Consider the following 54100-nt stretch of genomic DNA (forward strand, 5'->3'; position numbering starts at 1 on the left):
GTGTTGCTCGCTTACAATTTAATTCGATACAAAATGGTATTGATGGCCAAGTCCCTTAAAAGTGTATTCCCAAACCAACTGAGCTTTAGAGATGCCTCATCGCACATCATCCACAAGCTCACTCTGATGCCAATTTATGCGCCGGGTAATGTGCCCGGATTCATCTTGGAAATAGAAAAAAATGCCAGTCAATTCAAGCTTGAAGGAAAGCGAGAACGCAGTTATCCAAGGACGCTAAAGGTATCGAAAAATCGCTACCCGGTGGCTAAAAGTAAAAATGCCGCTCACCTTAAGTGAACGGCATTAGGCCATGTGCCGGGTTTTTTTATTTGCAATAAGTTACTTTATCTGGGCATCCAGAGATTGGCCATTGACGTCTTTACTGTCGTCACTCATTAAATATAAATATAACCACATTAAATCTGCCGGCGTTTTAAGCAGGCTAACATCTTCCCCAGGGTAAGCACGACTACGCATTTTTGTGCGGGTGGCGCCAGGGTTTATACAATTTACTCTTACTGTCGTATTATCAAACTCATCGGCCATAATTTGCATCAGGCCTTCAGTAGCAAATTTTGATACAGCATAGGGCCCCCAAAACGCTCGCCCTTTGCGCCCAACACCAGACGACGTAAACACAATCGATGCAGACTCTGAACGTTTTAATACGGGGATAAGCGCTTGGCTTATTAACATAGCTGCGGTAACGTTTACCTGCATTATGTCGTTCCAGGTTGGCAGGTCAATATGTTCAAAAGGGCTTAGAACACCAAGTATGCCCGCATTATGCAATACGCCATCAAGTTTACCGAATTCTGCCTGTATTGTTGATGCCATATCGCGGTAATGTTTCGCGGTAGCACCTTTTAAATCCAACGGTATGATAGCTGGTTCTTTGCCGCCTGCGGCGATAATTTCATCGTAGACTGCTGTTAGTTTACTGACGGTCTTTCCTAGCAATATCAATGTAGCACCGTGGCTAGCATAAGTTAATGCTGCCTCTTTGCCAATACCGTCACCGGCTCCGGTAACCAATATTACTTTATCTTTTAGTGCGTCATTAGCTGCTTGATAACTTTGCATAAACCTTAACCTCTTGCCGCAAAAACGGCGCAAGCATACTCGCAATTAGGTCACTTTGCACCTTTCTTAGCGGATTCTGTATTTTTCAGCTAGCGAATTGCTTAGGTTTGAGTTAACTTTAACTGGTCGTAGCTGTTGCAGCTATATGAATAGAATTACCAATAAGCAAAACGAAAATTTGTTTTGCATATAAAAAAGAAAAAATAAGGATAGGGGGAGAAACTATGAACAAGCTGGCACTCAGTGTAGCTGTAACACTCGCACTTGGTTTGACCGGGTGTGGCAGTGAGTCTTTAGATGACATTAAAACCGAAGTCGGTGAAAACACCGTCAAACCGTATTCACGCGTCGTTTTCGATCCGGGTGCCAGTACCCCACGCCTATCAGTACCCAATGATTTGTTGTTCCAGGGCACAATGGATGGCACCTTAACGCTGGATGCTGGCCCAACACCAGACTACACGAACCCTCAGGTTGCGTTAGGTGCACTGGACGGTTGGTCAACCCAAAACCCGTTTACCATGGCAGTTGACCTTGCACCTGGCGCGACGCTGGTTGCAAGTTCAGTACAACAACCAGGTGCAGTGCGTTTGTATGAAATGGTAATGCAAGATCCAGCCTCAGCGGTTGATGAATGTCAGACTCCATTTAGAGGTTTTGCCTGCCAAGCCGTTGCTGAGTTAACCTTTGGCCAGGATTTTGTCACAACAGTGAGTGGCAACAACATTGTTGTTGTTCCTTTAAAACCGCTTAAATCTGCCACAACCTATATGTCGGTGTTAACGTCGCTGATTGAAGATAGCAACGGTCAATCTATCGCTCCTTCAACGTCCTATGAATTGGTAAAACAGGACGATGATGCGCTACCACTTAGCACCCCCTCACAAATTTCATTACAGAAGCTTATTAATAGTTTTGAAGATGCGATTGAAGCTGAAGGGGTTGATCGCGATAGCATCATTTACACTGCAGCCATTACTACTCAATCTACAACGAATGTGCTGGCAACCGTGAAGTCATTGATGGCCGCACCTGGTTCACCGTACGCGCCAACATCTTTTGGTGTGCAAGCCGTTGCACCAGTGTCTATGATCCCTGGTACGCCATTAACCGGTAATCCGTCTTTTGACAATGTAATACTGTATCAAGGCAGTGTTAAGCTACCTTATTATCTTGGCGCTCAAACTGCTGAAGCACCAACGGCGCCGCTAAGCACCCGTTGGATGGCGGCATGTGATAGTGGCGCAATTTTAGCCCAGGCACCTGAAGGTGTTATTCCTGAATCACCGGTGTCAGTAAATGATGGTTTGTGTGCTGCATTATCGCAAGGTCAATTACGCGATTTGGGCTTAGACAGCGCACGTCACCTGACCAAGTTTAATACCATCCCTAAAATTAATTCTTATGAAACTGTTCCGGTTCTTATGACGGCTCCAAATGCACCAACACCGGCTACGGGATGGCCGGTTGTTATGTTGACGCACGGTATAACGTCTTGCAAAGAAAACATGCTGGCGGTTACTGCGGCTTTAACACAACAAGGTTTTGCTACTGTAGCAATGGATCAACCGTTACATGGTGACAGAGGTTTTGCTGGTATTAATGCTTCTGGCTCGGGCTGTGGTATTTCTAACGGCAATGCAACTGTTTACATGAACTTGTCAAACTTGTTGGTGACCCGTGACAATTTGCGCCAAAGCGTTGCAGATATTTTGGCGCTGCGCTTAGCACTTAATAGTGTGCAAGGTATCTCATTGGATATGTCAAATGTGCAGTTGTTGGGTATTTCACTGGGTTCTATAACCGGCACATCTGCTGTAGCTATAGCCAATAGCCCAAGTGGTAATCAGATGTTAGATGCGGCTTATAGCATTAAATCAGCAGCGTTAACTGTACCTGGTGGTGCTGTTGCTAACTTCTTGCTTGAATCTGCAAGTTTTGGTGGCCTGATCAAAGCGAGCGTTATTCTGGGATCGCCGGCACTTCAGCCTGGCTTTGTGCAATATTTAGCAACAGAAGGCACGCCATGCCCCGAGTTAATAGCTAATCCAGCTAGCTTTACTGGCTGCGCGGCGCAGTATGTCGATGCATACGTGGCAAGCCTGCCGGGTGCTAGCAATGGTGCTGCAACGTTAGCAACAATACAAGCGACGCTGGCACAGTTTGCTTTTGCAGCGCAAACGGTAACGGATAGTGGTGATCCTAATAACTACGCACAATTACTGGCTGTAACTGAGACGCCAGTCTACATTGCTGAAGTTATTGGAGATGGCATTAACTCATCTACTTCAGACCGAGTTATCCCAAATCAAACTACAGGTATGCCACTGGGTGGTACTGAGCCTTTAGCACGTTTACTGGGTGCAACAAGCATTGACACGACTGCTGGTCCACAGGCCTTAGCGGGTAATGTTATTGCGCGTTTCACCGCGGGTAGCCATAGTTCTCTGCTAGACCCTTCATCGAGTGTGGCTGCAACAGTGGAAATGCAAACACATGTTGCGTCGTTCTTAGCGAGCAAAGGCACTGCATTAGTAGTTGCAAATCCAGGCGTTTTGGCACCAGCCAATTAATCACGTCAATAAACGTTAAAGCCCGGTTCGCCGGGCTTTTTCTTTTCTGCTAAGGCGATACAATACCGCAAACGAAAATGAAAGGATTGATACGTGGAATTTTTATACGAATACGGGTTGTTTTTTGCCAAGACACTGACGTTTTTTGTTGCCATTGCCATTATTGTTGGGCTTGTTGCCGGTGCAGCCACCGTAAAAGGTAAGCCGAAAAAAGGCCAGTTATCGGTAACCGATTTAACCGAACAATATCAGACAATGGCGGAAGAGTTTCAACAGCAGCTTTTGGGTAAGAAGGCATTTAAGCAATGGCAAAAAGCACAGAGTAAAAATAAAACTAGCGTTAAGCCAAAATTATTTGTTGTTGATTTTAATGGCAGTATGGATGCCCGTGAAGCTGAGTCGTTAAGGGAAGAAGTCACCGCGATACTTGCAGTGGCAACGAAAGAAGATGAAGTGTTATTGCGGTTAGAAAGTGGAGGCGGTGTAGTTCATGGATATGGCCTGGCAGCATCACAATTGGATAGATTACGCCAGCAACAGATTAATCTAACTGTGGCAATAGACAAGGTTGCAGCCAGTGGCGGCTATATGATGGCTTGTATCGGTAATACTATTTTAGCGGCACCTTTTGCTATCGTTGGATCTATTGGTGTGATTGCGCAAATTCCAAATTTTAATAAATTGCTGAAAAAACACGATGTGGATTTCGAACAGTTTACCGCCGGGGAATTTAAACGCACCATTACGTTATTTGGTGAAAATACCAACAAAGGCAGGCAGAAGTTTCAGCAAGAACTGGAAGACACTCATGTGTTGTTTAAACAGTTTGTGCAACAGCACCGGCCTCAGCTTGATATTGATACCGTTGCCACCGGTGAACATTGGTTCGGCCATCAGGCGCTGCCGTTGAACCTGATTGATACTATCCAGACCAGTGATGACTATGTTTTGGCCCAAATGCCGAAGCGACATGTATTTCAGGTTAAATATCAATTACGCAAAGGTTTAGCAGAAAAAGTCGGCATGGGAACAGCGGGTATAGTGTCGCATTGGTGGCAAAAGTTAATTCAACACGCCTGGTTACGATAATGGACGCAACTTTTTGGCATGCTCGGTGGCAGCAAAATGAACTAGGGTTTCAGCTTGAGGCTGCCCATCCTTTGCTGCAGAAATGGTTAGCACATGTTGACTCAGGTAAAGGGCCGGTTTTAGTGCCGTTATGTGGTAAGTCTCCGGATATTCAGTACCTGGCAAATTTTTCTTCAGTTGTTGGCGCTGAGCTGTCACCTATAGCGTGCCGCGATTTTTTTATTGAGCAAAACAGAGCGTTCACCCAAACCCAAGTTGGTGATTTTAACTGTTTTCAAGGTGATGCTATTACTTTATGGCAAGGAGATTTTTTCGCGTTAACGCCACAACACACTGCAGGTTGTAGTTTTGTTTATGACCGCGCTGCACTTATAGCGTTGCCTGAAACCATGCGGCAGCAATACGCTAGGAAATTACAGCAGTTGCTACCTGGTGGCAGTAGAATTTTATTAATTACCGTTGAATATCCGCAGCATGAGAAGCAAGGGCCTCCATTTAGTGTGTATCGAGAAGAGTTGCATACACTATTTCAAACCGCTGATATTGAAGTGTTGGAGAAACTAAATATTACGGGTAAAGGTTTTGCCAGGCGCAGATTCGATACCACAACATTATTTGAAGTCGCCTACTGCATTACGCTGCCTTAATAGCAGCGTAATATCTGATAGGGCGTGTTATCGCAGGTGGTGGAAGTCTACGTCTTCTTCTTTACATCCTGCATTTTCATCATCAAATACGGTTTGATCAAAAGCGCCTTCGCTTTTACCAACGATACACGACACCATGGCGTCGCCTGTTACATTTACTGCAGTGCGAGTCATGTCTAACAAGCGGTCTACACCAATAATTAACGCTATACCCTCTACCGGTAAGCCAACTTGCTGCAATACCATCGCCAGCATTATAAGGCCAACCCCGGGCACACCCGCAGTGCCTACTGAGGCTAATGTCGCTGTTAAGACCACCATAAGATAATCTGTTAAGGTTAAATCTACGCCAAAAACCTGAGCAATAAACACCGTTGCAACACCTTGCATAATGGCAGTGCCATCCATGTTAATGGTAGCGCCAAGCGGTACGGTGAAGGATGCAATGCTATTTTTTACCCCCAATTTTTTCGTCACAGTTTCCATTGTCACCGGCATAGTTGCATTACTGCTTGACGTACTAAAACCAAATAAGGCGGCATCCTGCATTTTTCGGAAAAAAATCATAGGGTTTAGGCCCGACAGCAATTTTAAGATAATGGCATAGCTCACCACACCATGTATCAGCAACACCGCCATTACAACACCAAAATATTTTGCCAAGCTCGCAATCGTTTCAAGCCCCAAGGTGGTAAAGAGTTTCGCCATCAGGAAAAACACACCATAAGGTGCCAAATTCATTAGTAACGTCACCAATTTCATGATGACATCACTAAGGTCGGAAAACACACTAGCAAGCCTTTCACCGGCTTTGCCACTCATTGCCATGGCAAGGCCAAAAAGTACCGCAAAAACGATAATTTGTAGCATGTTGCCTTTGGCCATAGAGTCTATAGGGTTACTGGGGAAAATATTGATAAACACTTGTGATAATGCCGGGGCTTCGTTTGGATTAAACGTCGCGTCCGACTGCATTTGCACACCATCGCCCGGACTAATTAACAAAGCGGCAAAAATGGCCAAACTTATTGCTATCGCGGTGGTAACCAAATACAAGGCAATGGTTTTGCCCCCAAGCCGGCCAAGCGCCGAGGTGTCTGAAAGCGAACAGGTTCCGCACACCAAAGAGACAAATACTAATGGCACAACCAGCATTTTTAAGCTTGCGATGAAAATTTCTCCACCAATGTGAAAAAATCCGTCAACAAAAAGTGCTTTTAATGCTATGTCCATACCGAGTATATGCAGTATGCGATCGTCTTGTCCTGCCAGCAGTAATTTAAAAACAAAACCAACCGCTATACCCGCAACCATGCCAATTACAATGCGTGCAGTTAATCCCAGCTTTTTTTTATTTGTCATAAAATTCGAATAATATTATGTTCCTAATGGCGCTAAGCCTAACAGGTTGAACATGCGAAAGGCATATTTAGACAAATTTTTTTTCAAAATAGCTGTAACGTTTGTAAGATTAATGGTTTAAGATACAGAATTAACAAAAACTATATAATAAATACAGCTAGGGAGAGTTTTCATGCGAAACATCCAGCAATTTCTCATTGCATTAATGGTGATATCATTGGCTGCTTGCAGTGGTGGTGGCACATTAGATACAGGTGGCACAGGTGGTGGGGGTAATACGCCTGTCTATACCTTGAGTGTTAATTTATCAGATGCCGGTGGTGCTGAGTCAACTGCGTTGTCGCAGGACACGCCATTAACGGCAACGGTAACGCTAACGGCAACAAATAGTGGTGTCGTTGCTAATAAATTGATTGCATTTACCTTGAATGATACCGACCTGGCTAGCTTTGCTAATGCTGCAGGCACGGCGTTAACAAATGCAAATGGCGTAGCGACGATTGGCTTGCTAGTGGGTAATAAAAGCGGTGCGGGCACGGTAACAGCAAGTTACGACAACGCTACCATCAGCGCAGGCTTTAACTCCGCCGGTGATGGCGGTGATACTGTAGACGTGGAGGTGGGGTCAGTCTCTCTTATTGCCGATACTCTGCTGCTTGGTTCTGGCGCGGGTTCTGCGGTAGAGCTAAGCGCCCTGGTACGCGATACAAATAATGTGGTGCTGACAAATATCCCCGTGGTGTTCTCTTCTGACTCTGGTGAAATTGTTCAAATTGATCCTGTAACCGGAGCAAATGGTGTTGCTAAAGCCACTTTAAACACACAAACCAATAAAAATATTCGCGACATCATGGTTACTGCTCGAGTGCAACAGCAAAGCTCGACGTTAACCGTGTCGGTTGTTGGTACCACAGTTGACATCGCGGCACCTTCGTCGGTCGTGTTAGGCGATACTACTTCTGTCGATGTATTTTTGACCGATTCAAATGACTCTGGCATTCAGGGGCAAGAGGTTGTAATCGTTTCATCACTTGGAAATACTGTTAGCGATACCTCCCCGGTAACAGCCGGTTCTGCGGGTAAAGCAACTTTTTCTTACACTGCTGTGAATAGTGGTGTTGATACTCTTTCTGTAACAGCCTTGGGCAGCGCGAGTTCAGCAAATATAAATATTAGTGCTGATGCTTTCGCTTTCACTGAGGCCAGTGACGAGGGCGATAAAGTGCTCGAGGTTAACCTCGATACACCACAGGTACTTAACGTCGAGTGGTTAGTAAATAACACGCCTAATGTTGGTGAGATGGTCACGTTTAATACTACTCGTGGCGAGATAGCCGATTCTGCTATTAATTTAAACGGAGCTGTAACCTCGCAAAATGTTACTGATATAGATGGAAAGGCTCAGGCCGTTGTTCGCTCTCAGTTTGCGGGGTTGTCAACAATCAGCGCAGCGGGTGGCGATGGCAACGATGCAGTTAGCGCGAAGAAACTGATTGAGTTTGTTGCAGTTAACCCAAGCAAAATGGAAGCCCAGGCATTTCCTGCTCAAATAGGTGCGGGGGAAACCAGTGCCATACGTGCGATAGTGCGCGATGAGGAAAATAACCCGGTTAAAAACCAAACCGTGGTGTTTTCGCTGGATAATTCTGCCGGTGGCTCGATTAGTACCGGTACTGCGGTTACCAATTCACAGGGTATCGCTTCTACCGTGTTTACCGCAGATACGAGTACTGGCGGTGGTATAGAAGGAGAAAACCTGGTTATCAGAGCCGCATTGCAAAATAACAATGCAATCTTTGATGAAACAGATATTGCTGTTGGTAAAAGGACCTTGTTCTTCCGTTTCGGCACAGGCAATGAGATTACCAAGCCTTCTCCTAGCACTTATGCTAAAGAGTTTTCAATAATCGTTACGGATAGCTCTGGCAACCCTGTAGCTAATCAGGAACTTAACGTTGCAGTTGTTTCTTTGGGTTACAGCAAGGGTTTTTGGGTCGAATCACCGCCAGCGCCTGAGGCGTTTAAACGATGGGTTACATCAGGTACTTTGCCTCCTGCTGCGAGGACTTCTCCGAAATATTGTGAAAGCGAGGATGCGAACTTTAACGGTATCCTTGATGAAGGCGAGGATGTAAATATTGATGGCCAACTTACGCCTGGCAATGTGGCCGTTGTTCAAAGAACAGTGATGTCAGATGATAGTGGTATCGCAACGTTCAGTGTGACATACCCTCAGGACGTTGGAGGTTGGTTAGACGTACGGCTACAAATTTCTGGATTGGCTTCTGGAACAGAAAACGTTTCACATCGAGACTACGGTTTACCTGTTTCTTCTGAAGATGTAACCAGAGAAAACTCTCCACCGCCAAGCAATCCTTTTGGTGTTAGTCAGGTTTGCTCTGACAAGTGGTAAGCATGGTGCATTAAAAAAGTAAGGGAGCCAGAGGCTCCCTTAATTTTTACTTGCGAATATTAATCTTGCTGGAATTGATACACTGAACCCAGTTGTAATATCTGCGTTAGTTCATCAAGTGCGGTACGAGACTCTAGCAATAATTGCGGATCGACCAAATCAGCTTCGCTTAGTTGATCGCGGTAATGCTTATCAACCCACTGGTTTAATGTGGCGAATAAACTCTCGTTCATTAACACATGTTGATTAAGCGCTTGCTTTTCGCCTTCGCTCATTGCAACCCGCAACCGCAGACATGCCGGGCCGCCGCCATTTTGCATACTCTGTTTTACATCGTAGTAATGCACATGCTTAATCGGCGTATTACGCTGGGTAAGCTCTGTTAAGTAAGCTGAAACCGCTGGGTTATCCTGGCTTTCTGTCGGTGCAATAATTGCCATTTCGCCATTTGGTAGCGTAATAACCTGTGTATTAAACAGATACGTTTTAACGGCTTGCTCAACAGTAACTTCCGAGTCTTTCACTTCAATAAGGTGTAGTTCGGCGTCGTTGCCAAATTTACGTTGCAGTTCTGCCAGTTTATGCTGCGTATCAACAAAAGCTTGCTGATGATAAAACAGCACGTTTTGGTTACCTACGGCAATAACGTCGTTGTGAAACACACCTTGATCTATAACATCGGGGTTCTGCTGAATATAAACCACATGCTCATCACTTAAACCATGTAAGCGGGCAACCGCTTCACATGCTTCAAGTGTGTGGCGGGCAGGGTAGCGTTTAGGTATTGGTTTGCTGCTGTCAAATGCATATCGTCCAAACACAAACAGTTCTACGCCTTGTTTGCCGTAGGCACTGCAAAGTCTGGTATGATTGGCTGCGCCTTCATCACCGAAGTGATCATTGTCCGGTAAATGTGTATGATGCGCAAAATGTTTAGGGTCACGGAACATAGCCTGCAAAATTTTGCCGGTAGTGACAGGCTCTAATGAGCGGTGGAATTTGTTGGTTAAATTAGCTGGTGTAAAGTGTATTTTGCCATCTGCAGTGTCTGCACTGGGTGAAATAGTGGCAGCATTGGCTGTCCACATGCTTGATGCAGAGCACACAGCTTTAAACACAGCAGGCGCCTGTTTGGCGGCTTTTTCTATAACCTGGGCGTCTGTGCCGGTAAAGCCCAGACGACGCAGTGTATAGACATCAGGGCGTTCTTGTGGTGCTAATACCCCTTGAACCAAGCCCAAATCGTGTAAGGCTTTCATTTTACTTAAGCCTTGCTTAGCCGCTTGTCTGGGGCTTGAGCTATTTTTGGCATTAGAAAGTGAGGCAACATTGCCGATAGATAAACCGGCATAGTTGTGGGTTGGCCCTACCAGGCCATCGAAGTTTGCTTCAAAAAATTTCATATTTGCTTTATATCCTTTATTTGGAATGGGCACTGTTTTTATTATTTTTGCGGCCGCTTAGGATGCTTCATTTGTTTTGGCGAACGTTTCGCCAGACAGCTCTTAATTTGAGCTGGTTTGCATAATAATGAGTTTATTCACTTGTCACAACTGCGGTTTGCGGATATATGTTAAAAAAGCAGCATTGTTGGCATGCACTGAAAAGATAGGGACCACAGGATTAAGATGGCGAAATCACTGGTTATAGTCGAATCACCGGCAAAAGCGAAAACGATTAACAAGTATTTGGGTAAAGACTTTATCGTCAAATCGAGTGTTGGTCATATTCGTGATTTGCCTACGAGTAGTAGCAAAGAAAAATCAACGGATAAAAAAACGCTGAGTAAAGAAGAAAAAGCCTACCAGGCGTTGGTAGACCGTATGGGTATCGATCCGGAAAATGGCTGGAAAGCACGTTACGAAATTTTGCCCGGTAAAGAAAAAGTGGTGAAAGAGCTCAAAGCACTTGCCGAAAAAGCCGATACCGTATATCTGGCAACGGACTTAGACCGAGAGGGAGAAGCTATTGCCTGGCATTTGCAGCAGATTATCGGGGGCGAAGAGCAGAAATTTAAACGTGTGGTATTTAATGAAATTACCAAAAATGCCATTCAAAGTGCGTTTAACGAACCTGGTGAGGTTAATGTCGCTCGGGTAAATGCACAGCAAGCCAGACGGTTTTTAGATCGCGTCGTCGGTTTTATGGTGTCCCCTTTACTTTGGAAAAAAGTGGCTCGCGGCTTGTCCGCCGGGCGCGTGCAATCTGTAGCCGTGCGTTTAGTGGTCGAACGCGAGCGTGAGATTAAAGCCTTTGTCCCGGAAGAATACTGGACGGTGGCAGCAGATACTTTAACTGCGGCAAAACAGGCATTGCAATTAGATGTGACCAAGCAACAGGGCAAAGCCTTTAAGCCCGTTAATAAAGCGGAAGCAGATGCCGCATTAGCCACCTTGAATACTGCTGGATACAAGGTGCTGGAGCGCGAAGATAAACCCAGTAGCAGCAAACCGCAAGCGCCGTTTATTACCTCTACTTTGCAACAAGCCGCCAGCACAAGGCTAGGCTATGGTGTTAAGAAAACCATGATGCTGGCTCAACGTCTATACGAAGCCGGTCACATCACCTATATGCGAACCGACTCAACGAATTTAAGTGCAGATGCGGTTAACGCGTGTCGTGACTATATCGTTGAGCAGTTTGGTAATAAGTACCTGCCCGAGCAACCGCTAAGCTATGGCAGCAAAGCCAACGCACAAGAAGCGCATGAAGCGATACGGCCTTCAGATGTCGATGTGTTAGCAGGTAGCCTGGCTGATATGGAGGCTGATGCACGCAAGCTGTATGAATTGATTTGGCGTCAGTTTGTCGCGTGTCAGATGCCACCCGCATTGTATGACGTCACTAATATTATCGTGCAAGCGGCAGAATTTGAATTAAAAGCCAAAGGGCGGGTATTACGTTTTGATGGTTGGACTAAAGTACAGCCAGCCGTTAAGCGCAAAGACGAAGAAGATAGCCTGTTGCCAGATGTAAAGTCTGGCGACATGCTGCAGCTGGAGCAATTACTCAGCGCTCAGCATTTTACCAAGCCAACCGCGCGCTTTAGCGAAGCCAGTTTAGTTAAAGAGCTGGAGAAGCGCGGTATTGGCAGGCCATCTACGTATGCGTCAATCATTTCTACTATTCAAGACCGGGGTTATGTGCGGGTTGAGAATAAGCGCTTTTATGCGGAAAAAATGGGCGAGATTGTTACAGACAGATTAGTTGAAAATTTTAACGACTTAATGAACTACGATTTTACCGCCAATATGGAGCTGAAGTTGGATGATATAGCCAACGCCCAGGCGCAGTGGCGCAAAGAGCTTGATAGTTTTTACGGTGATTTCTCGCAAAAGTTGAAAACGGCTGAGAACGATCCTGAACAAGGTGGCATGCGTTTAAATCAAGTTGTTATTACTGATATCGTTTGTCCAACATGTGGCCGAGCCATGGGTATTCGTACTGCGTCAACCGGGGTGTTTCTCGGGTGCTCTGGTTACAATCTTCCGCCTAAAGAACGTTGTACTACCACGATGAATTTAGTGTCAGGCGATGAAGCGGTTAAGGTTGTTGACGATGAGGAAATGGAAACTGAAGCATTACGGCAGAAAAAGCGTTGTGCCAAGTGCGGAACCGCAATGGACAGCTATTTAATTGATGAGCAGCGCAAATTGCATGTTTGTGGGAATAACCCGGCTTGTGATGGCTTTGATGTTGAGCAGGGCAGTTTCAAGATTAAAGGCTACGATGGCCCGCTAATTGAGTGTGATAAATGCGGTTCAGATATGCAATTAAAGTCAGGCCGATTCGGTAAGTACTTTGGTTGCACCAATTCGGAGTGTAAAAATACCCGTAAGCTGTTACGCAGTGGAGAAGCCGCGCCACCAAAAGAAGATCCGGTGCATTTGCCTGAACTTAAGTGTGAAAAATCTGACGCTTATTTTGTGCTGCGCGATGGGGCGGCAGGTTTATTCCTTGCCGCGTCTACGTTTCCTAAATCACGTGAAACCCGGGCTCCATTGGTTGCTGAACTGGCTCAATTTCGTGAACGTTTATCACCGAAGTTTTATTATTTAGCCGATGCCCCGGTAAAAGATCCGGATGGAAATCCGGCGATAGTGCGTTGGAGCCGTAAGACGAAACAACAATATGTCATGTCTGAGCGAGACGGCAAAGCAAGTGGCTGGTCAGCGTGGTTTGAGAATGGCAAATGGGTTGTAACGAAAAGCTAGTGTGTTAATGACTAAAAAGGGGTTGCCACTGCAACCCCTTTTTTAATTGTGCTTTTATAGATTAAACGGTTGTTACCATTTGCGTTTTGGTGCAAATAACTCGTCCAGATCTTTGTTTTCTTTTTCTTCTTTCTTTTCGCGATCCCGCATATTGCCTTCTTTAAGCTCACTGGCTATATCTTGTAAGGTTTGTATTACTTCTGACTTTCGCGTTGTAGAATAGTCATCTTGATGTGGTGTGTTACTCAGTGCAGTAAGCGCTTTTTCATAATATTGTCTTGCTGACCCTAGCATGTTGTTTGTTCTGGCCTGGCTACCGCGTTTTATCTGGCTTTCTACGTTTATTTTAAGCTGTAAGATTTCCAGGCGCTTGTCTTCCTGTATCACCATTTGCGTATCAACATTGCCTCGGGCGTGCTCTGCGCGCAGTACTGTACGTAGTTTTTTAATGCCTTTAATCATGCCAATTAGCTGTTGATCATTATCCGGCAAGGCTACTGCATCCATATTGCCACTTGTATCTGAACTCGCATCGGCAAGACGCTTTTCAGTTTCTTCTAGTCGCTGCTTAATGTCTCTGGCGCCATTCTCCAATTCAACCATCGCTTTTAACGTTAATGCTGTTCGCTTTAGCAACATTTGACTAATACCTGGAGACATTGGCACGTTTGCCGAATTCACAAGAAGCTCTTCAGTGTCTTCTAGTATTGTCCGAAGCTTACTAAATTCTGCTCGTCTTAAGGTTGCCAAACGCTCTTTATGTTGTTGAATAGTATTGACTATTACAGCAATAACGACCAGTGCAATTACCAGTGTTATTATCAAGGTTAACAGCATCTAAACCTCATTCCAGACTCAGTTTTATCATCATATTAATCACAAAACAGGTTAAATAACAGCTGTCCTCTTGTTTCAAGGTAAGATCAACTGAAATACGCCACCACCTAGTTTGCCACCGTTGTTTAAGTTTACAGCCCCTTGACTACCTTTGTTAGAATGCGCAGCTGCAATGAGTTTAGCAAAAAATATACCAAGACCGGTATGATTGTTCGCAAAGTCGGGCGTGCTCATGTTGACAGTACTTTGGTTCATCATCAAGTCAGGAAAACCGGGCCCGTCATCATGTACTTCAATGACTAACTGGTTTTCTTGAGCTGTTATCTTTAGCAATACTGTCGTTTGGCAGTATCGCAACGCGTTTGATACGGCGTCGTTTAACAAGTTTATGATAAGGTCATAGTCAAAAAACCATCGCAACTCGTCACGTTGTTCTATCTCCATCCGCAGTTTACGTTGTTCAATATAGAACTGATTTTTTAGTAGTACTTCTTCAGTAACGTCGCATAAATAGTGCTCGTCTATTTGAACGGGAAATTGATTGCGTTCAAGCCGATACAGCGCCAACAACTGTAACAGATTTGAATTTAACCGATTGGCCTCGTAATTTAAACGCGCTAACTCCTCTCTGGCACTGTCTGATAGCTGGTGGCTTTCTTGCTGAATAAGCTCTGAGGATTGAATCAGCATACATAATGAATTTTTCATATCGTGCACGGCGGATGCCAGCACTGACGCGAAGTCTATCGCGGGAGTTATTTTGCTCATCTCAATTTAACCCTCAAGGCTTTAGCCACAGCAAGTTTGTAGGATACATGTTGTTTTTAGTTACCATTAGTTATAGTAACCGGCAAATTAAATATTAGTTGGAATATCCTGCCATATATGTATATTGAGCAATGATATGCCATTACCGGACTTGTGACACATGAAATTGCAGCAGTTGCGTTATATTGTTGAAGTACTGAACCATAATCTGAATGTCTCTTCTACCGCAGAAAGTCTGTTTACCTCGCAACCGGGTATCAGTAAGCAAGTCCGTATGTTGGAAGATGAATTAGGTATTCAGGTATTTGGCCGCAGTGGCAAGCATTTAACTCATGTGACACCGGCCGGCCGTGATGTGATAGACATTGCTCAGCAAATTTTGGCAAAAGTAGAAAGTATTAAAGCCGTCGCAAAAGAACATACGTTACCTGATCAAGGCAAGTTGAATATTGCGACTACCCATACTCAGGCACGCTACGCTCTGCCTCCAGTGATTAGCGGCTTTATGCAAAAATACCCTAAAGTGTCTCTTCATATGCATCAAGGCACTCCACAGCAAATCTCTGAAGCTGCATCACGCGGTGAAGCTGATTTTGCTATAGCAACTGAAGCACTGCATTTATACAACGATTTAGTCATGTTGCCATGTTATCACTGGAACCGTAGCGTTATTGTTCGAAAAGACCACCCGCTGGTGCAATTGGCTAGAAAAGTTACTGTGGAGGATGTTGCTCAACACCCTATAGTTACTTATGTATTCGGTTTTACCGGGCGCTCAGAGCTAGACCGGGCCTTTGCGGCTAAAGGCTTGGAGCCTAAAATTGTGTTCACAGCGACAGATGCGGACGTGATTAAAACCTACGTACGATTAGGTCTGGGAGTGGGGGTTATTGCCTCAATGGCTATGGACAAAGAACTTGATAAAGATTTGGTTGCTATAGACGCAAGTCACTTATTTGATGCCTCTACGACGAAAATTGGCTTTCGCAAAGGCGCATTTTTACGTACTTATATGTATGATTTTATAGAGCGATTTGCCCCGCACCTGACAAAAGATGTCGTAGAAAAAGCAAATTTACTGCGTAACCAAGAAGAAATCGATCGTATGTTTTCCCGCTTCGACTTACCCGTACGCTAAACCAGTAAAAGCCCTTATTACTTTGATTGTAATTGGCTTTGAACTTTCAAATGTAAATGCTATTGCAAATGGTAATTATTCTCAGTAAGATGCTTGCGGTGTTAAGCGTTAAGTATTCTTACTATGAACTCATTCCAAAAAAACGTCATTTTTGCAAAATTTGTGCGCGTGTTGCACAGTTACAGCTCTATGCTGGTATTGGTTTTGCTGCTTTTTTTTGCCATTACGGGTTTAACCTTAAATCATCCTGATGTACTTCATTCTAAGGCCGGATACGTGTCCGAGCGCGTTATACTTCCGTTACCTGAGTATTTGCAGTTAAGTCTCATACCCCAATCTGAAGAAGCGCAAGCCGAACTTGCCCATCAATTTCGTCAGTGGTTAAGTACTGAAGATCACGTTAAAGCGTCAACCTACAAATATCAATTTGATATTGCAGAACAGCTGCTTGAGTTAGATTTCAAGCGGCCTGGAGGCTATGCGAATGTTGTCGTAGATTTTGCTGCCGGGCAAGCCGACGTTGATAAAGAGTTTAGCGGTTATCTGACATTGCTTAACGAGCTACATAAGGGACGAAATGCGGGAGCTAGTTGGATTTTTTTAATAGATGCCACTGCACTTGCTTGCATTGTGTTTGCTTTGACCGGGTTTTATCTGCTGTTGAAGCAACCATCCCGACGACCTATTGGCAATAGCCTGGCCATGCTGGGCGTTTTTCTCGCACTTTTCGCATACATCTTGTCATTACATTAATGTCTCACAGCAGTCGGAGTTTACTATGAAATTTGTCATTACCCGTTTAATTGTCTGGTTTAGTGCACTGTTGCTAAGTGGCAATGTAATAGCCGCTCCAAGCGAAATTACGTTAGAGCTGCCTCAAATTGAAACGAGCCAATACCACCGGCCCTATGTCGCGGTATGGGTTGAGGATGCGCAGCAACAACCGGTAAAGCTGATAGCGCTATGGGTAGAGAAACCCGATTGGCTAAAAGATCTGCGCCGTTTTTGGCGGAAAATTGGCCGTAGCAATACTGCGCTTGTAGATGCAGTTAGTGGTGCGACGAAAAAAACTGGACATTATACGCTGCATTGGGATGGTAAAGATGATCAGGGGAAAATGCTGGCTACAGGTAATTATACCTTGTTTGTTGAGGCTGCACGTGAGCAGGGTGGGCGCAGTCTGGCAAAACATGCATTTCAACTTCCGGCAACGCACGGTGTTATTGAGATTGCGGCCGAGGGCGAGCTTGGCGTTATCTCTGCAGTGATGCGCTAACACTAAATTTATAAGCATTAAATTTATACGTATTTAATAATAAGGATTTGTTTATGTTGAAAAAAGCAGTATTACTTTTGTCCTCGCTATTCCTTAGCAGCAGCTTACAAGCGCATACTTTGTGGTTAGTACCTAGCCATTATGTGTTGTCCAAACCGAATAGTTGGATAGCGGTTGATGCCTCTGCGGCTAACATGACATTTGTGCCGGATAAGGGTATTTCTTTGAATGCATTAAAGCTTTATTCACCTGACGGCAGTTCAAAAGCAATTAAAGACGTGTATCAGGGAAAACGTAAATCAATGGCTGATGTACAATTAGCAGGTGATGGCTCCTATCGCCTGGAATTGGCTAACCCGCCTCGATTTATGACCCTGTACGAGCTAAACGGCGAGCGTAAGCGTTTAATGGCCGATAAGCAGCAACGTGCCGCGCAGTTACCGGCTGGTGCAACTAATGTAGAAACGGTAAAAAGTAGAAGCCGCAGTTTCGCATACATTACGGTAAATGCCCCGACTGATACGGTATTAACATTACAAGGCGAAGGGCTTGAAATTAGCAGTTCAACTCATCCGGCAGATGTAGTGGCTCAAGAGGCACTGCAGTTTGTGTTTAATATCAATGGTAAACCGCAACAGCATGTTAAAGGCGTATTGTCTTATGCTGGCGAATTATATCGCAACGCGGCAGAGCGCATAGAGTTTATAACTGACAGTGACGGCGTATTTCGTTTTGTGCCTGAGCAGGCAGGACGCTATTTAATTGAAGCGTCATACTCCGCTGATATAGCATCTGCGCAAGCAGATAAAGTGCGTGAATCTATAACCTATAGTTTTGAAGTTGCGCTGCCTTAAACGGGAACAACGCGATCTTTTACAAAAACCAGTCTAATGCATTAGGCTGGTTTTCTGCTCTTTGTTACACTGCTTGCCACTCAAAAGCCTGTCGTCAGGATGAATAGATGCAAATATTTGCTGATGAAAATATGCCGTTGGTTAATGCGTTCTTCGAAGACATAGGGGACGTTACGCTGTTCAACGGTCGAAATGTGACAGCATCCCAGCTAGAGAACGCCGATATTTTATTAGTTCGTTCTGTTACAAACGTAAATGCTGAATTATTGGCAAAAAACAGTAAGCTCAAGTTTGTTGGTACAGCAACGATAGGTATGGATCATATTGACCAGGCCTATCTTGCGTCGCGCAACGTAAGCTTTGCCAGTGCACCGGGTTGCAATGCGCAATCTGTTGTTGAGTATGTACTAAGCAGTCTATGGTGTCTGGCTGAGCGCTATCAGTGGCACCTGGAGAAAAAAACCGTTGGTATTGTCGGTGTTGGTAATATTGGTAGCCGGTTAGTCAGGGCCTTAACAGCGCTTAATATTAAGGTGTTGCAGTGCGATCCTGTGCGTGCAGAGCAAGACAACGGTTTTGAACACACGGATTTTGATCTGCTATGTCAGCATGCAGACATTATCAGTTTTCATACACCACTGCAGACATTGGGTAAATGGCCGACCAGGCACATGTTAAATACAACGTCGTTGCAGCGGCTAAAACCTGATTGCGCCATCATCAATGCGTCGCGTGGGGCCGTTATTGATAATCATGCGTTACTGAATGATCTGCTTGTAACGCACCGGCGCCGTGCCGTTGTGCTCGACGTATGGGAAAGTGAGCCCGATATTCTTACCGCATTGCTTCCTTATGTTGATATTGCAACAGCTCATATTGCCGGACATAGCGTGGAAGGTAAGGCTCGGGGGACAGAAATGCTGTACCAGCATTGCTGCAAATTGCTTGGGCAGCCCGTTATTCATCAGCTTGGGCAAGTTTTGTCCGTACCAGCAATGGAAAAATTGCAAATATCTGAAAAATTTAGGCTTCCAGATGTCCAAAATTTAGCAAGACTGTTATATGATGTTCGCCGTGACGATGCCATGTTGCGTCAGCATCTGGCAGAACAGGGTTTTGACTGGTTGCGTAAACATTATCCACCGCGTCGAGAGTTCGGCTCGTTACAGCTGTGCGGCAAAATAGTACCTGACTATTTGCCGCAATTAGGTTTTAGCCTCGCACAATAATATGAGGGAATGTCATGGCTTCGCAATATAATGTTGCTGTTTTAGGTGCAACAGGGTTGGTTGGACAACATTTAATTGAAATCCTGGAACAGCGCGATTTTCCGGTCGCACAGCTTTTTCCGCTGGCAAGTAGCCGCTCAGCAGGCGGTACCGTGACATTTAAGGGTAAGAAGATTAAGGTTATCGACGCTGAAACCTTTGATTGGTCAGAAGCGCAAATTGGTTTATTTTCAGCAGGTGGGAGTGTGTCTGCTATTTATGCGCCTAAGGCAGCTGATGCTGGCTGTGTTGTAATTGATAACACATCACACTATCGCTATGAACCCGACATCCCGTTGGTGGTGCCAGAAGTTAATGCACATGCAATAGCTGATTTTCGCAATCGTAATATTATTGCGAACCCAAATTGTTCTACCATACAAATGCTTGTTGCATTAAAACCTATTCATGACGCCGTGGGTATTAGCCGGATAAATGTCTGTACTTATCAATCTGTAAGTGGCGCAGGTCAAGATGCAGTGGAAGGGCTTGCGCACGAAGCGGCACAATTGATGAATGGTCGCCCGATAGATACTGAAGGTAAATTCGCCCGCCAGATTGCATTTAACGTGATCCCACAAATTGATGTGTTTATGGATAATGGCTACACCAAAGAAGAAATGAAAATGCACTGGGAAACCCAGAAAATTTTTGGTGACAGTTCTATTTCCGTTAACGCTACCGCTGTGCGGGTGCCGGTGTTTTTTGGTCATGCTGAGGCCGTGCATATTGAAACACGTATGCCCATTAGCGTTGATCAGGTCAAAGCACTGTTAGCCAATGCACCTGGTGTTGTATTACTGGAAAACAATGCAGAGTTCCCAACGCAAGTTTGCAGTGCAGCAGGGAAAGATGACGTCTTTGTTGGTCGTGTTCGGCAAGACTTATCGCATGAAAATGGTATCAATCTATGGGTTGTTGCAGATAACATTCGCAAGGGCGCTGCCACAAACAGTATTCAGATAGCTGAGCATCTGATACGCGATTATCTCTAAATTATTATAGGGGCTCCTTTAAGGGGCCCTTTTTGTTTTAGTATTAAATCACTCATTCACTTACCTGCGTTTAGAAAGGCTGGTCAGAATCGTGCCAGTGCTTTATATTTTCATTCATTCGCTAAACTGCCAAAGTTGGAACACTGTTTGCAAAGGAACTAAAGCCGACGGTAACGCTGCCGACATCCTTCGTAAATGCGCCTGAATTGGGGTAGGGACCTTTAATGCCTTTGTTATTTGTTTTTTTCATCACTGTGCTTGTCAATTTTCCGTCATTTGTGCAGGCACAAGACACGAGCACCCAGCTCCGTGGGCCGCGTAGTACAGACGCCCCGTTGGCGCCAGTGACAATAGGTCCGCTTAGTCCGGCAGATACGTTGTGGCGAGTTGCAGAGCGGATAAGAACCGATCCCAGTATTAGTCTATATCAGGTAATGTATGCGTTATACCTGAAAAACCCAGACGCGTTTTTAGATAACAACTTAAACCATCTGCGTCCGAACTCAGTTCTGCTGTTGCCCACAATGGCAGAAATGCGGCAGGTTGACGTAAACACCGCAAAACAAAAGTCAGAACAAGATGACAAGAATTGGGCTCAGCGGCAAAAAAATGCCAGCTCAAATACCGATACCAATCTTTCAGACGCATCATCAAAGCAGCAGCGAGAACTTGAACGTATAAGTAAGCAGCAGCGTGAAGATTTAGAACGCCAGCAAAGCCAGTTTGCAGATTCAATGCAGCAGGTTGAATTGATAGCAGAAGAAAACCGTCAATTAAAAGCCAGTTTGATAAATGTTGAGCAAGAACTTGCACTGATCAAAGCTCAGCTTGGTCAGGACAGTGAGCTGCAGCAACAAATTAGCCAATTACTGGCTCAGCAGGCCGAGCTGCTCAAAGCAAAGTCTGAGCAGGAGGCCATTGCCGCAGAGCAAATTGATTGGCAGCAATGGTTTAAAAATCCGATAGCCTGGATTTTGGCCGCCTGTATTCCTGCGCTATTAATACTATTTGGTATTTTGCTGTGGGTGAAAAAGCGCGGTAGACAAACCGAAAAAGTCGTTCATGCTGCAACATCAGAAACGGCGCCAAATCCAACATATCATTCTCCGCTGCCTCCGCTTGACGACAACAATGATCTTGATGAAAGCTTATTCGAAATTGACGAAGCTTTGCTTGAAGATACGTTCAGTGATGCTGCTGAGCCGCAAGCGGTAACCATTGAGGATGACTTGCTTGATCTGGACGACGAATTATCGTTTGAAGACGACAGTTTATTGCCGTCTGACGCGCCTGGACAAGGTGATGATGCATTATCGATGGATGACTCGTTAGAGCTGGATGATACATTTGACCCCGATAATATCTTATCCGATACAGATTTATCAGCATTATTAGCCGCAGAAGACGATGATGATGATGTGTTTATTGAGCTTGCAGATAGTAGTGCAGAGATGGAAGACGTTGCTCTGGATGAGGTTGATGACACGGTTGTTAGCCATTTAGCTGATGATGATTTTGAGATGACATCAGAGCCTGATGTTGCTGAAGATGATATAGACGCATTGCTAGCGCAAGTTAATGCTAACAATACCGGCAATGTTGATGACAACTCCGACAACGATTTAGCCGTTGACGATGTTGATATGAAACCAGAGCCAGACGTTGCTGAGGATGATATCGACGCCTTGCTAGCGCAAGTTAATGCAACCAATAAAGATGATACAGATACTGACGGTTCAGATGCTGAAAATTGGGCTGAAGACATTGAAATTGAAGACATTGATATTGAAGACATTGATATTGAAGACATTGATATTGAAGAAATTGACCTGGATGAAATTCAACCCGACGAAATAGAGCAAACGTCCAAACAAGATGAAATCGTATTATCGACATCGGCAATCTCTGCACAAGAGCAACAATTAGCAGCGTCTTTAGACGACGATAATGACATCTTGGCTGAGGAAGTCGCAGCTTCAGTTGACGTAGATCACGCTAGTAACGCGGATGTTGACAGTTTTGATAGTTCAGAACTGGAAGAGTTTGCAGAAAGTTTAGTAACAGAGAGCTTGAATGCTGAAAGCTCAGTTACAGAGAGCTTAGATTCAGAGAGTTTGGATTTAGAGGGCCTGGATTTAGAGAGCTTAGTCACAGATAGCACAAATACAGAATTGCCCGATGATACCGAAGAGCTGTCTGTTGATGAAGATGCACTGCTTAGCGCAGAGCTAACCGATTTGTTGGATCAAGCCGAAAACTTGAATACGCGTGAGACTGAGTTGTTGCAGGAAAACGTTGCGCTCTCAGATAGTGATGTAGTCTTAGAGAGTGATGCACTCTCGGACAGCGATGAACTAGTTGATAAAGACGATAGTGAAGACGATCTATTAAGCGAAAGTCTTGAGACAGAATCTGACGATAGCTCCGTTTTAACACCGGATTTAACAGCCAATGACGATGGCTCTGTCACCCGTGTCACTGAGGCTGCGTTGTCGGTAGAAAATCCAAGTAAGATGCTAGAGCAGTATCCTGAGCTTGAACTAACTGATGACGACGTCGAAATTGAACCTCAAGGGGGGGATGAAAGCGAGCTTGACGCTGAGATGCTACTTGAGGACTTTGAGGTTCTACCTGACGTCGACGATTTAAGCGAGTTGCTCAATGACACCGATGATGATGACCACGCAAGCGATAGTGATCTGCTTGAGCATGAAGAGCAAGAACTCGATCCTATTGAAGGTGCTCAGTTTGACTCGATGCTGTCTGAACTTGAAACTATAGCTGACAATCTGGACGCGACAGAATCTGATGTGTCGACGGCTCCCACTGTCGATGTATCTGAAACTGAAAACGGTTTTGATTTTAACGAAGATGATTTTGTTGAAATTGATACCTTACTGGCCAATGCGGAACTTCAGGACCAAGATCCTGATCGGTTTAACCAGCTCAATGTTGATGTTGGTCTAAATGATTATAAAGATATCATCGGTGAGCATGAACGGCGTGACGTTGACAAAGAAGATAACGGTTATGCTGCGAAGCTTGACTTGGCAAGAGCCTATATTGAGATGGACGACCGGGAAATTGCTGATTTACTGCTCGACAGCATTCTGGCGTCTGATGCACCCGACCATATAAAAAAAGAAGCGCAGAATTTGAAATAAGTGCATCTATAGTGAAGGCTTTATTAAAACCGCTCTTGCGTTATAATTGGCGCCGTTTATAACAAGGGGACGGCATGCGCATTGCATTGGGTATTGAATATGACGGTTCAGCATTTTATGGTTGGCAGCGTCAGCGTGAAGTTAACAGTGTACAGCAGGAATTAGAGCAAGCACTGTCTGTTGTGGCTAATCAACCTATAGAACTGTTTTGTGCTGGCCGTACCGACGCAGGTGTACATGCAACGGGGCAGGTTGTGCATTTTGATACTTCTGCTTTACGCGACAATAAAAGCTGGGTTATGGGCACCAATGCTCAATTACCCGATGCTATTTCAGTGCGGTGGGCAACCGTTGTACCTGATGACTTTCATGCCCGCTTTAGCGCAACTGCGCGACGTTATCGTTACATTATATATAACCATAAGTATCGGCCGGGCATTCTGCGTACCGGCTTGAGTCACTATCATCAAACGTTAAATATCGACTTGATGCAACAAGCCGCACCTTTTCTGTTAGGTGAGCAGGATTTCACCTCGTTTAGAGCAATCCAATGTCAGTCACACACGCCATTTCGTAATGTGCATCACCTTAACATCTCACGTCATGGCGACTATATTGTAATAGATATCAAGGCAAACGCATTTTTACATCATATGGTGCGTAACATCACCGGTAGCCTGCTTGAGGTGGGCATGCAAAATCGTCCGCCGGAATGGATTGCTGAGTTGTTAGCGGCTAAAAACCGTAGTCTGGCTGCAGCTACAGCTAAGCCCGGTGGTTTATACCTGGTCGATGTTGACTACCCGGAACAATTGGCCTTACCCAAAAGTGAGATGGGTCCGTTGTTTTTACCTGATTAGCCGGCACTACTAAGACCAGTTTTCTGTATTCGACCTTATACGTTTTGTGCTTTAATAGCGCCGGTTTACAGATTTTCGGCGTTGTTTAACGTTATTTCGGCATGGCCAATGTGCGGTGTCGTTCCTAATAGGACATATTTATGAGTTGGTTAGAAAAAATCCTGCCCAGAACATCCTCTTCTTCCGCGCGTCGAAATATCCCGGAAGGTGTCTGGACAAAATGCACTTCATGTGAGGCTGTTCTCTATAAAGCGGATTTAGATCGGAACTTGGGCGTTTGTCCAAAGTGCGATCATCACATGCGTGTTTCTGCCCGTGCGCGTTTGACAGGGTTCTTAGATACACAAGCGGTAAAAGAATTAGCTGCTGAGCTGGAACCACAGGATTTACTAAAATTTAAAGACAGCAAACGCTACAAAGACCGCATTAGTGCGGCGCAAAAAGCGACCAATGAAAAAGATGCTATGGTCGTAATGCATGGCACGCTAAAGGGGATGCCAATTGTCGCTGCAGCATTTGAGTTCGAATTTATGGGTGGCTCAATGGCGTCGGTTGTTGGGGCAAAGTTTGTTGCCGGCGTTGAGCATGCATTAAAGCACAAGGTGCCGTTTGTTTGTTTTTCTGCCAGTGGTGGCGCTCGAATGCAAGAAGCGTTGTTTTCACTGATGCAGATGGCGAAAACCAGTGCAGCGTTGGCAAAAATGAGTGAACAGGGCTTACCTTACGTATCGGTATTAACGGACCCCACAATGGGCGGTGTGTCGGCTAGTTTAGCGATGTTGGGTGATGTCAATATTGGTGAACCTAAGGCCCTGATAGGTTTTGCTGGTCCTCGGGTTATTGAACAGACTGTGCGTGAAAAATTACCGGAAGGCTTCCAACGAAGTGAGTTTTTATTAGAACATGGTGCAATTGATATGATTGTTGACCGGCGCAAAATGCGCGATACAATTGCACGATTAGTTGCTAAGTTTATGCAGCTTCCTGCTCCGGTATCGGAGCACGACGCCGCTTAAGGGTTTCATGTCTGCAGTTATTCCTGATAGCCAATCGTGCCACAGTCTGGCCGATTGGCTTTGTTATATTGAACATAACCATCCTGTCCACAAAATCGAGCTCGGCCTTGAGCGGGTGCTTGAGGTGGCAAAGCGCGCAGATCTAGCCAGCCTGCCAGGTAAAACGATTCTTATTGGTGGAACCAACGGCAAGGGCACAACGGCATGTGTGCTGGAACAGTTGCTTATTGCGCAGGGCTTCCGTGTCGGGGTTTACAGCTCACCACATCTACTTAAGTTTAACGAACGTTTACGTCTTGATAGTCAAGATGTGCCAGATGCTGCTTGGTTAAGTGCATTCGCGTTTATTGAGCAAATTCGTGGTGAAATTGCGCTGACCTACTTTGAATTTACTACCTTGGTAGCATTTCGCGTTTTACAACTGCAGCAACCTGACTTTTGTATTATTGAAGTGGGTTTGGGTGGGCGGCTTGATGCAACCAATATTATTGCGCCAGACATTAGTGTTATCACTACGGTAGATTTAGATCATCAAGACTGGCTGGGGGATAACAGAGAACTCATTGGTATTGAAAAAGCAGGTATTTTTCGACCGGGTCAGCCTGTCGTTATCGGCGACTTAGATCCACCACGTTCAGTGCTGGCACATGCTCAGCAACTGGCGTGTGATTATGTTTTGGTGCACAAAGATTATCGCTACACAGAACAGTCTGAAAGCTGGCAATGGCAAAGCCAACTGCATCAGTTTGAGCCGTTACCGCTGCCTGCCATGCCGATACAAAACGCAGCCTGTGCGTTAGCCGTGTTGGAAAAACTTAGCTTGTTACCCGATTTAGCGCAGTTGCAAAACGTTTTATCATCCTTGCAATTGCCCGGGCGAATGCAGTGGCTGCAGCAGCAACCGGCCGTTATTATTGATGTTGCGCATAATCCTCAGTCTGCGGCGTACCTGGCAACACAAATAAGTAAGTTAAAGCCGCAGTTTAAGCAAATTATAGCGTTAACGGGTATGCTAAAAGACAAAGACATTACGCAAACTCTGCTACCGTTGACGTCATTGTTTGATCAATGGAATCTTGTTAGTCTAGAGGGTGCTCGAGGTGCAACAGCAGCACAATTGGCTGTTAAGCTGCCACAAACTAATGCGAGTGTGCAGTTACATGACGATGTGAAACAGGCTTATTTAGACGTTAGTAGCAAGTTACAACCGGACGAGTTATTAGTTGTGTTCGGCTCTTTTTTCACCGTGTCGGCTGTGTTGGCCGTGCATCAGGAGGTAAAGTGACACCCGCATTCAAACATCGTTTACTCGGTACCGCAATACTGGTCATGGCAGGGATAATTTTCCTGCCGGATTTATTGGATGGCGAAAAACAGATAGTAAAAGATGATTTTAAGGTGATCCCTAATCGTCCTGAATTTAAAGGTGTTATGCAACAACAGGTCATGGATCAGCAACCTTTTGAACAGGCGGTAGCAGATGTTACCGCTGTGCCGGTGGATGAACAACCACTGGATGCCAGCGAGGCGGCTAACGACGACAATGTGGATGACAGCTTGCCTTCACAGCAGTACACACAAGTAACCGTACCGGCTAATGACACTACGCCAAAGCGTGTTGCCAACCCTGCACTGGCACAAAGCGGTTGGGTGGTTAGAGTAGGCTCTTTTAGCAAAGAACAAAACGCTAACGCATTAGTCTCTAAGCTGCGACAGGCCGGTTTTGTTACCTTTACCCGTAACATTACTAACGCAAATGGTATTAAATTGACCAGTGTGTTGGTAGGCCCTGAATTACGTAAAGATTTACTGGAACAGCAACTGCCAAAGCTCCAACAACTTACCGGAATCGAGAGGTTGTCGATGGTGAGTTATCAGCCAACTGAAAATAATTAGCCAATCTGGCGATCAATTTGATAGAATGCGCGCCGTCATCAAGCAACCTTTGGTAGCAAATGGTCTGGGTTGATTTTGCCATTTTGGCAATTATAGCGTTATCAGCGATTATTAGTCTGGTACGTGGCTTCGTTAAAGAAGCTATCTCACTGGCGGTTTGGATTCTGGCGTTTTTTATCGCTAGTCAATACTATCCTCATTTGGCCGGGTTATTTACCTCTATGCAGGATCAGACTTTACGTAATGCGTCTGCTATCGCGATTTTATTTATCTGTAGCCTGGTCTTGGGCGCCCTCATTAATTTTTTAATCAGCAAACTGGTACAGTCGACGGGACTTTCTGGTACAGATCGTGTGCTGGGCTTGGTTTTTGGAGCCTTGCGAGGGGTGCTGGTTGTCAGTGCAATTTTGTTTTTTATGGATGCCTTTACGCCCGTTGCAACAACAGATTGGTGGCAGCGTTCTGAATTGATCCCCGAATTTGGTTTTATCATTGAATGGTTCTTCGAATACTTGCAGAACCATTCCAGTTTTATGCAAAAGCCTTAACACTGGCGAGGAAAAAATCCATGTGTGGTATTGTTGGAATTGTTGGGAAATATCCGGTTAACCAAGCACTTTATGATGGTTTAACGGTGTTACAGCATCGCGGTCAGGATGCTGCCGGAATTGTCACTGTGGACAACAACACGCTGCGATTACGTAAAGCTAACGGTTTGGTAAAAGATGTGTTTGAAACCCGCCATATGCAGCGTCTGTCGGGCAACATTGGCCTTGGCCATGTGCGTTATCCTACCGCGGGTTCATCAAGTACTGCTGAAGCGCAGCCTTTTTATGTAAACAGTCCATTTGGTATTGCGCTGGCACATAATGGCAACCTAACCAATTCTCATCTTTTAAAAGAAGATATCTTCCGCGTCGCACGCCGTCACGTTAATACCACTTCTGATTCGGAAGTGTTGCTAAATGTATTAGCACATGAACTCCATAACAGCGGCGTAATGGAACTACAAGCAGAACACATATTCCGCGCTGTAGCGAATGTACACCGCAAAGTTAAAGGTGGCTATGCTGTAGTGGCAATCATTATTGGTCATGGTTTGCTGGCGTTTCGAGATCCTAACGGTATACGACCGCTGGTTATGGGCAAGCGTGAAACGCCGCTAGGCACCGAATATATGGTTGCTTCTGAAAGTGTTGCACTGGATGCTGACGGTTTTACTGTGCTTAGAGACGTATCACCGGGTGAGGCGATATACATTACCGAACAGGGCGAGCTACACAGTTTTCAATGCGCTGAAAACCCAAGTTACACGCCATGTATTTTTGAATATGTCTATTTTGCCCGTCCGGATTCAACTATCGATAATATCTCCGTGTATGCTTCCCGTGTAGCTATGGGCACTATGCTTGGGCAAAAGATTAAACGTGAATGGGCGCATCTGGATATTGATGTGGTTATTCCTATCCCGGAAACCAGTAATGACGCCGCGTTACAAATAGCCACCGAGCTTGGTTTGCCTTATCGTCAGGGCTATGTAAAAAACCGCTACATCGGCCGTACCTTTATTATGCCGGGACAAGAAGCGCGGAAAAAATCGGTTAAGCGTAAACTGAACGCAATAAAACAAGAGTTTAAAGGTAAGAACGTTTTACTGGTTGATGACTCTATTGTTCGTGGTACTACGTCAGAGCAAATTATTGATATGGCACGGGAAGCTGGTGCGAAGAAAGTATACTTTGCCTCTGCAGCACCAGAAATTCGTTTCCCTAATGTGTATGGTATTGATATGCCTTCCGCCAATGAACTCATTGCGCATGGTCACGATGTTGACAGTATCTGTAATATTATTGGTGCTGATGGATTAATCTTTCAGTCGCTGCCGGATTTAATTGAAGCGGTGCGTTTGGCAAATCCAGAAATTAAACGCTTTGAAACCTCAGTGTTTGATGGTAACTACGTTACCAATGACATTGATCAGGATTACTTAAACCGCCTGGATCAAATGCGCAGTGATGACGCAAAAGCAAAGGTGGGGGCTGCTATGGCAACTAACCTGGAAACTTACAACGAAGGTTAAATATAGCCTCGAACAAAAAAGGGAGCCGATGGCTCCCTTTTGCATATTGAAAGTACATTAATGCGTGAATGTGGGGCCGAAGCCTGAACTCCACAACATCGCAGTTACCGTTAAAATGCAAACCAACAAAATCAATCCACACGTTACAACAGAACTGGCATAGATAAAGCCGCGTTCCTCAGGAATATGCATCAATATGGGAACGCCAACATAAAGTAAATAAACGGAGTAGGACAGACCCAACAAGCCAACTGACATCACTACCCAAAGCTCAGGATAGAGCCCGGCAAAACCTACCATAAATAGTGGCGTAGAGGTATAAGCTGCTAGTTCAAGTGTCTGAGTATAAGTGGGCTCTGCACCGAAGGTATGTGCCATCCAGTGGGCTAGCAACGCGAGTGCAAAAACACCAGCAATCAGTGCAATGTACATTGCTACGGACAACATTAATGCGCTGTCATGCGTTAACATAATGCGATCACCTACACCGATACTCCAGCCGAGAAAAACAGCGGAATAATAAGCGCATACTGACGGTATAAGTGCTACGAGTAAAATGTGGATCAGGCTGTAACGAAAGCTTTCATGTCGTGTGTCTATAGTATGCCATTCTTCTTTTGGATGCGCATACAGTCCCCATAAGTGATTCAATATCATAATTATTATCCTTGTCACTGCATATGAACTACTAAGCGATTATTTTTATAACCGTTATATCAGTTATGGCCAAAATAATGGTCTGCGTCAAGCGTCATGAACAAAATTTGCTCAGGTAATGCCTAGTTGTACGTTAGCTTGGTGTGGAAAGTTCTATCCGGTATAATGCACACTTCAATTTAATGTCGAAGTAACCGCATGCTTAACGCAGAAACAATATCGTTATTAGGTCCTATCCAACAGTTTTTGCACTGCGAAACACCTGAGCAGTGGTTAACGCTTGCTGCTCAACCGGGTAGCTTGCCAGTGTTATTGCAGGACCATTTGATCTGCGAGCTAAATGATAATATGTGCAATAATCAATAGACGCGTCACGTGGAGATGGGTAGATGAAAAGAAAAGCATATTTTTATCAGAGGGTTAGTTCGGACGCTCAGCGGAATAACAGCTCGCTTTTCAGGCAGAGTGAAACACAAAAAGCTTGGTTGGCAATGAATCCAGGTGTAGAGCTTGAAACTATTCTAGTTGATGATGGTTACTCAGCTTTTAATGGAGATAATGTTCAGTACGGAGAGCTTGGCGTTTTTCTAGATCAAATCGAGAAGGGGTTAATAGAAAAAGGCTCGATTCTAGTATTAGAGCAATTTTCTCGATTGACCCGGCTGCCAATCGGTAAAACAAGAAAATTGTTGAGCAAAATTTGGCTCGGTGGTGTAACGATTGTAACCATCACAGATAATCAAGAGTACCCACCTGAATCTGAGAATGATTTTGGTAAATCGGTTCGCCTTCTTGTCGAAATAGAAAGTGCACATAAAGATTCAGAGTGGCGCTCAAAGAAAGTTAAAGCTTCTTGGACCCGTAGAGAATCTTTAGCTAAAGAAAAAAAAGTTGCTCCGCGCATGCGGATGCCTTTTTGGTTGGATCGGCACGGTAAACTTAATGACTTTGCCCCTGTGGTAGCGGATCTTTTTAGTTTACATGCACGGGGTCTGGGTCAAGTACTTATTGAAAGAGAGCTCAGGCAAAAATACGGTGATATTAAGCCTTTAAAAAATATTAACCCCACAAAAATTATACGAATATTGAAAAGTGAGAAATGCATTGGAAAAGTTTATGGTGAGAAGCTCTTCGATGCAGTGGTCGATGAAGAAACGTATTACAGTGCGCAGAGAATCCATGAGGAGAGGCTCTTTACAAGCGTAAGAGAAGACCGGAAATGGCCTCTACACGGTATGGTTAAATGTGGTCATTGTGGCAGCGGGATGAGCATACAGCAAACAAAAGCACAGTTGCCACTTTTAAGATGTAGTAGAAAACAACGATCGGGTGGGGAATACTGTCAAACCTCCACAACTTTTCCTTACACAATTGCTTATCACTTTTTTATGATGCACGTTGAGCCAGTGATGTTGGCCATGATGACAGATATGAAGCGACTGAAAACATCTGAAACTGAGCGGGTAAAAATACATCAAGAAATTAATAAGCTGAAGAGTGTGTATGATGACTTAGACAATTATTACCAAGAGCGAGTAAATGAAGGAAAAAGTGTCCTGGCATCAATAAAAAAACTAGACGATCTTCATGAGGAAATAGCAATTTTGGAAAAGCAACTTTCCCAAATCCAGGGTCAGATTAACTCGCAAAAATCTCTTTCAGGAATATCAAAAGTCATTTACGAACTGTCAGTGAAAGATCCGTTAGCGTATAATCTAGAGCTAAACAAAACCGGTTTGAAGATTCACCTTAAGGATAAGCAGTTATTTTTTTATGACCCCGATACCGGGGATGTTATCGCGTCTTTAAGGTACATAAAGTATGACCGCAGTTGCAAAGAGTACGTATATTCCTTTTCCGGGGTAAAAAAATATTATAGCGCTGAGTCATATATCGGTGCTGTAAGAACTGAAGATTGGACGAGTGAAAAGTTGCTGCACCCTCGTCGATCTGGCCCATTAACTTCGGGGGATATCGCTGCTGTATTTCGCAATATAGATATTTTTGAAAAAAGCGGCATCTCTTTCACGCTTAATTTAGACGAGTAAACATGAGTTTTGGATATAACATATCACTTCTAGACCCCATTCATAGTTTTCTAAAATGCGAAACTCCGGATCTGTGGATAGAAGAAGCAAAAAAACCGAGCAATCTTTCAGCTATTTTATCGGACCATTTGGTGTGTGAATTAAAAGCAGCTCAGAGCGCCATGTACCTGATCCGTCGTTATGCTGTTGACGAGCAGAGTGGTGATGCTTTGCTGCAATGGCTCAAACCATTTGAAGATTTCACCTACCGTCAGCAAGGCGACTGGCGTTTATTGGCTGGATTAACTCTAAAGAAATCAATGATTCCCAAATCCAATTCAGCTTACGGACAGGATCTGATCGACAAAATGGTGTTGCTGATTAAAGAAGAGCTGCATCACTTTTATCAGGTGCTGGAGATCATGCATCAGTTTGGTGTGGAGTATGACAAGATCACGTCAAGTCGCTATGCTCGCGGTTTGTTACGCCACGTTAGCACTTATGAACCAAATGCCTTGATCGATAAACTGATTTGCGGTGCTTATATTGAAGCCCGGTCATGCGAACGCTTTGCTAAGATCGCTCCTTTATTGCCCAAAGAAATTGGTGATTTTTATCTATCTCTGTTGCGTAGTGAAGCGCGACACTATCAGGATTACCTAACTCTGGCTCAAGAGATCGCAGGCGAAGATATCAATGATCGCATTGCATTTTTCGCAGATGTAGAAGCTGAGTTAATTTTAACCCCGGACGACAATTTCAAATTTCACTCCGGTATACCTGCCTAACTATTCTCCTTTGGCATTTATTTTTACATAGATTTTAACCCACTAAAACCTATCTAAAGATAGGTCGCTGCGCGGTGGGTTTTGCTGCGCAAAAAAATATTTCATCTCGTTTTCGTTCTTTTGAAAATAATCAGTAATAATAGATTATGTTAAATGACATTGTGAGGTGGTTGTATGGATTGCATGAAATTAAGTCTGTTGCGTAAGCAATTGGAATTGCGTGATGAGCAATGTGTATTGCAGTTACTACGCGACACTGTTGAACGTAAAATAAGACAAGTTAGAGAGGGGGAGTGTAAAGGTAAATATCCCGACTTGAACGGGTTAATGTGTGTCGTTGACAACATGGGACTTCCCAAAGCAGAGAGGAACCCAGCAATTACTAAGGCCAGCTTTTGGAATGATACTCAACTGCAATATGCTGTTTTACAGTCGATTTTTGACGATGAAAATGAGTTGAATACCGTTGTTGCAAAAGTACAAAAAATTACGGGAGTAAACAAAAATGGCGCAAATTGATAAAATTGCTTTGGTACATCCTGTTCGTAAGCGTGCAATTGAATGTGGCATTATTTCTGCGTGTGCATCCTGCGAGTATTCCCAGTACCAATCTGACTCAGTTCAAGCTCCGCTTAAGTTTAGGGGGTGTTCAGTTGTTCTCGGCGTAACCGAAGAACCCAAAAAGTGTTCTGACTTTTGTATAGAGTTGATTGGTCTGGAAAACGAAGAACGTGAATATTATGAAAAAAACGGCATTTGTTGGGACTAGAACTCAATACTATAAACTGGAGGCGGCGCAGGCAGTGCTGGATCATGCTCATGCGCCACGCTCGGGTTTTACTCACTCACAAAATGTTCATTCTGAATATAGCCATCTAAACCGTGGCTACTATTATCACGGGGCATCCTCTTGTGCTGAAGCTTTGGATCTGATGCTTGAGAAACATAAACAGGTCACTGGGAAAAAGGTTAGGTCAGATTGCAATGTGCTGTTTGAGCATGTGTTGTGGCTAAGTGAGCACCAATTCAGCCGATTGGAGCAGCGCTATGGATTTGAGCGGGTCCGTGAGGCTTTTTTAGCAAGGGCAAAGGCTTATGCTCAGTCAATAAAAAATGAGTTTGGTTTTGAGATGTTGGGTCTGGACATACACTACGACGAGGGGACAGTGGCCTCGACTTTTGAACGGCAGCGGTTTATTCGCAACGTCCATTGTCACATAATGTTCTTTAACTATAATTGGGACGAACGCGTCGCGCCTCTGCGTCATTTGATGAATAATGGCAAAGACCAAAAAGGTCGAACAAATGCGTTAAACCCTAATTTTGTTAGGATGCAAGATTTAGCTGCGACGGCATTTAAAGACATGGGATTTCAGCGTGGTGAATCTAAACTTGTCACTGGGCGTGAACATCAAAGCAAAGAACAGTTTGTTCTTAGTAAACTAAAGACAGCACAACAAGCCACTGATACGTTACAACAAGAGCGCATCCAATTAGCAGTGCAGCTTCATCAGCAACGGTCGGAGCAATTGCAGCTGACAGAGCAGATTGTCATACAGCGCAGTGAGGCTGCTTCTTTAGCGCAAGAAGTGCATAAACTCAAAGATCAATTTCAGCACTTACAGCAGCTGATTAAGCAAAGAGCAATATCAGCGGTGCGCCAATTTGCATCTCGTTTAACTCGTCAGAACCACTCGAATAAGCCGACACGCTGAGCTCTGTGATTTGTTTGAACGATCAAAATTGGCATCTCTTTTTAGACATGTGGTGATAATGTTGCCCATCTGCCGACAAGCTTGTACTATTTCGACCACAAATCGTTACTCTCAAGCTTTGTGGGTTAACTGCTTATTGTGTGGCTAAGTTTGCTAAGAAACCCACTTTTAAAGTTGGCACTTCCGAGAGGTTCAAACGTGAAGACATCGAGAAGTAGACAGAAGAACTAAAAAAGACAAACAAGAATAGGGAATTTTGGGGTGTTATTGGATAACAAAACCAGCGGTCACGTTGGAAACGAACTGAAAAAAAGTACCTTTTCTGGCTCCAGGCTTTCTGTTCTGTCGAGCCTGTTTACCCTATACGGTTTTGCCTCGTTGAAAAATGAATTAAATCAGCTGGAGTCAGCAAGAGTCATTTTGAGTGAATGGGATTCGCTCAAGCTGCAAAATCTCGTTGGCTCAGAGTCAGATGTTCGCTTACTAAATCAGTTACAACAAAAACGTATTGCCAGCGAGTTCTCGCAATGGCTGGCAAACAAGGCTGAAGTAAAAGCCAGCGTGCGGCCTCCGACAGGTCAGAACATCATTTATCTGGAGTCATCCGAGCAAAGCTTTGCAATCAGTGGCAGCGCCACTCTTAGCCCTACTGGTTTGGGTGATGTACAATCTGATTCTCTGCACATGAACATGTGTATGAAAGATCCTGAGAGCACTCAGCAACTTCTGGCATGGTTCGATAATGTCTGGAAGGATGAAAACAGCGTTCGTGACATTAAACATGACCTCATTGCCAAGTTAGACGCCATCGCGGCCGATCAGCCTGCCAGTTTCATCTACTTTCTGACGTTATTCCATCTGTTCAAAGATTTCCTTGAAGCAATAGATGAAGACAACATTATCCGCAGCAAAACCGGGTTTAAGGACACTCTGGTCTGGAACAAACTCTACAAGTTCCAGAAAGATGGTGTGCTGGGGGCGATCGACAAACTTGAAAAACACAACGGCTGTATTATTGCTGATAGTGTGGGTTTGGGTAAAACCTTTGAAGCGTTGGCTGTGATCAAGTACTACGAGTTGCGTAATGATCGGGTGCTCGTGCTATGCCCGAAAAAACTCCGTGACAACTGGACCATGTACTTGGTGAACGATAAACGCAACCTTCTTGCTGCCGACCGTTTTAACTATGACGTGCTGAATCACACCGATCTGACCCGCCCGAAAGGTTACTCCGGCCAGATCAACCTGGAGACACTAAACTGGGCCAACTACGACCTGGTGGTCATCGACGAATCCCATAACTTCCGCAATACACCTAGCAAAGCGGAAGGTAAAAGCCGTTACGAGCGCCTGATGAATGACATTATTCGATCAGGCGTCAAAACCAAGGTGCTGATGCTGTCTGCAACCCCGGTAAACAATCGCATGAACGACCTTAAGAATCAGGTCGCCTTCATTACAGAAGGCCGAGACGATGCGTTTACCGAACAGGGTATTAAAAACATTGAATCCACCCTGCGGCTTGCCCAGAAGCAGTTCAACCAGTGGGTGAGTGAGCCGGTCGAAAAACGCTCCACAGCTACGCTACTTGACATCATGAGCTTCGATTATTTCAAGCTGCTCGATATAGTCACCATCGCTCGTTCACGCAAGCATATTGAAAAGTACTACGGCACGGAAGATATCGGCCGCTTTCCGACTCGCTTGCCACCGAAAAACATTTATGCAGACATCGACGCATCCGGCGAGTTTCCCCACCTAAAAGAGGTTAATAAAACCATCCGGCGTTTATCCTTAGCGGGCTATTCCCCGCTTAAATTCGTACGTGAAGCCAAAAAGGCAGAATACGCTCGTCGTTATGATAAAGCCGTAGGCGGAGGCAAAGGGGTATTTAAACAGGTAGACCGTGAAGAAAGTCTGATTCATCTGATGCGCGTCAATTTGCTCAAACGCATGGAAAGCTCTATTCATTCCTTTACGCTGACGGCCACTAAACTGGCACAGCAAGTCGGCCGACTGCTGGCCAAAATTGATGCCCACGAATCAGAAGAATTGACTGAGCTGAATATCGAAGAGATCCATGACTTTGAACTAGAATCCACCGAACTTGAGGGCTACTTGGTGGGTAACAAAACCAAAGTATTGCTTCAGGATATGGATTTGATCCGTTTCCGGCAGGAATTGGAAGCCGATCATGTATTCCTAACCCACATTGCCGAAACCGCGCAAGGTGTTAATGCAAGCCGCGATGCAAAGCTCAAACAGCTCAAGCAGACCATTGCCAGCAAAGTGACTAACCCGCTTAATCCCAACAATAAAAAGGTTATCGTGTTTACGGCCTTTGCTGACACCGCCCAATACCTGTATGCCCACCTGGCGCAATGGGCGCAATCCGAATTAGGCATTCACAGTGCACTGGTCACTGGCGGTGGTACAAATAAAACTACCATTAATGGTTTAGGATCTGACCTTAACAATATACTTACCGCTTTCTCTCCGGTATCCAAAGAGCGCAGCAAAGTAGACCCAACGGCAACCACCGAACTCGATTTGCTGATTGCTACCGACTGCATTAGTGAGGGGCAGAACCTGCAAGATTGCGACACTTTGATCAATTACGACATTCACTGGAACCCGGTACGCATCATTCAGCGTTTTGGTCGTATCGATCGCCTCGGCAGTAAAAATACACAAATACAACTGATCAACTTTTGGCCCAATATTGAGCTTGATGAATACATCAAATTAGAAGCACGTGTCTCCGGGCGCATGGTACTGCTTGATATATCCGCGACCGGTGAAGAGAATGTCATCGATGAAAGTGCCAAAGACATGAACGACCTGGAATACCGACGCCGGCAGCTACAGCAGCTTCAAGATGCCGTGGTCGATCTGGAAGACATGGGAGGCGGTGTATCTATTACCGACTTAACCCTGAATGACTTCCGCATGGATTTGTCAGGTTATATGAACGACAAAGCTCGCCTGGCAATGCTGGAGCAAGCCCCGTTAGGCATGTATTCCTCAGTCAGTATTGACGAAGATCTGGCCGCAGATGGCATTAAACCGGGGATAATTTTCTGCCTGAAGAATATCCGCACCGGCAAAAAAGCTGTTCAGGTGGATGATAACTACCCACTGGCACCTTACTTCCTCGTTTACGTTATAAGCGATGTTGAAGGCGGCACATCTGTTGAGCTGAACTTTACTCAAAGTAAAAAGATACTCGATCTGCTCAAGCGTGAAGCTTTTAGACATAAAACACCCGATCAACTTTCCATAACCGAAGTAAACCGTATGACTAGGCATGGGAGTGATATAAGCCATTTCCAGCATTTGTTGGCCATCGCCGTAGACAGCATTGCAGGCAAGAGTGAAGAAAAAGGAATTGAAAGCCTGTTTACCAAAGGCGGCACGGTGCTTACCGCGATATCCAGTCAGGGCATCGAAGACTTTATGGTGGTGTCTTACCTGGTTTTGACCGTTGGCGTTAGTGGAGTCAAACATGACTGAGCTGGGCTTGGGGCTACCGCAATTTGAGGCATTCCTGCGCAGCCTGCATGTGCCCGATAGCTGTGTGCTCAATAAAACCCTTTTCAAAAAAATGTTCCAACAACACGCTGATCTGGACGCTAGAGACAAAAAGGCGCTGAAAGACGATGTCCAAAAAATCCGCTGGCTTTACACCTTAAAATCCAGCACCATAAATATCGCGCCTTACAGCGATGACTTTCGCGACTATGGTGAAATAGCCTTCTTACAAGTGGAACTGAGTAATACCAAAAGTGCTGAGTGCATTGTTCAACTGATCAATCGGGCAATACCTTACCCATTGGTGACCTTTCTTTATCTAGAAGAAACCAAAGATGTAAACGAAACAGGCGAATCGGACACAAACAAGCAACTGGCCATCTGCCTAGCTGACAAGCGCATCAATAAGGCCGATAAAGAAAAATGGGTAATTGAAAAGTTGCAGTGTTCGCCTTGGATTGACCTAGATAGCAAGTCTCGAACCAGCAAGAGCCTGGCAGCTGAGGCATTTTTTAACAGTCTGGCCTTCAAGGACTTGCCCCACAGCAACTTCTGGTTTTTCTATCAAGCACTCATGGCGCGCGTGCAAGCAATGCAGTGTGCTGACATCAGCGGCCGATTCCATTTAGTCAGTGGTGAAGCGATAGAACAGCAGCGGCAACAGTTTCAACACTACCGCCGAATCGAACAGAACATAAAAAAACTTCGCGCCCAGATCCGGCAGGCCGAGTTCAACCATCAGGTTGTTTTGAACACCCAGATTAAACAGCAGGAAAAACAGCTCAAGCAAATCGCTGAACACCTGTAACCAGATTGCAGTAAGCAAAAAAATTAAGAGGAAACATAGTGAATAACGGCATTCCCCAAATAGACGGAAATAGCATGGATAGCAAAAGCATGGATATCGTTGCAGACAATATCAGTAAGCTCAAAGAGCTGTTTCCAGAGGCCTTTACCGAAGGCAAAGTGGATTTCGATGCCTTAAAAGAAGTACTGGGTGACTACATTGATGGCCGTGAGGATCGCTATAGCTTTACATGGAATGGCAAAAGCAAAGCCCGCAGGCTTGCGCAAACCCCCAGCACTGGCACATTACGCCCCTGTAAAGAAGAATCCGTCGATTGGGACACCACGCAGAACTTGTTTATCGAGGGCGACAACCTCGAAGTGCTCAAGCTGTTTCAAAAAAGCTACCACAAAAAAGTAAAAATGATCTATATCGACCCGCCTTATAACACGGGCAAGGATTTTATTTATAAAGATAACTTTAAGGACAACATCAGGAACTACAAAGAGATTACTGGTCAGGTTGATGGTGAAGGACGGAATCTATCGAATAATCCAGAGACCAGCGGGCGCTATCATACCGACTGGCTAAATATGATGTATCCTCGTTTAAAACTTGCCAGAAATCTGCTGCGGGATGATGGGCTTATTTTTATAAGTATTGATGATAACGAGGTTGCAAATCTTAAATCTATGTCTGATGAAATTTTCGGTGAAGAAAACTTCATTGGGATTTTCATAATAAACTCCTCTCCAAGTGCAATTGATTATGGGCACCTTGCGAAGACCCATGACTATGCGCTTTTTTACGCAAAGAACATATCTGAAGCAACTACGATTCATTTGGAGGATGAGGAAAAGATATTCAAATATAAAGATGAAATTGGTGATTTTAATATTTATCCTTTATATAACGGAAATGTTGCTTTTAATCCTAAAACACGTCCAAATTTATTTTATCCGTTTTACCTTAACTCAAAAAAACAAGATCAAAATGGATTTTATGAAATCTCAGTCGATAAAGTTGATGGATGGGAAGAAGTCTACCCTGTAATCTCTCAAAAAGATGGCATTCAGAGAGTGTGGCGTTGGGGAAAGCCAAAAGCCAGAGAAGATGTTAATAAGGAAATCGTTGGCTATAAAGCCGAGAACGGCGAATTTCGGATTGTCCAAAAAACAAGACTAACGGGAAAGTTAATAAGATCTTTGCAGCTCGATACTTCTATATCTAGCAGAAGAGGAACAGCTGAAATTCAAGAACTTTTTGAGCGTAAAGTATTCAGTTTTCCAAAACCTGTTGAGCTTATAAAGCGTTTTATCCAAGTAGCTACAGAACATGATTCAATAGTTTTAGATTTTTTTGCAGGCTCAGCGCCTTCTGCACAAGCAGTTTATCAACTTAATCTAAAAGATGCCGGACAAAGAAAATTTATCCTTGTTCAATTGCCAGAAAATTGTGAGGGCGAATCAGAGGCTGCGGCATTCCTAAAGAAACAAGGCGCTCCCTTGACGATTGCCGAAATAAGCAAAGAACGCATCCGGCGCGCTGTAGCCAAAATCAAAGAAGAAAATCCGTCCTACGATGGCGATCTTGGTTTTAAAGTATTCAAACTCGACTCTACCAATATTAAGCCATGGGAGCTGGACTTTGACCTGACGGAGCAGGATCTTGAAGATCAAATCTCTAATATCAAGCAAGGTCGTAAAGAAGAAGATGTGCTCTACGAGGTGCTGCTGAAGTACGGCCTGGACCTGACCTTGCCGATAACAGAGCATACTGTGTCTGGGTATAAGATTTTTGATATTGGCATGGGCGCCTTGATGATTTGCCTGTCGGATAATATCACCCTAGAAGTGATAGAGGGTATTGCTAAGCTCAAAGACGAGCTGAACCCTGAAATAATGCGGGTGGTCTTCAAAGATGCCGGTTTTGCCGATGATGTGGTGAAAACCAATGCGGTACAGATTCTCAAGCAGGCGGGTATTGAAGACGTAAGGAGCCTGTGACATGACTATGAAGATTCAGTTCGATGCTAATCTGGATTATCAGCGCCAGGCGATCGAGTCCGTTACGGCCGTGTTTGCAGGTCAGGAAATCTGCCAAACAAACTTCACTGTTGCCCCGTTGCAATCTTGGGAGGAAGGTTCATTATTTTATGGTACCCAAGAAGATACCCTGGGTATTGGTAACCGCCTTCGGCTACTTGATGAAGATATCCATGCCAATATCCGTAAAATACAGTTAAAGAACGGTCTCCCGCCGTCAGAGTCATTTAGCTCCAAAAACGGTATTAACCTTACGGTAGAAATGGAAACCGGTACAGGTAAAACCTATGTCTACCTGCGCACTGTTTTCGAGATGAACAGGCTGTATGGCTTTAGCAAGTTTATTATCGTTGTGCCTTCCATTGCTGTTAAAGAAGGTGTGCAGAAGTCACTGGAAATTACCGCCAGCCACTTTAAAGCGCTTTACGAAAATATCACCTTCGACTACTTTACCTATGATTCCAGTAAGCTGTCGGATGTTCGCAACTTTGCCACCAGCTCTGATATTCAGGTTATGGTGATAAACATCGATGCATTTCGTAAAAGCTTCACCGATCCTGAGCAAGAAAATAAAGCCAACATCATTCACCGTGCTCACGACAAGATGACCGGAGCTAAACCGATTGAGTTTATCCAACAGACTAATCCGATTGTGATTGTCGATGAACCACAAAGCGTTGACACCACCGATAAAAGTAAAGAGGCCATAGCCTCGCTTAACCCGATGTGCACACTGCGTTATTCGGCCACTCACGTTGAAAAGCACCACATGCTTTACAAGCTCGACTCAGTCGATGCCTACGAGCAAAAGCTGGTTAAGCAGATTGAAGTCGCAGGAATTGAGGTTAAAGACGGTCATAATAAGGCCTATATCAAGCTGATCAGCGTGAATAACAAGAAAACCCCGATTAGTGCCAAAATCGAACTAGATGCTCGCATGAAAGATGGCAGTATTAAACGTAAGGAAGTTACGGTGATCAGTGGTGCGGATTTGCTGGATGCCAAATACAGCAATGGCCGTGACGTGTACGATGGTTACATCATTGAAGACATCGAATGTCGAGAGAGCAATGAATACATCAGTTTTACCAGCAAACCCGATATTTTGAAACTGGGACAGGCGCTGGGTGAAGTGGATCCCGACGAATTTAAACGCCTGCAAATCCGTAAGACTATTGAAGAACATCTGGATAAAGAATTACGCTTGCGCCCACAGGGTATTAAAGTATTGAGCCTGTTTTTTATCGACAAGGTCGCAAACTACCGATGCTATGACGAAGCAGGTAACCCTCAAAAGGGTAAGTTCGCCCTGATGTTTGAAGAAGAATACAACCGTGCCATTCGCAAACCGAAGTACAGTGAGCTATTTGAAGGTATAGATCTGGATACGGCGGTGGAAGGCGTGCATAACGGCTATTTTGCGATCGATAAGAAAAAAGATTCGTCAGGCAACGAAATGCTTAAAGAGTCCAAAATTGGAAAAGATGGCAAGGCTGCAAGCAGCGACTCTGATGGCAGTGCGTACAACACTATTATGAAGGACAAAGAATGGTTGTTGAGTTTCGAATGTAAGCTGAAATTCATCTTTTCCCATTCAGCATTGAAGGAAGGCTGGGACAACCCCAACGTCTTCCAGATATGTACACTAAACGAAACCAGTTCAGTTATTAAAAAGCGGCAGGAAATTGGCCGTGGTTTGCGTATCTGTGTCGATCAGAAGGGCGATCGCGTGCATGGTTTTGCGGTGAATACCCTCACTGTAATGGCTAATGAATCCTACGAGCAATTTGCTGAGCAGTTGCAGAAGGAAATCGAAGAAGAAGAACGAATCAAGTTTGGTGTGGTTGAGCAACACTTATTTGCCAACATTGTGGTGCCTGTTGATGATCATAGTCACGAATACTTGGGGACTGCTGCATCAAAGCAACTGTGGGATCACCTGCGTAATGAGGGGCACATCGACAGCAGAGGGAAGGTTCAGGATAGCCTGAAGGTGTCTTTAAAAAATGGTACCCTTTCATTGCCTGAGGCATTCCAGGCTCATGCTACACAGATTGTTTCAGTACTGAGAAAAGTATCCGGTAACCTAAACATTAAAAACCGTGATGACAAAGCTAAGGTTGAGCTGAACAAAGCCGTTTACTTAAGTGCTGACTTTCAGGCGCTGTGGGATCGGATTAAATATAAGACCACTTTTCGCGTGGACTTTGATACCAATGCGCTGATCGATAAATGTGCCGAAGAAATTAAAATCAATCTTCAAGTGGGTAAGGCACGCTTTACTTATCGCAAGGCTAAGACTGAAATTGACCGGGGCGGTGTGCATACCGAGCAGGTTCAGGAAACGACAAGCGTGTTCGAATCTCGTGCGTTCGAACTTCCCGATCTAATCACTTACTTACAGAATGAAACCAACCTGACTCGCCGTACTATCGTTGCCATTATTAACAAAAGTGGCAGGTTGGAATCATTCAAGAACAACCCGCAGAAGTTTATTGAGCAAGCTGCACTCATCATCAAAAGCCAGATGCGCTTGTTTATTGTAGATGGCATTAAGTACCGCAAAATTGGTGAAAACCAATATTACGCGCAAGAGCTATTCCAGCAGAATGAACTGTTTGGTTATCTTAAGGATAACATGGTTAGAGCGGAAAAATCCGTTTATGACCATGTGGTTTTCGACTCAGATATCGAACTGGAATTTGCCTCGGCCTTTGAGCGAAACGACGATATCAAGCTTTACGCCAAACTTCCCAGCTGGTTCAAAATTGATACCCCGTTAGGTGGCTACAACCCGGATTGGGCGGTACTCATTGAGCAGGATGGCAAGGAAAGGCTCTATTTCGTTGTCGAAACCAAGAGCACACTCTTTTCAGTTGAGCGTCGCCCGGAAGAAAACGCCAAAATCAAGTGCGGCTACGCACACTTTGAAGCACTGGGTGATGACGTGACTTTTACAGTATCGAATTCGATGGATGAATTCTCAGGCACCTATGTTTGAGAGCAGACAGCCAACGGCTTGTACTGTGCGGAATAATAAGAAAAGGAAGTCAGAATGAAGTTAAGCCTGGATTTGGAAAATTGTTATGGCATTAATAAGTTGGAGCAGGAGTTAGACTTTACCAGGGGGGATGGTATTGAGGGCGTATGCTCATTGTATGCGCCTAATGGAACACTAAAAACCTCCCTGGCCAAGACACTGAAAGACATTGAAGAAGGTAAGCCATCAAAAGATATTATATTTCCGGAACGCGAAACAAAACGACTTGTCACTTTAGATGGTCATGTTGTTGCTGCCGACCAGATAATGGTCATTAATTCATACGACGAAAGCTATAGCTCGAAGCAGGTCTCCACATTATTGGTCAACGAAACCCTGAAACGCGACTATGACGAAGCCTTAAGGGAGGTAGATGACAAGAGAGCTCTGCTAATAAAAGAGTTGGCAAAGTCCTCCGGAAAGCAGAACAAAGCAATTCCAGAGTTGGTTTGTGAAGCGTTTGATCGGCCAGAAAAAGAGTTTCTTGACCTGTTGGATGATTTGTTGTCTCAGAATACACAAGATTATGCCAGCCTTGCCGAGTTTAAATATGGAGATCTTTTCAATCCCAAAGTCCTGGATCTCGCCGCTACAGACAGTTTCGATCAGGAACTGACTGATTATGTGGAAACCTATGAAAAACTCATCAGCGAATCAGCGGTTCTATCAAGGAATTTTAATCACCAGAAAGCGGGCACTGTTTCAAAAAGTTTGTCCGACACAGGCTTTTTTGATGCATCCCACAGCGTTAATCTATCAATCAACGGCCAAAAAGAAGAAGTCACATCTAAAGACCGTTTGAATGAAATTTTACAGGAAGAGCAAAACAAGGTTTTTCAGAATCCCGAACTGAGAGAAAAATTCAGCAAGGTAGATAAAAAGCTCACGACAAAAGAGACTCAGGCATTTCGGGATTTTATTTCAGATCATCAAGAATTATTACCAGAGTATAAGGACGTAAAGAGCTTCAAGAAAAAGCTGATTAAAGGCTATCTTCAATCACATCAATCAGCCTGGGAAGACCTTATATCAACCTACAAGTCGAATCTTCAGAAAGTTAAGTATATCATTGACCAAGCGAAACAGCAGGAAACGATTTGGAAAGGCGTTGTCGATATATTCAACAAGCGCTTTTCTGTTCCATTCAAGCTTAGGGTCGACAATCAGGATGATGTCATTCTTAATAATGCGGCTCCGTCTATTGAGTTTGATTTTGATGATGGTCGCGGTGGTCAGCAGCTGGTTATACATAAAACCTTGCTTGATACTCTAAGCCAAGGCGAGAAGCGTGCACTTTACATCCTGAATGTTCTTTTTGAAATTGAAGCTAAAAAGAACGCAGGCGCACCGATACTGATCGTCATAGACGATATTGCAGACTCTTTTGATTACAAAAATAAGTATGCAATCGTTGAGTACCTTCGTGATATTGCTCAGGTATCACATTTCTACCTTTTGATTCTCACGCATAACTTCGATTTTCATAGAATCGTAGGTGGTCGAATAATTGGAAGTAGGAACCGCGTCGCCCGTAATAGGCGAATGCTGGCGACTAAAACATCCACAGAAATAGAGCTTAACCCTGAAAAGTACCAGAATGATGTATTCGTCGCTTGGAAAAGAAATATGCATCAAAATGAGTATTACATGCTGGCCAGTATTCCATTTGTTAGAAATCTTGCTGAGTATTGTGGGTATGAAGCCCATTACTTAACACTGACGTCATTGCTTCACCTAAAAGCAAATAGTCAAAACATCACGGTGCAGGAATTACAAGATATATATCGTGCTGTGCTTGTAGATAAACCTACCTTGATCCTGCCTGATAGTGCATCACGTGTGGTTGACAAGATATTTCAGAAAGCAGATGAGTTATCATATGCTGCTCAAGAGTCACCAGACCTTGAGTCCAAAGTTATTGTTGCAATGGCCATCCGTCTTAAAGCGGAGCAGTTCATGATTGCAAAGATTAATGACCAGACATTTGTAAACGGTATCGAATCTAATCAGACCAGAGAATTATTTGATAAGTACGTTGAAATTCTTCCTGGCCAAACGGAGATTATTGGCTTATTAGATCAGGTTAATCTAATGACACCAGAGAACATACATTTGAACTCATTTATGTACGAGCCTATCCTTGATATGTCTGCGCATCGTCTCTACAGCTTGTACAATGAGGTTAAGCAGCTTGGAAACTAGTGGTGGCAAGTACGGCGATATTATAGAGCCACAATAATCACTGTAATCACTGTAAAACGCATTTTACGGAAAGTTCATTAATCACAATTTACAGTGAATACTGAGGTTACAGCAGGGGATGGGTAATTATTGGTTTTGTGCCGATTGCAGTATTTTGTATCAAAACGAAACATGGTGTTGCTCTACAGTCATGCCTGTTTTATTCACGATCAGATTAAGGCTGTGCTAAGTTCAGTATGCTATTGGCGCGTCGGCTCTTGATCCCTCGGCAACTTAACGTGCTTCCCTTGTAAGTGTAGGAAGCCTTCGTCAATCGCTTGCAGTACCATCTTGTGCGCAATTTTAGGGTCTTGGGCCCGATATCCGCGAATGTGTTTATTACTTGACGTTAATTTGTTCGCAAGCATAGCGATGGTAAGCAGTTTATCTTTACCAGCTGCTGCTTTCTGAATTGTCTCCAATGCAGATTGGAACAGGAAGTTCAGGTCGGCTCCTGACGCAACTGCTTGCAACGATGCGAGGCTGTTCAAAAACAGTTTTGCGGCATACATGACTTCTATTTTAGTGATTACCAGAGTCTCTGCTGCCAGCAATGAGCTTACCCGGATGACATGCTCTGTTCCTCGAGCATAGATAGCACCAAATTGACGATGATTGCGGTTGTCTTCAAAAAACTGAACGAATTCATTAATTAGGTCATTCGCGTCTGCCGAAATCGTGATAGATCCTTGATTCTCACGGCATGCCCGAAAGCGCTCCAGTAACATATCTGTCGGACCATCCAGATCTTTGTGTGCGTTGATGGCATCACGATATTCAGCAACCCGCATAAAAAGTGGACGCCCCATCAGACCTGCGTCAATATTTTGTGTATTGACAATAAAATCAGTATTGATCGGTGTTGAATAGCCAACAAATGCGAAATAGGGATTACGCCAGTTATTGCTGTTCAGTTTTTCGATCGAACGCGTCATACGATCCAGCATAATTTGATCCGCAGGGTTAAGAGCAGGTTCATTTTTCAGCCCTTTAACAAGCGAGCGAAGAGCGGCAATCTGCTCACGTCTCGTTCTAAAAGGGACTTTAGCGAATTTAGCTGTGAGTATTAGCATAAGTGTATCCAATGCTCCAAAGTCTGTTTGTGTTGCGGCAGACTTGAACAAGGTGTGGCATTCATCATAGATGCATACTGGAGTCTCATATTGACACAACGCTTCATGGATCTGCTTTCCTGAAGTTACCGAATGTACGATAACGTCATTCAGTGATAGCGCATTAAATAACAGTTCTTGAAACTCCTGATGAGCTTCCTTTCCTGTAGCGGATAGGGCTGCGACAATCGAGAAGAAGCTCGATTTCATACCAGCATAAAGGCCCTGGTTAGCCCTCATCAATGCCAGTGCATTTAATGCTGCGATGATGCGTGGTGCAACCAGGACTCGCTTTTCGAATCGAGCCAATTCTTTGCAAAATGCACCTGCCAACCCGGGAGGTGTTGAAAGATCAACACTATCCAGTAAACGTTGCAGATGGTCTGTTAGTTGGAAAACCTCATCAGTAAGCTGAAATTGGTTAGCAGGTTCCTTGTGGTTATTTATCGGATTGAGCAGCGGCTGAACAACAGATTTCACTTTTTTGTCAGGCTTGATTTCTAAAGCATCCACTTGGTATTGATCGGTTAAAGAGGGATTACTGTTATTAGGGTCATTAGCGACTGAGCATACCGTTGTATCGAACATGTCTGGTGGCACGCCAGGGAGCCTTTCTTTGCTTGGGGAGGGAGTGTTACGCGTAAAAAAATTACGCAGATTGCTTAGAAGATTCATAATCAGTCCTTGATTTTAGTTTAGCGCTTGCTGCTGCAAACGAAATGAAGGATATCTCGGTGAAATTTCAGTGTGAAATATTATTTAATACGGGAACAAAAATGTTGTTATGTTTTATAAGGCAATGAAAATAAATAAGTTATCTGTTTTTTGTGGTGAATTCTTTATATTCCAAAAAAGAATAAGAAAATGATTTATATATTCATTTAACATCATTTTTGTTAAATCCTTCCTCATTGTATAAGGCTTTTGAACAGGAAATTAATTGTATCGATAGAGCAATCGTATTAATTTCTATCTAATTAATAACTGCACATATTGTCATTATGCGAATTAAAAGCTGCGCAGTCCGCCATGTATCTTATTCGCCGTTATGCTATTGATGAGCAAAGTGCTGATGCCTTATTGCAATGGTTAAAGCCGTATGAAGATTTTACCTATCGTCAGGTTGGCGATTGGCAAGCTTTAGCGGGATTAAGTTTAAAAAAATCCATGCTGCCAAAAGCCAGCTCACAGTATGCGCAGGATCTGATAGATAAGATGGTGCTGTTGATTAAAGAAGAGCTGCATCACTTTTATCAGGTGCTCGAAGTGATGGCCGAGCAAGGTATAGTGTATGAAAAAATCACTTCCAGCCGCTATGCAAAAGGCCTGTTAAGACATGTTCGTACCTATGAACCTGAAGCGATGATCGATAAACTGATTTGCGGGGCTTATATTGAAGCCCGCTCTTGTGAACGTTTTGCCAAACTAGCGCCTTTCTTACCCCAACGCATTGCAGATTTTTATATCTCATTATTACGTTCAGAAGCACGACATTATCAGGATTACTTGTCCTTAGCACAACAAATCGCCCAAGCTGACATTAGTGAGCGTGTGGCTTTTTTTGGTGTAATAGAAGCGGAGCTAATTACTACGCCAGATGCCGATTTTAAGTTTCATAGTGGCGTGCCGCAATAACATCACAAGATAACGCCGTACTTCGCTACTATAGCTTGGTTGCGCCCGCTTTGTTAATACGCAGCTCGCAGCTGGCATTGGCAAACTCAGCCAGTTTAGCAGCAAAATGCTTGAATGAATTTCACCTGTAACACAACCCGTTTCAGAACAGTGCTATAGTGCTAAGCATAGCCAAATTTAATGATGTTTTCAGATTACTGCAGGAGAACAGATGCTGCAGCAAGAACACCCGAGCCGGCTTTGGCTGGTTGTTATATTAACGCTGATTGCCCTGCAGGGATGTAGTCAGGGTAAGTACATTCATTGGAAAACCCCTGTAGCGGCGCCGGTTGAAGCAGTAAATGGTTTGCTGGCATACCACTACATAGCGTTAAACCAGCTTAGTGATGTAGAGGTGGCAGATTTTTGCTTGCAGCTTGCTACGCAACAAGCGCCTGGTTATCAGCGGTTTTTGTTACAACTAAGCTGCGCTGAGCGCTGGTTGGCACAACCGCTGAGTAAGGCGCAACAAACACAGGCTATAGCCTACTACAATCGGGCTTTAATACCGTTAGTGCGCGCGGCAATATCGCGCAGCGATACCACTGCACAGAATTTACAGCTTAAGCTGCAACTGGATCCGGATGAAAGCGGCCTGACGTTTGAGCAGTTGTTTCTGGCGGCTGACTTACAACCCTATGACGGATTTATGTTGCGTCAGCAGGACAATGGCATTGGTATCGCGGTTATTGGACAGCGTGCTAACAGCAACACTGCAGTGGACCGCTATTTCCCGCCTGAAGGGGTTTTCCGGCCGCTCACTTTTATGCCAGTAAAGTTGGATTTCAGCAATCCAGTGCTGCCTGTGCTGACGTTGCGTGGTGTTTATATGCAACAGCAGCAGCTTTGGCCTTTTGCCGAACAGCGCTATCAAATGAACTATGATCCGGCATCAGCCTACTTGTGCCTGCTAGAAGCTGCAGTAGCTGATCAACTGGAAAAAACCGGCCTGTTTGACGCCGATAAGGTAGAAGATAAGCTGGGTATTTATGCCATTGAACCTCTACGTGCAGATAAAATTCCTGTATTGATGATCCACGGTTTAAATTCCAGCCCGTTAATTTGGCGTCGCTTAAGCTGGGCGATATTTTCTAACCCGCATCTGGCAGCAAAGTATCAGGTGTGGCATGCGTTTTACCCATCTGGCCCACCACCGTTTTTTAATGCGATGCGTTTAAGAAAGCTAACAGATGAATTGTTGCAACATATTTCACCTGATTTGCAGGCAACTGCCGCTAATAATATGGTATTGGTTGGCCACAGTATGGGCGGTGTTATCAGTAAAACCTTTGTACAAAACAGTGGCAGTTCTTTGTGGGATACCACTTTTTACCGCGGCGCGGCTGAATTACCTGTCGATGACAACACCCGCAGCACCTTGGAAGATATTTTTATCTTTACTGCCAAATCCTATGTAAAAACGGTAGTGTTTATTGATACGCCGCATCGCGGTGCTGCCACTGCAGACGGTTGGATTGGTCGGCTGGCATCAGCCATGATTACGCTTCCTAAAACAATGAAAAACGTATTTGGTAAAATGTGGCAAGCATTGACCGAAGACGATATTAAACCGGCCATGCGTGGCTACATGAGCGGCTTTGGCCCAAACAGTGTTGATGTGTTATCACCGCGCCATCCGCTGGTGCAGCAATTAACAAAGTTGCCGCTGCAGGTGCCGGTGTATTCAGTTATCGGCAACGATGATCCGGCGCGCTGCACAACATTTGCCTTGTGCCCCGGGTTAAACGACAGTGTAGTGTCCTACCATAGTGCACATCTGGCGGCTGCGGCGGCTGAAATAGTTGTGCCGTCAGAACATAACTCTTACCAGTCGCCAGAGGCGATTGAGTTTATTTCAAATATTCTTACCTCAGCCGCTTTGCCATAGCAACAGCCGGCACAGCAAAGCGGTAAGATAAAGCCGTTCAGGTTGAGCTGCGCACGATAATGTTATAACCCACATCGACAGGAGCTAATGCATGGCGGCCTTTACCTGTGGCACTAAATAACATTTCTACCGCCTGGCGGCCCATTTCTGAACGTGGTGATGACACCGAGGTGATAGCCGGCTCCACCAGTGCCGAGGCTTCCAAATCATTAAAGCCGCATATGGCGATATCTTTGGGTACGCTTAAGTTCATCCGTTTGCTTTCAAATAACGCACCTAAGGCTAAATCATCATTACAGCAAAATACGGCATCGCACTGATGGTTTGACTCCGCAATTACTGCCTGCAATAACTGACCGCCAAGCTTTATCGATGAGGGTTGTACTGTTGTGTGTATATAACTGCTACACGGCTGTGGCCAGTCGGTTATCGCTTGTTTAAAGCCAGCCAACCGTTGTTGGGTGCGTGGGTCCATCCGGGCACCGAGAAATGCTGGTGCGCGATAGCCACGTTGCAGCAAATGATTAGTCATATCGTAGCTGGCTTGATAATGCGAAAAGCCAATGTTCATATCTATCGGCTGATGGGTCAGCTCCATAATTTGTATCACCGGAATATCGGCCTGTAGTAACAATTTACGTGCGTAATCGGTTTGCGCTGCACCGGTAACAATAATCCCCTCGGGTGACTGGCTCAGCAAAGTCGCGATGAGTTTTTCTTCTTCCAGCGGCGAGTAATGGCAATCGCCCAGTAACACCTGCAGGTTCTTGGCTTTAACCGCCTGATAAATACCTTGCAGTACATCGTTAAACACAATGTTGGATAATGACGGAATAATTACTGCCAGCACGCCGGACTTTTTTGATGCAAGTGCACTGGCGGCATGGTTACGGATATAACCGATATCATGAATGGCTTTTTCTACTTTACTACGTAATTTTTCCGACACCCTGCTGGGGTCTGTCAGCACCCGCGATACCGTGATGGCACTAACCCCGGCTACTTTAGCAACGTCTTTTAAATTAGGTTTTGTGCTCATTAATCCGGTTACCTGCTTTTTTCTGCGACAATACTGCATTGTACAAACTGAGTCAAAATGGTTGCGCAATCATTGCTGTTAATTTAAGCTGAAGGCTAACCATGACATACTCAGGCAATGGCGCGTTATTATGTGCTCTGCGAAACATCGAACAGTTGTAATTATGGGCGTGGCCGGCAGTGGAAAGTCCACAGTGGGGCATTTACTGGCGCAGCAACTGGGTTGGCGCTTTATTGAAGGTGATGATTTTCACAGCCCTAAAGCAAAACACATGATGGCCAGTGGCATTCCATTGGCCGATAGTTTGCGCGACAGCTGGGTGCAGGCTTTGTGCAACGAGCTTAGTGTCTGCAAAGCAGCACACACGCCTTGTGTGTTAAGTTACTCTGGCTTAATTGCACGTCACCGGCAGCAAATCCGCAGCAGCGCCGATAACATCCATTTCTTTTATTTGCACGGCAATGCGGTGTTGTTGGCAAAGCGTTTGGCACAGCGGCAAAACCATTTTATGGCACCGGCTATGCTGCAAAGCCAGTTATTGACCATGCAAAGCTGTGACGATGAAACCGACGTCACCCTGCTTGATATTGCTTTGCCGGTACCGCAACTGGTGCAGCAGATAACACAATTTTTAGCAGCGTAACGCTACATTTGATTGCGCTATCATATTCAGCCGCAGAGCTGATGGCATAACAATGGATAACAGGGTATGACAGTTCCGGTAAGACACATCACAGCAGCGCCAGGCGGCAAAGCACAGCAAAGCACAACAGCGGTGCGGCTGCGCGAAAAAATCGGCTATGGCCTGGGGGATATGGGCTTTAATTTTTACTGGGCGAATATTTCTGCCTTTTTACTGATTTATTACACCGACGTTTTTGGTATCTCAGCCGCAGCGGCTGGAACTATGATGCTGGTAACCAAAATAGTGGATGCTTTTACCGACCCGTTAATGGGCGCAATTGCTGATCGTACCCGCAGCCGTTTTGGTAAGTTCCGGCCTTATTTGTTATGTCTGGCGCTGCCGCTGGCCGGCGCCGGTGTACTGACCTACAGCACACCGGATTTAGGCGAAACCGGTAAACTGGTGTGGGCCTATGGCACCTATACTTTGTTGATGCTGGTGTATACCGCGATTAATATTCCTTACTCGGCGCTGTCCGGCGTAATAACTAATGACAGCCAACAGCGCACTACGCTGATAAGTTATCGTTTTATTGGCGGTTTTAGTGGCGGCATACTGGTAACCTATTTAACACCCAAATTAGTGCCGCTGCTGGGGCAGGGCGATGATGTGCTGGGCTGGCAGCTGACGATGCTGGTATTTGGTATTGCCGCTGCGCTGATGTTTTTCATTACTTTTCTTACTACTAAAGAGCGTATCGCGCCACTGAGCCTGCAGCCTAATGCGGTGCGGCAGGATTTAACCGACTTAAAAAATAACAAACCCTGGTTGGTGCTGTTTGCGCTGGCGCTGATCATTATGGTGACCATTACCATGCGCGCCGGTAGCGGGGTCTACTACTTTAAATATTATGTAATGCGGCCGGATTTAGTCGGCGAGTTTTTATCTTCTTACATGCTTGCATTAGCATTGGGCGCTGCCGTCACACCGTTGATGACACGCTTTATTGATAAAAAACGCCTGATGGTTTTACTGATGTCCCTGGCAGGCTTGCTTTCTATAAGTTTGTACTTTGTGCCGGCAGATGCGGTGGGCGTTAGTGCGTCAAGCAAAGCTTGATGCATCTTGCAGGGTGTAAGTCCCTGTCGGGTAAGGTGTAACTGACCACCCGTATCGAGTGTTGCGCCTATGGCGGAGCCAGTATTTTTTTTACTGACGAACAAGATAGGTGAAGCGTACACAGAGAATTAGTTAGGCCACAGGGGATACGTGTCCCTGAAGGTTGGTATCGCTTCGATAAGCACAATCTGACTGACGAGGTTTGTAACGCCACCGAAGTCCATGCAAAGCAGCCGTTAAAGTGAGGCTGTGACGAGTCAGCGGAGTTATCAAGCCGTG

The 54100-nt window shown here is 44.7% G+C and carries 41 protein-coding genes and 1 pseudogene; 34 read left to right on the forward strand and 8 right to left on the reverse strand.

What is annotated here, in order from left to right:
* Positions 1-297 (forward strand): annotated as a pseudogene (locus H595_RS22065) (IS4 family transposase); the annotation flags it as partial.
* A gap of 42 nt (positions 298-339) precedes the next feature.
* Here the strand turns inward: H595_RS22065 and H595_RS0110735 are convergent.
* Positions 340-1083, reverse strand: coding sequence for a YciK family oxidoreductase (locus tag H595_RS0110735; RefSeq protein WP_027671226.1), 744 nt, complete (start codon positions 1081-1083; stop codon positions 340-342).
* Between the two features lie 224 nt (positions 1084-1307).
* Here H595_RS0110735 and H595_RS0110740 point away from each other — a divergent pair, with 224 nt between their 5' ends.
* From H595_RS0110740 to H595_RS0110750, 3 genes are all read left to right on the forward strand, one after another.
* On the forward strand, positions 1308-3656 hold the full coding sequence (locus H595_RS0110740) for a VolA/Pla-1 family phospholipase (RefSeq protein ID WP_027671227.1): 2349 nt from the start codon (positions 1308-1310) through the stop codon (positions 3654-3656).
* Between the two features lie 93 nt (positions 3657-3749).
* Positions 3750-4745, forward strand: coding sequence for a protease SohB (gene sohB, locus H595_RS0110745; RefSeq protein ID WP_027671228.1), 996 nt, complete (start codon positions 3750-3752; stop codon positions 4743-4745).
* Positions 4745-5392 (forward strand): thiopurine S-methyltransferase, encoded by a 648-nt coding sequence (locus tag H595_RS0110750; RefSeq protein ID WP_037054458.1) that lies wholly within the window; start codon positions 4745-4747, stop codon positions 5390-5392. Before sohB ends, H595_RS0110750 begins: the two co-directional genes overlap by 1 nt.
* 27 nt (positions 5393-5419) lie before the next feature.
* Here H595_RS0110750 and H595_RS0110755 read toward each other — a convergent pair whose 3' ends face one another.
* Entirely contained in the window at positions 5420-6754 is a 1335-nt protein-coding gene (locus tag H595_RS0110755; RefSeq protein WP_027671230.1) for a dicarboxylate/amino acid:cation symporter, read from the reverse strand.
* 172 nt (positions 6755-6926) lie between these two features.
* On the opposite strand from H595_RS0110755, the gene H595_RS0110760 reads away from it, so the two are divergent.
* Positions 6927-9167: an Ig-like domain-containing protein gene (locus H595_RS0110760; RefSeq protein ID WP_027671231.1), complete on the forward strand. Its 2241-nt coding sequence runs from the start codon at positions 6927-6929 to the stop codon at positions 9165-9167.
* A 59-nt stretch (positions 9168-9226) separates the two neighbouring features.
* On the opposite strand, the gene astB is transcribed toward H595_RS0110760, so the two are convergent.
* Positions 9227-10570 carry an N-succinylarginine dihydrolase gene (astB, locus tag H595_RS0110765; protein WP_027671232.1) on the reverse strand — a complete coding sequence of 448 codons (1344 nt, stop codon included), beginning with the start codon at positions 10568-10570 and terminating at the stop codon, positions 9227-9229.
* 225 nt (positions 10571-10795) lie between these two features.
* Between astB and topA the strand changes: the two genes are divergently transcribed.
* Complete coding sequence (gene topA / locus H595_RS0110770; RefSeq protein WP_027671233.1) at positions 10796-13381, forward strand: type I DNA topoisomerase; 2586 nt, start codon at positions 10796-10798, stop codon at positions 13379-13381.
* Between the two features lie 72 nt (positions 13382-13453).
* Here the strand turns inward: topA and H595_RS0110775 are convergent, their stop codons facing one another.
* Together H595_RS0110775 and H595_RS0110780 are read right to left on the reverse strand one after the other, a co-directional pair.
* A complete protein-coding gene (locus H595_RS0110775) occupies positions 13454-14218 on the reverse strand; it encodes a hypothetical protein (RefSeq protein WP_027671234.1) in 765 nt (254 codons plus the stop codon).
* A 75-nt stretch (positions 14219-14293) separates the two neighbouring features.
* On the reverse strand, positions 14294-14986 hold the full coding sequence (locus tag H595_RS0110780; RefSeq protein WP_027671235.1) for a sensor histidine kinase: 693 nt from the start codon (positions 14984-14986) through the stop codon (positions 14294-14296).
* A gap of 160 nt (positions 14987-15146) precedes the next feature.
* Between H595_RS0110780 and cysB the strand changes: the two genes are divergently transcribed.
* The 13 genes from cysB (at position 15147) to purF (ending at position 29533) form a co-directional block, all read left to right on the forward strand.
* Entirely contained in the window at positions 15147-16124 is a 978-nt protein-coding gene (gene cysB / locus H595_RS0110785; RefSeq protein WP_027671236.1) for an HTH-type transcriptional regulator CysB, read from the forward strand.
* A gap of 123 nt (positions 16125-16247) precedes the next feature.
* Positions 16248-16877 (forward strand): PepSY-associated TM helix domain-containing protein, encoded by a 630-nt coding sequence (locus H595_RS0110790; protein WP_037054460.1) that lies wholly within the window; start codon positions 16248-16250, stop codon positions 16875-16877.
* A gap of 25 nt (positions 16878-16902) precedes the next feature.
* Complete coding sequence (locus H595_RS0110795) at positions 16903-17400, forward strand: DUF2271 domain-containing protein (protein WP_037054462.1); 498 nt, start codon at positions 16903-16905, stop codon at positions 17398-17400.
* 53 nt (positions 17401-17453) lie between these two features.
* Positions 17454-18254 (forward strand): DUF4198 domain-containing protein, encoded by an 801-nt coding sequence (locus H595_RS0110800; RefSeq protein ID WP_027671239.1) that lies wholly within the window; start codon positions 17454-17456, stop codon positions 18252-18254.
* Between the two features lie 107 nt (positions 18255-18361).
* Positions 18362-19483, forward strand: a complete 1122-nt coding sequence (locus tag H595_RS0110805; protein WP_027671240.1) for a 4-phosphoerythronate dehydrogenase — start codon at positions 18362-18364, stop codon at positions 19481-19483.
* Between the two features lie 14 nt (positions 19484-19497).
* Entirely contained in the window at positions 19498-20517 is a 1020-nt protein-coding gene (locus H595_RS0110810; protein ID WP_027671241.1) for an aspartate-semialdehyde dehydrogenase, read from the forward strand.
* Positions 20518-20741: 224 nt separating this feature from the next.
* Positions 20742-23681 (forward strand): FimV/HubP family polar landmark protein, encoded by a 2940-nt coding sequence (locus H595_RS0110815; protein ID WP_027671242.1) that lies wholly within the window; start codon positions 20742-20744, stop codon positions 23679-23681.
* Between the two features lie 74 nt (positions 23682-23755).
* Positions 23756-24541: a tRNA pseudouridine(38-40) synthase TruA gene (gene truA / locus H595_RS0110820; RefSeq protein WP_027671243.1), complete on the forward strand. Its 786-nt coding sequence runs from the start codon at positions 23756-23758 to the stop codon at positions 24539-24541.
* 140 nt (positions 24542-24681) lie between these two features.
* Entirely contained in the window at positions 24682-25557 is an 876-nt protein-coding gene (accD, locus tag H595_RS0110825; RefSeq protein ID WP_027671244.1) for an acetyl-CoA carboxylase, carboxyltransferase subunit beta, read from the forward strand.
* Between the two features lie 7 nt (positions 25558-25564).
* Positions 25565-26842, forward strand: coding sequence for a bifunctional tetrahydrofolate synthase/dihydrofolate synthase (gene folC / locus H595_RS0110830; protein ID WP_027671245.1), 1278 nt, complete (start codon positions 25565-25567; stop codon positions 26840-26842).
* The gene (locus H595_RS0110835; RefSeq protein ID WP_027671246.1) at positions 26839-27453 is read left to right on the forward strand and encodes an SPOR domain-containing protein; all 615 of its coding nucleotides are present in this window, start codon (positions 26839-26841) and stop codon (positions 27451-27453) included. The genes folC and H595_RS0110835 overlap by 4 nt, the downstream gene beginning before the upstream one ends.
* A 59-nt stretch (positions 27454-27512) precedes the next feature.
* Positions 27513-28001, forward strand: a complete 489-nt coding sequence (locus tag H595_RS0110840; protein ID WP_027671247.1) for a CvpA family protein — start codon at positions 27513-27515, stop codon at positions 27999-28001.
* A gap of 20 nt (positions 28002-28021) precedes the next feature.
* The gene (purF, locus tag H595_RS0110845) at positions 28022-29533 is read left to right on the forward strand and encodes an amidophosphoribosyltransferase (RefSeq protein WP_027671248.1); all 1512 of its coding nucleotides are present in this window, start codon (positions 28022-28024) and stop codon (positions 29531-29533) included.
* 57 nt (positions 29534-29590) lie between these two features.
* Here purF and H595_RS0110850 read toward each other — a convergent pair whose 3' ends face one another.
* Positions 29591-30190 carry a Yip1 family protein gene (locus tag H595_RS0110850; protein ID WP_027671249.1) on the reverse strand — a complete coding sequence of 200 codons (600 nt, stop codon included), beginning with the start codon at positions 30188-30190 and terminating at the stop codon, positions 29591-29593.
* A 198-nt stretch (positions 30191-30388) separates the two neighbouring features.
* Between H595_RS0110850 and miaE (H595_RS23830) the strand changes: the two genes are divergently transcribed.
* The 11 genes from miaE (H595_RS23830) to H595_RS0110900 all read left to right on the forward strand — a co-directional run bounded on the left by miaE (H595_RS23830) (position 30389) and on the right by H595_RS0110900 (position 46325).
* On the forward strand, positions 30389-30556 hold the full coding sequence (miaE, locus tag H595_RS23830; protein ID WP_084153576.1) for a tRNA isopentenyl-2-thiomethyl-A-37 hydroxylase MiaE: 168 nt from the start codon (positions 30389-30391) through the stop codon (positions 30554-30556).
* A gap of 23 nt (positions 30557-30579) precedes the next feature.
* Positions 30580-32238 (forward strand): recombinase zinc beta ribbon domain-containing protein, encoded by a 1659-nt coding sequence (locus tag H595_RS22070; RefSeq protein WP_051219834.1) that lies wholly within the window; start codon positions 30580-30582, stop codon positions 32236-32238.
* Between the two features lie 2 nt (positions 32239-32240).
* Positions 32241-33005: a tRNA isopentenyl-2-thiomethyl-A-37 hydroxylase MiaE gene (miaE, locus tag H595_RS0110865; protein ID WP_027671250.1), complete on the forward strand. Its 765-nt coding sequence runs from the start codon at positions 32241-32243 to the stop codon at positions 33003-33005.
* A gap of 183 nt (positions 33006-33188) precedes the next feature.
* Positions 33189-33524 (forward strand): hypothetical protein, encoded by a 336-nt coding sequence (locus H595_RS0110870; protein WP_156885960.1) that lies wholly within the window; start codon positions 33189-33191, stop codon positions 33522-33524.
* Positions 33511-33774, forward strand: coding sequence for a hypothetical protein (locus H595_RS24115; protein ID WP_156885961.1), 264 nt, complete (start codon positions 33511-33513; stop codon positions 33772-33774). The genes H595_RS0110870 and H595_RS24115 overlap by 14 nt, the downstream gene beginning before the upstream one ends.
* Positions 33746-34720 (forward strand): plasmid recombination protein, encoded by a 975-nt coding sequence (locus H595_RS0110875; protein WP_037054466.1) that lies wholly within the window; start codon positions 33746-33748, stop codon positions 34718-34720. The genes H595_RS24115 and H595_RS0110875 overlap by 29 nt, the downstream gene beginning before the upstream one ends.
* A 267-nt stretch (positions 34721-34987) precedes the next feature.
* Positions 34988-38233 (forward strand): helicase-related protein, encoded by a 3246-nt coding sequence (locus tag H595_RS0110880; RefSeq protein ID WP_205623209.1) that lies wholly within the window; start codon positions 34988-34990, stop codon positions 38231-38233.
* Positions 38226-39059 (forward strand): DUF4391 domain-containing protein, encoded by an 834-nt coding sequence (locus tag H595_RS0110885; RefSeq protein WP_027671254.1) that lies wholly within the window; start codon positions 38226-38228, stop codon positions 39057-39059. Before H595_RS0110880 ends, H595_RS0110885 begins: the two co-directional genes overlap by 8 nt.
* A 38-nt stretch (positions 39060-39097) precedes the next feature.
* Positions 39098-41044 carry a site-specific DNA-methyltransferase gene (locus H595_RS0110890; protein ID WP_027671255.1) on the forward strand — a complete coding sequence of 649 codons (1947 nt, stop codon included), beginning with the start codon at positions 39098-39100 and terminating at the stop codon, positions 41042-41044.
* A 1-nt stretch (position 41045) separates the two neighbouring features.
* Complete coding sequence (locus tag H595_RS0110895) at positions 41046-44084, forward strand: type III restriction-modification system endonuclease (RefSeq protein WP_240474875.1); 3039 nt, start codon at positions 41046-41048, stop codon at positions 44082-44084.
* A gap of 54 nt (positions 44085-44138) precedes the next feature.
* Positions 44139-46325 (forward strand): ATP-binding protein, encoded by a 2187-nt coding sequence (locus H595_RS0110900; RefSeq protein ID WP_027671257.1) that lies wholly within the window; start codon positions 44139-44141, stop codon positions 46323-46325.
* A gap of 239 nt (positions 46326-46564) precedes the next feature.
* On the opposite strand, the gene H595_RS0110905 is transcribed toward H595_RS0110900, so the two are convergent.
* Entirely contained in the window at positions 46565-48151 is a 1587-nt protein-coding gene (locus H595_RS0110905) for a hypothetical protein (protein ID WP_027671258.1), read from the reverse strand.
* A 318-nt stretch (positions 48152-48469) separates the two neighbouring features.
* Here H595_RS0110905 and miaE (H595_RS22075) point away from each other — a divergent pair, with 318 nt between their 5' ends.
* Both miaE (H595_RS22075) and H595_RS23465 read left to right on the forward strand, forming a co-directional pair.
* Complete coding sequence (gene miaE, locus H595_RS22075; RefSeq protein ID WP_420876335.1) at positions 48470-49111, forward strand: tRNA isopentenyl-2-thiomethyl-A-37 hydroxylase MiaE; 642 nt, start codon at positions 48470-48472, stop codon at positions 49109-49111.
* A gap of 211 nt (positions 49112-49322) precedes the next feature.
* Positions 49323-51038: an esterase/lipase family protein gene (locus tag H595_RS23465; protein ID WP_051219836.1), complete on the forward strand. Its 1716-nt coding sequence runs from the start codon at positions 49323-49325 to the stop codon at positions 51036-51038.
* A 37-nt stretch (positions 51039-51075) separates the two neighbouring features.
* Here H595_RS23465 and H595_RS0110920 read toward each other — a convergent pair whose 3' ends face one another.
* Positions 51076-52077, reverse strand: coding sequence for a LacI family DNA-binding transcriptional regulator (locus H595_RS0110920; protein WP_027671259.1), 1002 nt, complete (start codon positions 52075-52077; stop codon positions 51076-51078).
* Positions 52078-52207: 130 nt separating this feature from the next.
* Between H595_RS0110920 and H595_RS0110925 the strand changes: the two genes are divergently transcribed.
* The gene (locus H595_RS0110925; RefSeq protein ID WP_027671260.1) at positions 52208-52720 is read left to right on the forward strand and encodes a gluconokinase; all 513 of its coding nucleotides are present in this window, start codon (positions 52208-52210) and stop codon (positions 52718-52720) included.
* Between the two features lie 66 nt (positions 52721-52786).
* A complete protein-coding gene (locus H595_RS22085) occupies positions 52787-53821 on the forward strand; it encodes a glycoside-pentoside-hexuronide (GPH):cation symporter (protein WP_240474876.1) in 1035 nt (344 codons plus the stop codon).
* The last annotated feature ends 279 nt before the right edge of the window (positions 53822-54100 follow it).

Source organism: Rheinheimera baltica DSM 14885 (assembly GCF_000425345.1).
Classification (GTDB): Bacteria; Pseudomonadota; Gammaproteobacteria; order Enterobacterales; family Alteromonadaceae; genus Alishewanella; species Alishewanella baltica.

What these genes read in the sequence shown, in the direction of transcription:
- H595_RS0110740 (WP_027671227.1), top strand. Translation starts at nt 1,308, where the DNA reads ATGAACAAGCTGGCACTCAGTGTAGCTGTAACACTCGCACTTGGTTTG.
- miaE (WP_027671250.1), top strand. Translation starts at nt 32,241, where the DNA reads ATGAGTTTTGGATATAACATATCACTTCTAGACCCCATTCATAGTTTT.
- purF (WP_027671248.1), top strand. Translation starts at nt 28,022, where the DNA reads ATGTGTGGTATTGTTGGAATTGTTGGGAAATATCCGGTTAACCAAGCA.
- H595_RS0110775 (WP_027671234.1), bottom strand. Translation starts at nt 14,218, where the DNA reads ATGCTGTTAACCTTGATAATAACACTGGTAATTGCACTGGTCGTTATT.
- H595_RS0110875 (WP_037054466.1), top strand. Translation starts at nt 33,746, where the DNA reads ATGAAAAAAACGGCATTTGTTGGGACTAGAACTCAATACTATAAACTG.
- H595_RS0110920 (WP_027671259.1), bottom strand. Translation starts at nt 52,077, where the DNA reads ATGAGCACAAAACCTAATTTAAAAGACGTTGCTAAAGTAGCCGGGGTT.
- truA (WP_027671243.1), top strand. Translation starts at nt 23,756, where the DNA reads ATGCGCATTGCATTGGGTATTGAATATGACGGTTCAGCATTTTATGGT.
- H595_RS0110870 (WP_156885960.1), top strand. Translation starts at nt 33,189, where the DNA reads ATGAAATTAAGTCTGTTGCGTAAGCAATTGGAATTGCGTGATGAGCAA.
- H595_RS0110735 (WP_027671226.1), bottom strand. Translation starts at nt 1,083, where the DNA reads ATGCAAAGTTATCAAGCAGCTAATGACGCACTAAAAGATAAAGTAATA.
- H595_RS0110810 (WP_027671241.1), top strand. Translation starts at nt 19,498, where the DNA reads ATGGCTTCGCAATATAATGTTGCTGTTTTAGGTGCAACAGGGTTGGTT.
- cysB (WP_027671236.1), top strand. Translation starts at nt 15,147, where the DNA reads ATGAAATTGCAGCAGTTGCGTTATATTGTTGAAGTACTGAACCATAAT.
- H595_RS0110780 (WP_027671235.1), bottom strand. Translation starts at nt 14,986, where the DNA reads ATGAGCAAAATAACTCCCGCGATAGACTTCGCGTCAGTGCTGGCATCC.
- topA (WP_027671233.1), top strand. Translation starts at nt 10,796, where the DNA reads ATGGCGAAATCACTGGTTATAGTCGAATCACCGGCAAAAGCGAAAACG.
- miaE (WP_084153576.1), top strand. Translation starts at nt 30,389, where the DNA reads ATGCTTAACGCAGAAACAATATCGTTATTAGGTCCTATCCAACAGTTT.
- accD (WP_027671244.1), top strand. Translation starts at nt 24,682, where the DNA reads ATGAGTTGGTTAGAAAAAATCCTGCCCAGAACATCCTCTTCTTCCGCG.
- H595_RS0110795 (WP_037054462.1), top strand. Translation starts at nt 16,903, where the DNA reads ATGAAATTTGTCATTACCCGTTTAATTGTCTGGTTTAGTGCACTGTTG.
- H595_RS24115 (WP_156885961.1), top strand. Translation starts at nt 33,511, where the DNA reads ATGGCGCAAATTGATAAAATTGCTTTGGTACATCCTGTTCGTAAGCGT.
- H595_RS0110905 (WP_027671258.1), bottom strand. Translation starts at nt 48,151, where the DNA reads ATGAATCTTCTAAGCAATCTGCGTAATTTTTTTACGCGTAACACTCCC.
- H595_RS0110815 (WP_027671242.1), top strand. Translation starts at nt 20,742, where the DNA reads ATGCCTTTGTTATTTGTTTTTTTCATCACTGTGCTTGTCAATTTTCCG.
- H595_RS0110885 (WP_027671254.1), top strand. Translation starts at nt 38,226, where the DNA reads ATGACTGAGCTGGGCTTGGGGCTACCGCAATTTGAGGCATTCCTGCGC.
- H595_RS23465 (WP_051219836.1), top strand. Translation starts at nt 49,323, where the DNA reads ATGCTGCAGCAAGAACACCCGAGCCGGCTTTGGCTGGTTGTTATATTA.
- astB (WP_027671232.1), bottom strand. Translation starts at nt 10,570, where the DNA reads ATGAAATTTTTTGAAGCAAACTTCGATGGCCTGGTAGGGCCAACCCAC.
- H595_RS22085 (WP_240474876.1), top strand. Translation starts at nt 52,787, where the DNA reads ATGACAGTTCCGGTAAGACACATCACAGCAGCGCCAGGCGGCAAAGCA.
- folC (WP_027671245.1), top strand. Translation starts at nt 25,565, where the DNA reads ATGTCTGCAGTTATTCCTGATAGCCAATCGTGCCACAGTCTGGCCGAT.
- H595_RS0110900 (WP_027671257.1), top strand. Translation starts at nt 44,139, where the DNA reads ATGAAGTTAAGCCTGGATTTGGAAAATTGTTATGGCATTAATAAGTTG.
- H595_RS0110895 (WP_240474875.1), top strand. Translation starts at nt 41,046, where the DNA reads ATGACTATGAAGATTCAGTTCGATGCTAATCTGGATTATCAGCGCCAG.
- H595_RS0110760 (WP_027671231.1), top strand. Translation starts at nt 6,927, where the DNA reads ATGCGAAACATCCAGCAATTTCTCATTGCATTAATGGTGATATCATTG.
- H595_RS22070 (WP_051219834.1), top strand. Translation starts at nt 30,580, where the DNA reads ATGAAAAGAAAAGCATATTTTTATCAGAGGGTTAGTTCGGACGCTCAG.
- H595_RS0110750 (WP_037054458.1), top strand. Translation starts at nt 4,745, where the DNA reads ATGGACGCAACTTTTTGGCATGCTCGGTGGCAGCAAAATGAACTAGGG.
- H595_RS0110850 (WP_027671249.1), bottom strand. Translation starts at nt 30,190, where the DNA reads ATGATATTGAATCACTTATGGGGACTGTATGCGCATCCAAAAGAAGAA.
- H595_RS0110790 (WP_037054460.1), top strand. Translation starts at nt 16,248, where the DNA reads ATGAACTCATTCCAAAAAAACGTCATTTTTGCAAAATTTGTGCGCGTG.
- H595_RS0110805 (WP_027671240.1), top strand. Translation starts at nt 18,362, where the DNA reads ATGCAAATATTTGCTGATGAAAATATGCCGTTGGTTAATGCGTTCTTC.
- H595_RS0110755 (WP_027671230.1), bottom strand. Translation starts at nt 6,754, where the DNA reads ATGACAAATAAAAAAAAGCTGGGATTAACTGCACGCATTGTAATTGGC.
- H595_RS0110840 (WP_027671247.1), top strand. Translation starts at nt 27,513, where the DNA reads ATGGTCTGGGTTGATTTTGCCATTTTGGCAATTATAGCGTTATCAGCG.
- H595_RS0110925 (WP_027671260.1), top strand. Translation starts at nt 52,208, where the DNA reads ATGTGCTCTGCGAAACATCGAACAGTTGTAATTATGGGCGTGGCCGGC.
- H595_RS0110800 (WP_027671239.1), top strand. Translation starts at nt 17,454, where the DNA reads ATGTTGAAAAAAGCAGTATTACTTTTGTCCTCGCTATTCCTTAGCAGC.